This window comes from Desulfotruncus arcticus DSM 17038, assembly GCF_900113335.1.
Lineage (GTDB): Bacteria > Bacillota > Desulfotomaculia > Desulfotomaculales > Desulfallaceae > Desulfotruncus > Desulfotruncus arcticus.
Map to the genome: position 1 here is coordinate 173,014 of NZ_FOOX01000006.1, position 56,402 is coordinate 229,415.

The window sequence follows — 56,402 nt, forward strand, 5'->3', positions numbered from 1 at the left end:
ACAGCAGCGGGTGGCCATCGCCCGGGCCCTGGCCCAGGAACCGGATATTCTGCTGCTGGACGAACCTACGACCGGGCTCGACCGGCGGGCCAGAACGGAAATAATGCACATGGTGCATGAAATACACCGGGACCGCGGGCTAACCACTTTAATGGTCACCCACGAGCACAAAACAGCCGCCGCCTTGTGCAACAGGGTCATTTTAATGAAGGAAGGACGCGTCTGGGCTCATGGCCAACCACGTGAATTATTGCGTGAAACAGTTCTGAACCGGCTGTATGATCTGTAATTTTATAGAGACAATCGCAATTTCCATTAAACCGCGCGGGAGCGCATGCATTGACATGCAATTTGCCGAACTCTAGTTTTAGTTTTACATACACACAGACTCGGAGGTGGAATTTATGTCATCAAAGGACTATTTCGATGGAATGGCAGCCCGGTGGGACTCAATCATGGGACCGGAAGTGGCTGCCAAACTTCAAGCAATTCTGCAAGGGTGCGGTATTCCCAAAGGCGCCACGGTGCTGGACGTGGCCTGCGGCACAGGCATTTTAACCCCCATCCTGCTGGAATTGGTCGGGCAAGACGGTTCGGTAACAGGAGTGGACTTCGCTCCCCAAATGATTGAAAGGGCCAGGAGCAAAAACTTCAGCTCCAACGCGCGTTTTCTGGTGGCCGATATCATGGCGCTGGATGACGAAGACAACAGCTATGACTATGTCATTTGCAACGGGGCTCTGCCTCACTTTCCCGACATAAAGGGGGCCTTGCGAATAATGCATCGGGTGCTTAGAAACGATGGCCGGCTGATAATCTGCCACGCCGACAGCCGGGAGGAAATCAACGCCACCCACCGCCGCATCGGCCCCCCGGTTGCCGACGATTTATTGCCCACTGCCGCTGAACTCAAATACATGCTGGAAGATACCGGTTTCATAGATATCAGTTTTGCAGACAAACCTGACCGGTTCGTTTTTCTTGCCTTAAAGCATATTACTTCTACCGCTCGGGCTTGAAACGCTTGATCCGCAGGGCGTTGGACACCACCGACACGGAACTGAAAGCCATGGCGGTGCCGGCCACCACGGGACTTAAAAACCCCAGGGCGGCAACGGGAATACCGATGACGTTGTAGATTAACGCCCAGAACAGGTTTTGCCGGATGTTCCGGATAGTGGCCCGGCTGAGGGCAATGCTGTCCACCACGCTGCGCAGGTCGCCCCGGACCAAAACGATATCGGCGGCCTCGACGGCGACATCCGTTCCGCTGCCGATGGCAAACCCCACATCGGCTTCAGCCAGGGCGGGAGCGTCGTTGATTCCGTCGCCTACCATTCCCACCACCAACCCGCCGGCCCGCAGTTCGGACACTTTCCTGGCCTTGTCTCCCGGCAGCACCTGGGCCAGCACGCGATCTTCACTGATTCCCGCCGCCCTGGCGATAGCCCGGGCAGTCAGCAGATTGTCACCGGTGAGCATCCACACCTCAAGGCCCAGTTTGCGCATTAAAGCCACCGCCTCCACGGAGGTGTCCTTGATGCTGTCGGCCACCGCCAAAACAGCCGCCGGCAAACCGTCCAGAGCCATGAGCATGACTGTCTTGCCCTCGCTCTCCAGCCTTGCGATCTCGGTTTCGAAAAGTCCGGGCAACTCGATACCCTTCTCCCGCATCAGCCTGCCGGTACCCAGAAGGACATCCGTCCCGCCCACTTCAGCCTTAATGCCCCGGCCTGGAATCGCCGTGAAGGAAGTGACGGTTCCCATATCCCTGCCGGTGCCTGCTTTTTTAACCACCGCCTGGGCAACGGGATGTTCGGAACCTCTCTCCGCCGCGCCGGCCAGCTGCAGCAGATAGTCATCCCGGCCGTCAAATCCCGGGGCCGGGATCAGGTCGGTAAGGACCGGTTCTCCATGCGTGATGGTGCCTGTTTTATCCAGCACCACGGCAGTGACCCGGTGGGTCCGCTCCAGGTGTTCCCCGCCTTTAATCAGGATTCCGTATTCCGCTCCTTTGCCCGTCCCCACCATAATAGAAGTGGGAGTGGCCAGACCCAGGGCACAGGGGCAGGCGATTACCAGAACGGCGGTGAAGTTTAAAACCGCCCTGGTCACGTTGCCGGGATCGCCGATAAAATACCAGCCCAGGAAAGTAAGCACGGCAATACCGATCACCACGGGCACAAAGTAGCCGGAAATAACGTCCGCCATCCGCTGAATGGGCGCTTTAGAGCCCTGAGCTTCCTCCACAAAACGGATAATCTGCGCCAGGGCCGTGTCCCTGCCCACCCGCAGGGCTTCAAAACGAAAGGTGCCCAGCTTGTTCAAAGTAGCGCCGGTCACGGGGTCGCCTTCCTTTTTATCCACTGGCAGGCTTTCCCCGGTCAGCATGGACTCGTCCACCGTGGAACGCCCTTCTCTGATTACTCCGTCCACCGGCACTTTTTCTCCGGGGCGAACCACTACCAGATCCCCGACCGCCACCTCTTCCACCGGGATATCAACCTCGCTGCCGTCCCTAATCACCCGGGCGGTTTTCGCCTGCAGACCGGCCAGCTTTTTCAAGGCCTCGGAGGTTTTACCCTTGGCCCTGGCCTCCAGCATCTTACCCAACAGGATCAGGGTCAACAGCACGGCGCTGCTCTCGAAATAAACATGTTGCAGTCCCCACCGATGGCCCCAAAAGGTCACCACCGTGCTGTAAATATAAGCTGCGCTGGTCCCCATGGCCACCAGGACCGACATATTGGCGCTCCGGTTCCGCAAGGCCGTGTAAGCATCGCGGTAAAAGTGGTAACCGGCCACCAACTGCACCGGGGTGGCAAAGAAAAACTGGAACAGGGCGTTGTGCAGGATATGGGGAAAGAATCTTTCCAAGGGCGCCAGCATCCCCAGCATACCGGCAAATAGCGGGGCCGAGAAAACTGCCGCGAAAACAAACAGGAACAGCTGCCTTTTTATTTCCCTATCCCGCTGATCCTTTTCACGGTCGGTATTGTCATCATCAATTTTGCGCGCCTCGTAACCCAGCTTCGTCACGGCATTGACCAGGGCAGCGGCGCTGACCTGGTCGGGATAGTAGGCAACGGTGGCTTTTTCGGTGGCCAGGTTGACAGCGGCGCCCGCCACGCCGGGAAGCGCCTTCAATCCCTTCTCAACCCTGGCGGCGCAGGCCGCGCAGCTCATCCCGCCGATAGCCAGGTCCAGCTTTTCCTGCGGAACATCGAAACCGAACTGCCTGACTTTCTCAACCATTTGTTCCGGTTTTACCAGAGCGGGGTCATAGTCAACCGTGGCTTTTTCAGTCGCCAGATTAACCCGGGCGGCGCTCACCCCTTCCATCCCGGACAAGCCTCTCTCCAATCTGGCGGAGCACGCCGCGCAACTCATCCCTTTGACCGTGAATCCAATTCTGGACAGCTCCCGCTCGTTCCGCACGCACCGCCCGGAACAAACAGCATCATTTTCAGCCATGCAATGATACCTCTTTTCGGTTTAACAGTAAACATGCTTGATCAAAATCAGCTCTTTACTTCATACCCGGCCTTTGTCACTGCCTCAACCAGCTGTTCACGGGAGGCGCTGCCTGTCACCGTCAATTCCTTTTGTTCCAGATTCACTAAGGCTTCTTCCACGCCTGCTACTTCCCGCACCGCTTTTTCCACCGCCATCTTGCAGTGATTGCAGCTCATGCCTTCTACTTTTAATACTGTTTTATTCATACTTTTCAACCTCCGTTAATTTTTATTGATCAGCCTGGCAACCGTTTTCATTAATTCGGCTACAACCTCTTCGTCACCGGCAATTAACTGATCTTTAATGCAAGTTCTAAGGTGCTTCTCCAACAACAGCTTGGCCACTCCGTTCAGCGCGGACTGGGCCGAAGCAATTTGATTCAGGACATCGTCACAATATACTCCCTCTTCAATCATCCTTTTTATGCCGCGCACCTGTCCTTCAATGCGGTTAAGGCGGCTTGACAAATCCTGCACCGCTTTTTCGTCACGCCAGTGCCTGTGCTTGTTTTTTTCAGCGTTTTGACAACCCGGGCATTGTTTGGATCTTTGTTCTTCCAGTTCATTGTCACCTCCTGGAATTATAGTATACCCCCCTACCCTATATGTCAAGAATCATTATTGACATGTGCAGTTTAATAATTTTGGCCTGTACGCTGGCATCCTTATGCCAAGAAGAAAAAGAAGAAAAGTAAAAGGTTGGGCTTAATCTTTACGTCTCAGATTCCGCAATAGAAAATCAACCAGGGTAACCAAAACGGCGGTACCCAGCGCCGGCCAAAACCCCGCGACCTCGACACCCCGGGTCACTAGACTGATCAGCAGCACCATCAGGGCGTTGATAACCAGAGTGAACAGGCCCATAGTAATAAGGTTTAAGGGCAGAGAAAGCAGCATCAACCAGGGACGGATTAATAAACCCGCCAACGACATAACCAACCCCGCAACTAACGCTTCCAGCGCCCCGGCCAAATCCACGCCGGGTATAACCAGACCGGCCAGGCTAATTGAAACCGTATACAGGATAAACTGTAGTACCAGCTTTTTCATAATCCAAACCTTTCATTAAACCAAATCCACGGAAACCTCGACATCGCCGACATCCACATCCAAAAGCCGAAATTGCCTTTGGCGGCGCAACTGGCTTACAGATTCCCGGCCGGCATCCACCACAGCCATGGAGAAAATACCCATCGGCAACCGCTTTCCGCCGCGGAACCTGCCCCCGGCAATCTTCTCCCACAGCCAAACCAGGTCCGCAGCAGCATCCAGGGTCATTTCCAGCACCGGTAGAAACACCAGCAGCATAAACTTCCGTCCACCTTTTTTTCTAAACCGTACCATAAGAAATAAGCCATGGTGTTTATTCCACATAAACCTCCACCCGCACCTTTCCCTCGTCGGGATCGTCAACGTCTATGTCAACCAGCTTTTCATCCGAAACCAGACCCTGCTCGATAAGCAGGAGCAACTCTTCTATATCAATGCTGGCCAAATCAATGCCTTTTTTTTCCATCTCCCTGCGGGCCTCTTCGGGAATTAATTTCATACACATGACCGCCAAGCTGGAAAATACTTTGAGCAACTTCAGCGGAATGTTAACATTTACCTTTTTCACCTTGTCCCCGCTTACCCGTACCCGCAGGAATCTGCCGTCCCACGGGGCTACTGCTTTTACCCCGCTGTCCTCATTAAAAGCCTTGAGCAACTCCGCACCCTCAATGGCACTGATTTTACCCTCCTGGATCATTTCCAATACTTTTATAGTTTCATTATTCATTTAATTCATACTCCTTTCAGTTATGCCAAAAATAAATTCCCGCTGGTTATAATGTTTACTTGGCCGACTTTTTCAACCGCCGGACAGCTTCTTGGGATGATATTTCTCCACTCTCCAAAGCTTGCAATATTCGCTCCCTGTTTTCCACATCTACCTGGGAATCTGTATTTTCCAACCGGTAACCCAGTGCCTGGATCACCCCTTCCAGGCGGTTGCGCACCGTAGGATAAGATATGCCCAGTTCCTTTTCCACGTCCTTGATACTGCCCCGGCACTTAATGAAAACCTCTATAAATTCAATTTGCTCATCGGGAAGCCGGCAGAACTTGCAGGCTGCAAATTCCCCTTCCATTTTTGTGGGACAGCGCGTACAGGTTAACCTGCTGATGGTCATCTCGCTACCGCAAACCGGGCAGCTACCCGGATACTTGTATTTGATTTGTTTCACCCCCGGTAAAAAATGTTCGTTTAAATCTACCAGCATGAATGTACCACGATATCTTAAATAAATCAATATTGATATTAATTTTTTTAATATATAACTTAAATAATTTAAGATTTTAATGAGTTCTCTAATGAGATGAATAATTTCTCGCCTAACTAATTTGCAGAGGCACAAAAAACCAGCCGTCATATTACTAACATGACGGCTGGTTTTTCTTTGGAAAGAGCATACACGCCAGGTGGCTGTCAATCATCGGGAAGCATTGTTTCCCTAACTTTTTTGAAAGCTCACAACAGTTCAGCGCTCTGGTATCTTGGGTTTCCATACCGGGCATAAATTTAAAACCCGGGCGATAAATACGCCCGGGTTACCCACTTCCCACCCTCGTGCGAATCCTCTGGTTGCCAGCACTGGTAATACCCTTTAACGAAAATCAGCAGCAACATGTAAGCATTAACTTTTACGCTTTTACCTTTGACGCAGTTTGAGCATGTCCCTTTTAGCAATAGCCTCCATTATTGTGGTGTCATCAGATAGTTTTGTCCGCACGTTAATCCGGTTTATGTTTATAATCAGCTTTTGGTAAACATGGTTGTGCCGTTTATTTTTCTCCCCACACCAGAAACATCGGGGTTGACCGGTACAATGCCTTCTCTTCCTCACCCCAAACCCGGTCCGTAATATCCGTTTCAATAAATAACTTTTGAAAACCGGTTTCCAATAGAGCCCCGGCGTCCCACTGGGGACGAAGGGTCCGGCTAAAGAACAGCTCCCTGGAAATCCGGTCTCCCGTCGCCTGGTCCACATGTCCCCGGCGATGGAATCCCAGCTTGGCCGCCTCCCGTTGATCTTCCTCATATTTTTGCTGCCAGGCCGGATCAGTCTGCCGCAGGTTCCAGTTGGCATCAAAAATCAACAGCCGCCCCTTGGGTTTGAGCACCCGGAACCATTCCCGGTAAGCCGCACCGGGATCATGGAGGGTCCAGGTCAAATTCCGGCAAAGCAAAAGGTCAAAGGAACAATCGGCAAAAGAAAGGAGATGGGAGTCCATTTTTAGGAACTTGGCCGTCAGGCCCACCTTTTCCGTATTGCCGCGGGCTTCGTCCAGCATGTTACGGGTGCAGTCAATGGCTGTCACCCGGTGACCCATACCGGACAATACGATGGCGAAAAAACCGGGGCCGGTGCCGATATCCAGCACCGCCAAAGGACTTCCCGGAGGCCGGTGTTCCTCAATCAGGTCCGTCCAGGCCTTTCTTTTAAAACTGTTGATTTCCGTCCACACACTCTCACTGTATTGGGCCGCTTCTCCCTCCCAATAATTTTCAATCTGCTTTTGCATCTCCATACAATTTCCACCCTTCCGGTATTATTGTCTATCTTCCCTGCCCGGCCTGTCATTTCACCTGCAAAGCTTCCCATCTCACCGGGTAATAAGAATTGGTGCCGAAGGCAAACCCAGCCACTTTCTTATTCATGACAAAGATTTCATCGGGATAATAAAGAGGAACGCACACTGCTTCCTGATACATCCTGGCAAAAATTTGATCGTATTTGGCTTGCCTTTCCTTTTCGTCCATCATGGGCATTACTTCATCTATCAATTTCTCCAGCCCGGGATCAGCCCAGGCCACGGCCGGCGCTTCCCCCGCCTGGTGGAACAGGCCCAGCAAGAAACCGTGGGGGTTCCAGGAATCCGAATAGGTGCGGTAAATAATCATGTCATATTGCCTGTTTTTCCAAAGGGCGTCGTAATAAGCGTTGGATTCCAGCATCTGCAGATTAACTTTGATACCGCTGTTTTTTAACTCTCCCTGGACAAACTCACACATGGTCTTCCATTCGGGATACTCCTGATTCTGGAAGACCAGATTCAATTCCAGCGGCCTGCCGTTTTTCTCCAGGATTCCGTCACCTTCCTGATCCCGGTAGCCGGATTCCTGTAAAAGGTCCCTGCCCTGCGCCGGATCATATGCGTACCATTTGTTGTTGGCCTCGGTGACATAGGGAACCGTAAACTGAAAAAGACCCCGGGCCGGCCGTCCTACTCCCCCCAGCAAATTATCCACCATGGTCTGCCTGTTCAGCGCCAGGTTGATCGCTTTCCTGACCCGCAGATCCTGCAAAAACTGGTTTTGGTAATTAAAAACCAGGAAATAGGAGGTGCTGCTGGAGGTTGTTTCCATCGTCAAACTATCCTGTTCTTTGATGGTGGAAATACTTTCTAAAGGTATCCGGCCCATGCCCCCGCCGGAAAGATCCACTTCCCCGCTCTGCAGGGCCAGGACCCGGGATTGAGGATCGGGGACAACTTTCAGCACAACCCGGTCAAGGGAAGGTTTTTTCCCCCAGTAGTTGGGATTGGGCACCAGCACCGCCTGTTGATCCCTGGTATAACTATCCACCATCCAGGCCCCGGTACCGACAGCTTTGATAAATTTTCCCCCGGGATCCCCCTGGGGCTCCACCGCCGTGGGACTGATCATCCGTACCGGCCGGGGGTAGGTCAATTCCGACAAAAAGGGATAATAAGTTTTATCAAAAGTCAACTGCAACGTATAAGGGTCCACCGCCTCCGCTTTCTTTAAGGCATTGGACACGCTTAAAGAAGAATTAGCCGGATCACCATGCCATCTTTCCATAGAAAACTTGGCCGCCTCCGCGTTAAAATCCGTACCGTCGGAGAATTTCACCCCTTGCCGCAGGTGGAAGGTGTATACTTTTCCATCCCCGGAGATATCCCAGGATTCCGCCAGGGCGGGCAGGATTTCGCCCTTCTCGCCGTATTCCACCAGCCCGTCGTAAATCATGGGATAAGCCTGAATCAGCCCTTCGTAAGAAGCGGCATCCAAACGGTCAACCCCCACGTCACCGGAAACCGCCACCACCAGTTCTTGATCCGGTGCGGTTTTTTCCTCCGCCTCCTGCCGGTCGCCGCCGCAGCCCGCGCCAAAAACCATCAGCAAAACAAGCAATGCTAATAAAAATACCGGCCGTTGCGCAAAGATTTTAATCAACTGATTAGTCATTTATTTTCCACCCCTTTCCTTTATGTAAAGATAGCGCGATGATAAAAAATACTTAAGAAAGCCTGAGTACCCGGTGACAGGCAGCCTGATGCAATGGATTCACTTTTTCCAGAACCGGCGTCTGCTCACAGCATACCCGTTCCGCGTAAGGACAGCGGCTGTGAAATCCGCACCCTTGAACACTCTCCCCGGCCGGGGGAAGCTCTCCTTTAATTAAAGTTTTGCCATTTTTGCGGAGCGTCGGGTCGGATACCGGAACCGCCTCCAAAAGATCACGGGTATACGGATGGCAGGCATCTTCCCTGATCCGCTCCGTCCGGATGATTTCCACAATTTTACCCAGGTACATCACCGCCACCCGGTCGGATATTTGTTTCACCGCTCCTAAATCATGAGCGATAAACAAATAAGTTAAACCAAGTTGCTCCTTCATTTCCCTCAATAAAGCCAGGATCTGTCCCCTGATGATAAAGTCCAGGCTGGACACCGCTTCATCACATACCACCAGTTCCGGTTTTAAGATTAACGCCCGGGCAATCCCCACCCGCTGGCGCTGGCCGCCGCTTAGCTCGTGGGGACGCCTCCCAGCCAGGCCCGGTTCCAGGCCCACCAGAGTCATCATCTCACCGACTCTTATTTTCATCTCTTCCTTGGATATTTTTTCATAATTGGTAAGGGGTTCGCCAATAATTTTTTCCACCGTAAAAAGGGGATTCAAAGAGGAAAGGGGATTCTGAAAAATCATCTGCATATTCCGGCGCAGACCCCGCCACCGGTCATATCCCCAGCGGGTAATCTCGGCGCCCCGGAAAAAAATCCGCCCTTCGTCGGCTTCTTCCAAACCCAGGGCCAGCCGGCCCAGGGTGCTTTTGCCGCAGCCGCTTTCCCCCACCAGGCCCAGGGTTTCTCCCTGCTCAAGTGATAAACTGACCCCTTCCACCGCCCGGGTATTCCGGTAATGCTTTGTTACATGCGCCAGATCCAATAAAGCCACCCGCCTCTTCTCCTCTCCGCTTTAATTCCATGGTCACCCCCTGGAGACCTAAACCGGCAGAACAGAATTCAGTAATTTTTTCGTATAGGAATGCCGGGGGTTTTGGAAAATATCAAAAACCGTTCCCGACTCCACAATTTTTCCCTCCTTCATAACGCAAACCAAATCGGCAATTTCCGCCACAACCCCCAGATCATGGGTTATAAGCATAATCCCGGTGCCCAACTCATTCTTTAACCGGCGCAATTCCGCCAAAATTTGGGCCTGCACCGTGACATCCAGAGCAGTGGTGGGCTCATCGGCAATCAGCAGGTCCGGACTTAAAGCGAAGGCAATGGCAATCATCACTCTCTGGCACATACCGCCGCTTAATTGAAAGGGATATTTGGCCAGAACCCGGCGAGGGTCCGCAAGTCCCACCCGGGACAAAAGACGCAGGGCCATTTCCTTAGCCCCGGAACCGGAAATTCTTTGATGGCAGGCAATGGCCTCCATGACCTGGGTTTCCACCTTCAAGACAGGATTTAAGGCATTTTGCGGATCCTGAAAAATCATGGCCATCTGCTTTCCCCTCAAGCGGCGCAGTTCTTCCCCCGTCAGCTCCCGCAAATTCCGCCCTTTAAGCCGGATTGCGCCCCTGGTTTCCACTCCCTGCGCCTTCAGAAGGCCCAAAACGGACAGGGCCGTCACTGTTTTTCCGCAGCCGCTTTCCCCCACCAGGGCTGTGACGCCGGCCGGATACACCTGAAAACTGATGTCATCCACCGCTTTAATCACCTGACAGGATTGGTGAAAATAAACGCTGAAATTTTCCACTTCTAAAACCGGCTCTTCTTTCACCAGTTCCTCTCCTTCCTGCCGGCTTATCCCGCTAATCAGCCTGTAATAAGGGCACAACCTCTTTCGGACCCAGGGTTTACTTATTTACTTATATTCCCCGCCGGTTTTCTGAAAGTGAACGGCATTCTTCAAACCTTCCCCCACAAAATTGAAGGCCATCACTACAATCATAATGGTAAGCCCGGGAAAGAGCATTAAACTAGGGGCCGCCTGGATATAGGGTCTGCTGTCGCTTAACATGGCGCCCCATTCCGGTGTGGGGGGCTGGGCGCCCAATCCCAAAAAAGAGAGGCCGGATATGGCCAGAATAATGGAACCAATTTCCAGGGTGGCCAAAACCATAATGGGAGAAAGGGCATTCAAAAGAATATGCCGAAAAACCACCTGGAACCGGGAAGCTCCGCAGGCTTTCGCCGCCAGCACGAAATCCTTTTCCTTGATCTGAAGCACCATGCCCCGAATAATCCGGGCATAACCAATCCACCAAACCGCCGCCAGGGCGATCAACAGGTGCGTCATACCGGGACCCATGAGCCCGGCTATGGCCAGGGACAAAATCAAGCTGGGAAAGGCCAGCAAAATGTCTATCACCCGCATGATGAAATTGTCCAATTTACCGCCGGCATAGCCCGCCAGTGTTCCCACGGGAATACTAATGGCCAGAATAATGGCCATTACCAGCAGGGCATAAAAAAGAGAGGTCCGGGCTCCATAAATTAAACGGGAAAAAATACACCGGCCCAATTGGTCGGTCCCCAACGGAAAATCCGGAGAGGGGGACAGGAGTTTATGCTCCACGTTTACCGCCGTGGGATCAGCCGGAGCAATCCAGGGAGCCAGCAACCCCGCTGCGACAAAAATCACGACAATAACCAGCCCGGCCAGGGCCGTCTTTTCCCGACAAAATCTTTTCAGCATGCCGCCACTCCTTGTTCAACCCAACCTAATCCGGGGGTCCAGATATACATAGCAGATATCCACGATACAATTCACCAGTACAAAAACCAGGGCCATCAAGAGCACATATCCCTGGATCACCGGATAGTCTTTAAGAAAGATGGCGTCCACGGCATACTTGCCGATACCCGGCCATGAAAAAATTGATTCCACAATAAACGAGCCGCCCAGCAAACCGCCGAAATTCATCCCCAACAAAGTCACCGAGGGCAAGAGGGCATTTTTCAGAGCATGGCGCCCGATCACCATTTGCTCCGTCAAACCTTTGGCCCGGGCCCCGTTGATAAAATCTTTTTCCATCACTTCCAGCATATTGGCCCGCAACAGCCGGATATAGGGAGCAGCCAGACCAAAACCCAGAGTTAAAGCAGGCAAGATCAGGTGATTGATTCCACCCGTGCCCACAACGGGAAACAGCTTTGCTTTTACGGCCAAATAATGAATCAAGAGCAGGGAAAGCCAGAAGCCGGGCATGGACGCCCCCACCAGAGCGCAAAATCTGCCAATATAATCTAACGGGGAATTGGGAAAGACGGCCGACAAAACCCCCAACGGAAGGGCAAACAGCAGCGTGCAGGCCAAAGCGGATAAAGCCAGCTCAAGGGTGGCGGGAAAACGCAGCAAGAGTTCCTCCGCCACTGGCAGGCCGGTGCTGAAAGAGGTTCCGAAATCAAAATGGAGCACTTGCCAAAGCCAGTTTAAATATTGCAGGTATACCGGATCATTGAGCCCCAGTTTTTGGCGCATGGCTTCCACCGACTCCGGCGTGGGCTGTACCCCGGAAGCCCGGATGGCGATTTCCGCCGGGTCCCCGGAGGTAAAATTGATCAAAGCGAAGGTAATCAAGGAAACGCCCAGCAGCACCGGTATCAGGTTTAAAAGACGCTTAAAGAAAAATGTTTTTATTTTACCCACTCCCCTTCAACCGGCATCTCATGCACCTTGCCCCGCCACAATCCGCTTCAGTTAAAATCATCCTTCTTTTCGGCCCCCGCCATGAACATAGGTGTCGACCGGTACAGTACCTTGTCTTTCTCATTCCACACCCGGTTGCTGATGTCAGCATCAATAAATACTTTACCGAAGCCGCAATTCAGCAGCGCTCCGGCATCCCACCGGGGCCGCCAGCGGTTGCTGAGATACAAATTCCGGGCGATATTGTCGCTTTCTTCCCTGTTCACGTCGGCGTGGGGGTCCGGGAAACCCATTTGCCTGGCCCGCTCCAGGTCTTCCCGGTGCCACCTGTCCATTTCGGGGTCAAACAGGCGTATATGCCAGTTGGCGTCGAACACCATCAGTCTCCCCCGGGGCTTCAACACCCTGTGCCACTCCCGGTATGCCTGGTGGGGATCTCTTAAGGTCCAGGTTAGATTCCGGCAGATGATCAGGTCGAATGTCCCGCCGGCAAAATCCAGTTGATGAGAGTCCATATTGTGAAATTCCACCTGATAACCCGCCGCCCGGACATTATTCTCAGCTTCCGCCAGCATGTTGTCGGTGCAATCGATGGCGGTAACCCGGTGGCCCATGCCGGAAAGCAGCAGCGCGAAAAATCCCGGCCCGGTGCCGATGTCCAGCACTTTTAACGGTTTGCCATCGGGCCGGTGTTCGTCGATCAGGGCGGCCCAGGCGTCTTTTTTAAAGCTGTTCATCTCCTCCAGTACGTGCTTGCTGTAGCTGCCGGAACGGTTTTGCCAGTAGTTTTCGATTCTTTTTTGAATATCCAATACATGCTCCCCTTTCGCATTGACGCTTCGCTTATCTCTTGATCATATGACACGCTGCCAAATGGCCTTCGGATACGCTGATTAAAGCGGGTTCTTCCTCGAAGCACAGCTGTACCTTAACGTCGCACCGGTTAATATAATTACATCCCTCCGCCTTACTGGGCTTTATGAGCAGTTCGTCAAACGCCGCACTTAAATCCTTTCTCATATGAGGATGGATACCCAGGACGGAGGACAATAGTTTCCTGGAATACGGATGGGCAAGCTGATCAAAAACCGACATATCATTGATTGATTCTACTATCTGTCCCAGGTACATCACGGCAATGGCGTCGGATAAATAGTAGACTGCCTCTATATCATGCGATATAAATAAATACGAAAGACCTAATTCTTTTTTTAGCTCCGCCAGCAGGTTTAAAATTTGCGCCTGCACTGAAACATCCAAACTGCTGACCGCCTCGTCCAAAACTATCAGTTTCGGATTCAACGCCAGAGCCCTGGCAATGTTAATCCTTTGCAGCTGGCCGCCGCTAAACTGAAAAGGATACTTATACATATCTTCAGAGTTTAAGCCCACCATCTCCAACAACTCTTGAATTCTTTTTTTCTCTTCTCCGGGGCTTAGCCTTAAATAATTTCTTAAGGGTTCATTAATGGCCGTCAGCACGGGATATTTGGGGTTAAGCGCGCTATTATAGTCCTGGAATACCGCCTGCAGGTCTTTGCGCAACTCTTTTTTCTCCCGTGATGAAGCTTTATAAAAATCCTTGCCCCGAAACAACACCTGACCCGTCTGGGGCGGCTCCAAGCCTAAAATGATATGTCCCAGCGTGGTTTTGCCGCACCCGCTTTCACCCACCAGTCCCAGGCACACACCCTCGTTAATGGCCAGGGAGAGGTCCTTAACAGCTTCAATAACTCTCCCTTTGCCCCAAAAATTTCCCGATTTAAAAGTTTTGGAAACATGATTGACTTTAAGCAAAGCCATGCTGCAACGTCCTTTGTTCCACTGCATATTTGGCACACCCCACCAGATGCCGGTGATCATATTGGATTAGTTCCGGACTATAATGGGAGCAATGACGGTTCTTTTCACTGCACCGCGCAAAAAATGGACAACCCCGGGCAAGGTTCAGCAAGGAAGGCGCTTGCCCGCCAATTGTTTGCAAAGATTTTTTCCGCATTTGGGGTTTCGAGGCTAGCAAAGCCCTGGTATAAGGATGGAGCGGATTATTGAACAACCGCTCCGCGGCGGCCAGTTCCACTATATATCCGCAGTACATTACCGCCACGTCATCGGCCATTTGGGCAATTACTCCCAAGTCATGCGATACAAGCAGCATTCCCGTCCGCGATTTTTCCTTCAAATGTATCAATTGGCCCAGAATCTGGCGCTGAACCGTCACGTCCAATGAAGTGGTAGGTTCATCGGCAATCAACACCTTGGGTTCCATGGCCAGGGCTATGGCAATCATGACCCGCTGGAGCATGCCGCCGCTCAACTGGAACGAATATTGTCCCATTAGTTTTTCCGGTTGAGGAAGACCGACATATCCAAGGCATTTAATCGCCAGATCCCTGCTTGCTTTTTCCGGCAACGGTAAATGACTGCGAATTGTCTCTGTAAAGTGCTGCCCGATGGTGGCCAGAGGATTGAATGCCGCCATGGGGTTTTGCATAATAATGGCAATTTCCTTTCCCCTGCAGCGCCGGATTGCTTCGGCATTGAGGGCCAGCAGGTTTTTTCCCTGCATTTGGGCCTCACCGGTTAAAACCCAGCCGTTTTCCCTGGTCAAACCCAACAGGGATAAGCAGGTTATGGATTTGCCGCACCCGCTTTCACCCACCAGCCCCAGTACTCTCCCCCGGGCGATTTGCAGGCTAATGCCGTTCACCGCTCGGACCACACCGCATTTAGCGGGCAAATGAGCATGAAAGTTTTTTAAGTTTAGAACTACTTGTTCATTCATCCTCCGCTGCTCAACTTTCGTAAAATTCGATAACATCCCTTAAGGCGTCACCCAATAAGTTAAAAGATATAACCACCAGTAAAATCATGGCGCCGGGAAACATAATCAGTTTGGGGTCGCTTCTTAAAAATTGTTTGGCGTCATTGAGCATTGCTCCCCACTCGGGAGTTGGCGGCTGCACCCCCAAGCCCAGAAAAGATAAACCGGAGATGTGTAAAATCACCATCCCCAAATCCAGGGTCGCCAGCACCACGATATATGGGATGATATTAGGGAAAATATGTCTAATGATGATCAGCCAGGGTGGCGTTCCGGCAACCCGGGCTGACAGAATGAAGCCGCGCTCCTTTAAGCTCAGCACCATCCCCCTGATAATCCTGGCGTACCAGACCCATTGCACAGACACCATGGCGATGATGACATTCACCAAGCCTGGCCCCAGCATCCCCACAATCACTAATGTCAGCACCAGGTTGGGAAAAGCCAGAAACACGTCGCACAGCCGCATCAGCAAACTGTCGACCCATCCCCCCCGATATCCCGACAGCGTACCTACACTGACGCTGATCATTGCGGTTATGACCATCACCAGCAGCGCGGAACCCAAAGAAACCATGGCGCCGTACATAAGCCGGGACAAAATACACCTGCCCAGATGATCCGTGCCAAGCGGAAACCGGGTGCAGGGTGACAGAAACTTATTCTCCAAACTAACCAGGGTGGGGTCATTGGGCGCCAATAGCGGCGCCAGAACGCCGGCCAGGAAAACCACCCCCAGAATGATCAAACTCAGAACGGTCAATTTGTTTTGTAAAAGTCCTCTGATACTTCCCCGCAGTTCCATTATTTATCCCATCCCAATCTGATTTTGGGATCCAAAAAGCCGCAAATGATATCTACAATGAGGTTCAGCAAGACAAATATCACCGCCATAAACAACACATAGGCCTGAATGACCGGGTAATCCCGGTTGAATATAGAGGAAACTATATATCTTCCCACCCCGGGCCAGGCAAAGACGTTTTCCACAATGACACTGCCTGCCAGCATATGCCCGAGAGTCATGCCGAAGGCGATCACTACCGGGATTAAAGCATTCTTCATAATGTGCCTGACCACGACCAGCCTTTCCTTCAACCCCCGGGCTCTGGCGTACAGAACAAAATGTTGCCTTAAATTCTCCAGCATACTGGTTCTTAAAAGCCTGGTATAAACGGCTGCCGAACCCAGCGCCAAAGTCGTGGCCGGCAATACCAGATGGGCCGGCGTGCCCCTGCCGTAAACAGGCAATAGATCCAGTTTTAAAGACAAGAAATAGATCAACACGAAGCCCAACCAGAAATTTGGCATGGAAGCGCCAGTGAACGCAAATATTCTGCACAGCTGATCGAGTATAGTATTCTTGTATAAAGCCGATAACACGCCTAAAGGAATACTTATCAATAGTACGATTACCAGCGAAACCGCCGTCAGTTTGATAGTTGCGGGAAAGCAGTACAGCAGTTCATCCAGCACCGGCTTTTTGGTGACAAAAGAACTCCCGAAATCCAGCCGCGCTACTTTCCTGAGCCAGCTAAAATACTGCTGATGCAGCGGCTTGTCCAAACCCAGCTCCGCCCTGGTAACGGCCACCGCCTCATCGGTAGGTGGTATTTGCGACAACCGCAGATACACTTCGGCCGGGTCCACCGGTACGAGCTGAATCAGAATAAATGTGAGGAGAGATATCCCCAGCAATACGGGGATAAGACTAATGATCCGGCTGATAATAAATTTACCCATAGCCCCTCCTCACCTGAACACCGCTAATTAATATCAACATTTGCCAGTGGAATCCTGTTTGTCTGAGGGTCAAAGCTCACTCCGGCAATATTATCATGATAAACCGCAATATTTGTCCCGTAAGAGAGGGGTAAATATACCGCCTGTTCGTGCAATGTGCCTAAAATATAATTATAAAGGTCCTGCCTTGCCTTCTCATCCGTACTGATAAGCACCTCGGCTATCTTGGCGTCAATTTCCGCCTTCATGGGCAGACCGGACTGGGCCTGATAATCGGCGTGGGAAGGTGTGCGCATGGAGGACACCATGGAATGGGGATCATAAGGGGCGCCCCAGGTGTCGCCGAAAATCAGGTTGAACTTGCCATCCTTTTGTCTTTGATAATAGGATTGGCTTTCTTCACCGACCAGCAGCAATTTAACGCCAATCTTCTTATACTCTCCCTGCAGTGCCTCGGCAAAGGCTTTTTGCACATTGTCGGCGCTATCGAAACATAGCTCAAGCTCCAACAGTTGACCGTTTTTCTCCCTGAATTCCTGGCCGGATTTTAGCACCCACCCCGCCGATTCCAGAATAGTTTTGGCTTTTTCCACATCGTAATCATATGGCTGCAGTCCCAGGTCGCAAAAGGGGAACTGAGGAGAAAACAACGTATCCGCTTTAACTTCGGTGCCGTAAAGAATATTGTCAATCAAAGATTGTTTATTGACGCCGTGCTGTAAAGCTATTCTTACCGCCTGTTCCCTGGTGGGACCCCTGTTGGAGTTCAGCGCCAGCGCTTTGGTGTTTAAAGGGTCGGAAATCATGGTCCGGTATTCACCGGAATCCCTGAACTGTCTGAATGAATCCAGGCTAATCAGCCCGCTGCCGTAAATTAAATCAATTTCATGTTTTTCAAAGGCGATTGCTCTTGTTTCACCGTCAGGAATAATTTTAACCACCACTTTATCGATCTTCGGCTGGGTGCCCCAATAGTACGGGTTCTTAACAAACACTGCGTATTCGTTTTGTTTATATTCTTGCAACGACCATAGTCCGGTGCCGATTGGAGCCTTGATCCCCTCAGCGGTATTCCCGTCGTCCGGGAAACCCGCCTCCCCCAGAAACCGCAGCGGCCTGATTAGGCTTAATTCCTGCAGCGCCGGATAATAAGGATTCTTAAATACCACGTCAATGGTATATTCATCGACGATATTTACTTTATCAATCTGGTTCACAAGCTCCAGCCAATTGTGTTCATCACGGTTGAGCAGCACTGTGTCAAAGTTCTTTTTAGCCACTGCGGCGTTAAAATCGCTGCCGTCGGAGAATTTAACCCCCTGACGCAGCTTGAAGGTATATACCTTGCCATCGGGAGAAATAGTCCAGCTCTCCGCCAGATGCGGTTTAATAACCCCGCCTTCACCATACTCAACCAGCGACTCATAAACAAAGTCCTGGGCAAACATTTGACTTGGACCATACATATGGGGGTTAAGATTGCCCACATCCTGAGACCAGGAAATAGTTAAAACTTTTTCCGGCGGCCCGCCATTGTCGCCGGTTCCGTCAGAACCTGCGCCGCAGCCGCTGATTATGACGGCCATAATAATAAATATGCCAAGCAGCGCAATCTTTTTTGACATTTCAATCTTCACTCCATTCTTTTAATTACTGTGTCTCATATATCAACTCGCGGCCGCGGCCTGGGAGGATATGAAACTGCTGTAGTACCCGCCCTTGCTTACCAGTTCCGCGTGGGTCCCGGTCTCCACCATCTCCCCGTTGTCCAAAACCACCAGCTTGTCGGCGTCCCGGAAAGTGGACAGCCGGTGGGCCACGATGATGGTGGTCCGGCCCCGGCGCAAATTCTTGATGGATTTTTGTAAAAGCCTTTCGTTTTCGGTGTCCAGGCTGGACAGCGCTTCGTCCATAATCAATATGGGGGAGTTCTTAAGTAGCGCCCGGGCAATGGCGATCCGCTGTTTCTGCCCGCCGGACATTTTGACGCCCCGCTCCCCGGCCACTGTGTCATAACCATCCGGCAGCCCGGTGATGAACTCGTGGATATAAGCCGCCCGGGCGGCCTCCCGCACCTCTGCCGCGGTGGCCTCCGGCCTGCCCAGCCTGATATTCTCCATAATTGAAGCGTTGAACAGGTAAATATCCTGGGGCACCACGGTGATCAGGCCTCGCAGGTACTCCAGGGGGAGCTCCCGCAGATCAATGCCGCCGATGGCAATCCGGCCCCGCTGCACGTCCCAAAATCGCTGCAGCAGGTTGATGCAGGTGGTTTTGCCCGCTCCGGAATGCCCCACCAGGGCCACGGTTTCCCCTTCACCCACGGTGAAGCTTACATTCTTCAGCACATCGGGCAGCTCATTCCGGTAGCGAAACCACACTTCGCCGAAGGATATTTCCGCTTTTGGAACGGCGGCCGGCGCGCCGGCTGCCGAGTCCCGCACCGTCTCCGGCGTCTCCATCACGGCGTAAACCCGGTCCACGGCCGCCGTAATGATGCCGAAATTTCTGGCCATGTTCGATATCTCCAAAATAGGGATGAAGATGCTGACGGACAGGATTACCGCCACCGGCAGCCAGCTGTAACCCATGCGGCCGTTTACAATTAGATAGGCCGATAGTCCCAGCACGCAAATTATCGCCAGGGAGGAAAAAATATTCAGCATGGCTCCTTCAAAACCCAGCCTTTTTCCGTAAACAACCAGGCTGTGTCCCAAGCGGTCGGAGTAGAGCCGCAACCGGTCCAGAAAACCTTTTTCATAATTGAAGGATATGATCTCCCGCAGCCCCTGCACCCCGTCAACCGCTTCGGAGTTGATCTCCGCCAGTTTATCCCGGGTGTCCCGGCCCTGCCGGTCAGCCCTGATCCGCAGCCAAAAAGGCACGCTGAACAGCACAATCATCCAGGGCAGGACCGCCAGGGGCAGCAGCCAGTGCACCAAGCCCAGCATGACCAGGGTGACCAGCGAAACTAGAACCGCCACCAGAAAGCTCCCGGCGGTGTGGGCGAAAAACCATTCCAGCACTTCGGTGTCGGCCATCAGGGTGGAGGCCAGTTGACCGGAGCGCATGTTCAAGAGGTAGGCCGGGGCCACCCTTTCCACCGCCTGATAAATTTTGATCCTGAATTCCACCAGGATCCGGAAGGCCACTTCGTGGGCCACATACATGTCGGTAAAGTACATGATCACCCGCAATGTCACCAGCAGGGCCAGCACCGGCAAAAAGGGCCAAATCTGCTCCCGGCCGCCCCCCGTGGCCGCCAGCCCCACCAGATAGGCAGCCAGGGCCATCCCGGCTATGGCAAACAAATGATGAAAAGTGCCGCTGCTTACGGAAATGGCCATGCCCTTCCAATAAGGCCGCAGGTATACCAAAAGCCTGGCAAAACCCGCCAGATGAACTCTAGTCAGCAAACCGCTCAAAGCCGTTCCCCCTCTCATTAGCCATGCTGCAGCCTGGTCAACTGCGCGTAAACGCCCCGGGCCGCCAACAATTCACCGTGGGTGCCGGTCTCCTTGACCCGCCGGTCGTCCAGGACGATGATGCGGTCCGCGCCCTGGATGGTGGACAGCCGGTGGGCGATAATGATGGTGGTCCTGTTCCGGACCAACTGCTCCAGGGAGCCCTGGATCAGTTTCTCGCTGGCCCCGTCCACGTTGGAGGTGGCCTCGTCCAGGATCAGCAGCGGGGCATCCTTTAGTATGGCCCTGGCAATGGATAGCCTTTGTTTTTGCCCCCCGGAAAGCCGTACCCCCCGCTCCCCGATCTGGGTATCGTAACCGTTGGGCAGATCCGTGATAAAGTCATGGGCGTGGGCCAACCGGGCGGCCCTCTCCAACTCATCCCTGGCGGCTCCTGGGCGGGCGACGCCTAAATTTTCAGCCACGGTGCCGTAGAACAGGTAGGTGTCCTGGAACACAACGGCAATCTGACTGCGCAACAGCAGCAGGGGGTAGTCCCTGATATCCCGTCCGTTGAGCAGAATCGCCCCCTCTTGGGGATCGAAAAAACGCAGCAGCAGGTTCACCAGGGTGGACTTGCCGGAACCCGATTTGCCCACCACGGCCACCGTTTCCCCCGGGTGCACCCGGAAGGAGACGTCCTGCACCGCCGGCCTTTGGCCCCCGGCATAGCCGAAGGTGACGTTGACAAATTCAACCCCCGGCCGGGTGCGGGTTTCCGTTTCCCCACCGTTTTCCCCGGACCGGTCCCGGATGTCGACGGCGGTGTCCAGGATATCAAATACGCCCCGGATCGCAGCGACACCCAGAAAACTGCGGTGCCAGAGCATGATCAGGTCGTTAAGGGGCCGGAAGCACTCCACCGACAGAAACAGAACCACGAACAGTTCCGCCAGGGGCATGTCGCCGGTGCTGACCCTGAGCGCCCCCACGCCGGCGGCCAGGGCCGAGCCGGCGGCGGCGGCCCATTTAACCACGGCGGAATCCAGCAGCGAAATACCCAGCCCCTGCATGGAGTGGCGGTAGTGCCCCCAGGCTTCCCGGGCCAGTTCCCGGTCTTTTCTTTGGCCGGCATTGAACATCTTCAGGGTGGGCATGCCCTGCATGGCGTCGATGTAGTGTGAGTTCAAACGGGCGTGGGACTGCCAGTAGTCCAGCATAATTTTGCCCACTGGCTTGCTCATTAGCTGGGGAAACACCACCGTGACGAGAATGCCCGCCAGGGCGATGAGCCCCACCACCGGATCCAGGGTGAATATGTACAGGGCAATAAGCCCGGAACCGAAAAAAGCCACCAGCAACTGGGGGATGTAGCCGGTCAGCAGCGGCTCCAGGGATTCCACCCCGTCGGTCAGCAATGCCTGCAGGTCGCCGCTGCGGCGTTTTTCCTGGTAGGCCGGTCCCAAGTTTAAGATGTGCTGGAATAACCGTTCCCTGATCTTGCTTTTAACCAGAAAGGCGATCCGCATGCCGTAGATCTCGCTCAGCCAGTGGAGCACTCCCCGCAGCAGCACCAGCAGTCCGATGACAAGCAGAAGCAGCCCCAGGCCGTCCAGGCTTTGCTGATAGAAGACTATTTTGAGACCGGCGGCCACGGCCAGAGCCTGACCCACAAAGGTGGCGGTAATCAGTATACCCAGGCCGACCTTGCCGGCGATGTGGTGGTAGGAGCCTTGCAGCAGGGTGAACAATCTCAGAAAAAAAGACATTGTCGTTACCTCCGTTGATTATTTGACGAAAAACTATTTAAAAGTGTGTTCCATCCCGATAAATACAAAAAACCACGAAAACGGATCATTCGCCCCTGCGAAAAATCTCAACCTTCGTGGTTTTGAAAGACATAACTTTATATTGATATTAATAAAAGGGATTATAGCATAGACTCTAATTTTTGTACATGATTATTTTTTTATGTTTTTTAAACCGTTTACCGCGCGCTGTGACGGTCAATATAGTATTACTAGACTATTAGTGTAATTTCATTGCCTTGATTTTTTGCAAAAGGCTTTCACCTTCTTTGATATGTTCCTTAAGATGGTCTATTTCACTCTGGGAGGCGTTCATCTTTTGTAATTCTGTCAGTTCGGTACGATGAGCAGCAATGGAACCCTCCACATCCTGGTACATTTCCATAGCTTTTTGAAAATCAATACCGTTTTTCATCTGCTCTTCAAAACGATGCTTAACACTACTGCAACTCAATTGTCATACCTCCTGATTGGCTTTTTATTATTTTTCCATAATAATGAGTCGTTATGTATTAGACCAATAAGGGTGGTTGCAATAAATTCTTTAGAGAGAGGTATTCTGCTGAAATTCCCCCCCCCGGTGGAGGGATTTTACTGTGTGGTGGCTATACATCCGGGTAATTACGTAATCGACAAAGAAGGTAAATATCACCGTGGCACCAGGCAGGACTTATGAATTCAACTCTTTCGCCTTTTCCCATGCGTTCATGTATTCGCGCCTCCAACCATGTATTAAAATCCTATCAATATCAGCTCAGACACAATTGCCCGCCCCGGCTGTTTTGCAGCAGGCTTTGGGTAAATGTGTGCCTGGGGAGGGCAAGCACCCTGCCGGTAGGCCCTTCCTCCACGATACATCCCGCCTGCATAACCGCTATGCGGTCGCTGGCCTTTCTGGCCAGAGCCAAATCGTGGGTGATCAGCAGGATGGCAAGCCCCTTCTTTTCCTGCAAATTGAGCAGTAGTTTAATAATTTTGGCCTGCACACTGGCATCCAGGGCTGAAGTCGGCTCGTCGGCAACCAGAACCCTGGGCTTCATTACCAGCGCCCGGGCAATGGACACCCTTTGGTTTTCCCCGCCGCTTAAATGATGGGGGTATTTATTAAGAAAATTGTCATCAGACGGGAGTTCCACATCCTCCAGCGCCTCCTTGACCAGGGCCAGCTTTTCTTCTTCGCTGCCCAGACGGTGGATATCCAGCGGTTCCTTTACCGCTTGAAAAACATTCATCCGGTGGCTGATTGATTCTCTCGGGTTTTGAAAAACCATTTGCACCTGGCGGTGAAATATGGCGTCCCTGGCGCTGACTTTGGCCAGGTCGTAAAATATTTCTCCCGCATCAGCTTTAAGCAAGCCCAATACCGTTTTGGCCAGGGTGGTTTTCCCCGAGCCGCTTTCTCCGACCAGGGCCAGTGTTTCTCCCTCATAAAGTGTTAACTGCACCTCATCAATGGCCTTAAAGGAGCCGAAAGTCTTACTTAGTTTTTTTACTTCCAGCACGGGGATAATACCACCCCGGTGGCAGGCAATCATTCCCCGGCCGTTGTCAACCAACTCCGGTGCTTCCAGGGCGCAAATATCTATCCGCTGCGTGCAGCGCGGGTGAAACGGACATCCGCCAACATTATGCGCCATTCTGCCGGGGATGCCCTGTAAATCCTTGGTAGTATCCATGCCGGGATAAGAGCGCAACAATCCCCGGGTATAGGGATGGCGCGGGTTGGTCAGCAATTCTTCACTGGGACCCGTTTCGATTATGCGGCCCCCGTACAAAACCGCCACCTGATTTGACAGCTGAGCGGCTACCGCCAGGTCATGGGTTATCAGCAAAACGATTTTATCTCCGGCAATTTCATTTAATAACTGCACGATTTCATTTTTGGTAAACGCGTCCAGCGAGGCGGTGGGTTCGTCCAGGATCAGCACCTCCGGGTCGTTAACCAGCGCCATGGCGATTAATGCCCGCTGTCTCTCCCCGCCGCTTAACTGGTGGGGATACCTGGCCGCCCTGTCACCGTCCATTTTGACCAGCGCCAGTATTTCCGCGACCTTGGCCGGAGCCGTATGTTTATCGCCGGTCCCATGCACCAACACTGCCTCCGTTATCTGATCCTGAATAGTATACAAGGGATGCAGCGTATTTTCCACGTTTTGAAACACCATGGACAGTTTTAAGCCTCTCAGGCGCCTACGCTCTTCTTCGCTCATAGCAAGCAAGTCCCGGTCATGGAAAAGCACCGCGCCGCAGCAACTGCCCTCCACCAACCCCATGACGCTTAATCCCAAAGTGGTTTTACCGGCGCCGGATTCTCCGATCAGGGAGAGAAACTGCCCTTGTTCTAACTTTAAATTAATGTTCTTTAATACCTGCGTTCCATTATAGGCTACACTTAGTCCTTTAATCTCCAGCATGGTGTACCTCTTTTCTTAAACGTGGATTCATCACGGTTTCCAGCGCGGTTCCGGTAAAGGTAAATCCCATGATCATCAATGAAAGGGCGAAGCCGGGCGGCAACAGCCACCACTTCCAGACATCAAGATAAGTAAATTGCAATGCGTTCTGCATCATTTTCCCCCAGCTAATCAAAGCCGGATCAGAAATTCCCAGGAAGGAAAGCCCGGCTTCCATAAAAACCGCCCGCCGGGCGAACTGGATAATAATTGCGGTAAGCACGGGGCCCATCTCCGGCACCAGGTGACGTTTCAGCACATATATCCAGCCGCCGCCAAAACTGCGTGCGGCCGCCACATGCATACTTTCTTTTAAAGCAAGGGTTTGCGACCTGACAATTCTTGCCCCCGATGGCCAGAGAAAAACCGAGATAATGATGATCAGCAATAACAGATTGGGCTTAAGATAAGCCGCGACAAGGATGACCACAATTACCGGCGGAATCACCAGCAGCGCGTCGACCAGCCTCATTAGCACCCGGTCATAAATACCTCCCAGCAAGGCGGCGCTTCCGCCTATCAGCAAGCTGAATAATACCGCCAGTACGGCCGCCCCGCTGCCGGTCAGCAAGGAGCTGCGCGCGCCGTAAAGAAGCTGCGTCCACACATCCTGGCCCACGTCATTGGTTCCCAGCCAGTGCCGGGCGGACGGCGGCTGAAAAATCAACCCGGTATAGTCTTCCGGGCGATAGTGGGTCATAAGCGGCGCCAAAAGGGCCAGGGCCAACAAACATAACAGAATGGCCAGCCCGGTGCGGCCCATAAAATCACTTTTTACTTCTTGAAAAAAGTTAATATGCATAAGCGATCCTCGGGTCAAGACGGGTATATACAATATCCACCAGTAAATTGACTAACAAAACAGTAACGGTCAGCACCAGTAATATTCCCTGCAGCAGGGGGTAATCCCGGGTCAGAAGAGCATTGTACAGCAATGATCCCACCCCGGGGTAAGAGAAAACAATTTCTATGAACAACGCGCGCGTCACCATGTGGGGCAGTTGCATGCCTGTGGCGGTAATCACCGGCAGCAGTGAGTTTTTACCCACATGCCGGTACCTGATGACCTTGTCGGGGCACCCCTTGGCCCTGGCGGTAAATATAAATGGCTCGCCCAGGGAGATGACCATAGCGTTTCTGGTTAAAAGAAAGGGATCTGCAATCCTGACCATGGCCAGCGCCGTCAGCGGCAGTGCCAGGTGTCTGAGCAAATCGGTCAAAAATGTGAGCCCGCCGTACCCGGCATACGGCGTAACAGCCCCGGCCAGAGGCACCAGCCCCAGCACCACACCGAAAAAAAGCAGCAGCAAAATACCGACGAAAAAGTCGGGAAAGCCGCTGGCAAACATCAACGAGCCAAGAAGCGCGCGATCCAGCGGTCGACCCCGCCTGTAACCGGATTCTATGCCCAGAGCAACCCCCACCAGGGTGGAAATTATAATCGCCAGGCCCACCAGTAAAACGGTCCAGGGCAGTGAACCAAGGATGACAGCCATAACCGGAGCGTTATAATAATAGGAGTAGCCCAGGTCGCCCCTTACCAGAGAACTGATATAAACCCAAAACTGCTGGCTGGTTGACTGGTCCAGGGCAAACCGGCTAACCAGCTCCGCCTTGAGTTCCGGTGTCATGGCAATAAAAGCTTCATCTCCGTATATCGCCAGCAGCGGGTCTCCCGGCATCAGCCTGGGTAAAATAAAATTAAGGCTCAAGATCAGAACAAGCGCGATTAGATAGTTAATTATCGAGGTCTGGTTTTTCATTTGACAAAAGGCATTTTATTCAGCGGTATCGGCACGCCAAGCCCGACACCACGCACGGTGTAATAAAGATTAACCTGTCCGTCATGGGCCCAGTAGTAGGTGTTATAATAAAGCGGCAGGGCCGGCATTTCCTCTGCATATAATTCCTGCGCCTGATTCAGATACTCCTGGCGTTTTCCGGCGTCCATGACGGAAATTTGATTTTTCAACGCAGCCACCAGTTCTTTATTTTGCTGATACCTAGCGCTATTAAAGCCCTGACCGATAATGACGCTGTTTAACTGGGCCGGGTCGCCACCCAATCCACCGTGACCGCTCAATACCAGATCAAATTTCCATTCCAAAACCCTGCTATCAAGGGTTTTAGCTTCAATGCCCTGCAGATCGACTTTAACACCAACTTTTTCCAATTGCGCCTTAATTAACTCACCCTCACGCTCTCCAACATTTCCACTGCCTCCGGCACCAAATAACAGCTCCAGTTCCAGAGGCTGACCGTCCTTTTCAAAATAACTTCCCTGCTTGACGTAACCTAATTTTGTCAATATTTCTTCCGCAGTAGCTGGCTCATAGGGATAGGCGCCGTCCAGCTTGCTGTTATACCACTGGCTGTCCTGCGGCAACAACCCCGGGCTGGCAGGCACACCGTAACCCCTTTGACAGGTATCCACCAGAGCCTGGCGGTCTATGGCATAGGCCAGCGCCTGGCGAAATTCTTCATTGGACAAAGGTTCCTTTTGGTGATTCATTACCAGTTTGGCCACCCAATCGTGGGCTCCCGGCAGCAGTTTAAAGCCTTCTTTTTCCAGTGCGCCGCTTAAATCAGGCGGCACACTGGCAGCGTTGACCTGTTTTTGCCGCAAAGCAGCCGCCACTGCCTCATTGCCGATTTTTACAAACCTAATTTCAGCAACCTTGGGTTTTCCCTGGTAGTAATTGTCGTAGCGTTTGTATAAATAGGTTCCCTGGGTTTTATTGTAATCCTCCAGCATAAATGGACCTGTTCCGATACAGGCTTCCTTTTGCTGGAACTGTTCCGGAGATTCTAAATCTTTGTAGATATGCTTCGGCAGTATGGGCAGAGTTGCTCCCACATACTCAAGAAATGGGGCATACGGTTTGTCCAGATACATCTTCACCGTATAGTCGCCCTGGGCTTCGACGCTTTTGACAATGCTGGTGTCAACCCACTGGTAAGGATGTTCCCTGGTATAGTTAACGGTAAAAACCACATCTTTAGCGGTGAATTTTTCACCGTCATGCCAGGTAACATTATTATTAAGCTCAAAGGTGTAAGAGTTTTCATTTTCATTATATTCCCAACTGTTGGCCAGCGCCGGTATGTAATCCTGATCGTCTTTCCATACCAGAGTGTCGAAAACGAAGCTCATTCTAATATACCCCGGTCCCCTGGCATAGTGCCCGTAAGGTGAGGGAAAACCCCAGTCGCCGGTGGCATCCGCCACGGTATAGAGCAGATCACTGCCGCCGGCTGTTTCAGTGGAAGGCTTCTCCCCAGCTTGCTCCCGGGCGCAGCCGGCAAGGGCAAGAAGCAGCAATGCTATAGTGATGGCCAGTAAACATTTTCGCACCTAAAATCCCCCTCGCTATTTGAATGTTTATATAACGAAAACATAATCTCAGGTATATCCTTTATGTTTTACTTACCCTCACCTCCAAAAAAGCAAAAAACCACCAAAGCCGACACCCCCCGTTTTTCGGGGCATAACGAACCTTCGTGGTCTTATTGAGATACTTATAGTCAATACTAAATTACAATGGCCTTCGTAGCCATCATTTTTTTAAAATTAAAATAATTATACAATATGTTATTTTTACATTCAACAATTAAATCAAACAATTACTGACATCTAATAATTATTGACATATATTTGTAAATGATGTAACATGATTTACAACTTAACTAAAAAGAATTATGGCTAACCATTGTAAAAAGCGCCACGAAGGTGCGTTACCCTGCTAAAAGGGAATGCTTGTCGTGGCTTTTTTTATTGCATGGAGACTGGAACACACATAAAAATAAAACTTTCTTGCGAGGAGTGGTAGTATGTGCATGGAAAAAACCCCCTGGGAAAAGTCAGTTGAATTCCACGGACACTCTTGCCCGGGTTTGGCAGTGGGTTACCGCGTGGCAGGCTTAGCGCTTAGAAAATTAAATGAATACCGCGCTGCTGATGAGGAATTGATAGCCATTGTGGAAAATGACGCTTGCGGCGTGGATGCCATTATGCTGCTGACGGGGTGCACTCTGGGCAAAGGCAATTTGATTTACCGGGATCACGGCAAGCAGGTTTATACTTTTGGCAGCCGTAACAGTAACAGGGCGCTTAGAATATCGGTAAATGGTGCGGTTTTACACAGGCAGGACCCGGTCGCTGCCGGACTGCGCAAGAAAGTTTTCGGAGGCACCGCCACAGCTGAAGAAACCAAGAAGTACTACGATTATCAAGCTTCCAGAACTGATCAGATACTGAATATGCCGGAGGAAGATTTTTGCGTAGCGGAGGAAATTGCTTTTAAGATGCCTGATAAAGCCCGGATTTTCAATTCCGTGCAGTGCGGCTCCTGCGGTGAATATGTTATGGAGTCCCGTGCCAGGGTGAAAGACGGTCAGCCCGTTTGTATTCCCTGCTCTGATAACTATAGCCGTGGTTGGTGAGCCAGAACACACCCAAATTGATTTACATTAAACCGAAAACCAGAAAGGGGAACCCGGTGTGGTTCCCCCTTTCTACGATCCTTTCTACGATGATAGTTCTAAATTGTTTGCCATTTTGCATAAATCACCCGATTATCGCTTTAGTCCGGACTATTGTTGCTTTTACTGATAAACATTTCTTTATAATCAGCGTACCTGCCCGCATAAACCGGCCGGGTAAACCGTATTCCCTTCTCTCCGAGCATGGCGGACAGCGGCTCGGCCCGTTCATAATCCATTTCTCCCGCTTCATTGAAAAAGTCATCGTTTCCTTCCAGATGCACTACCCGTCCAATAATCAGAGCATATTTTTCCCGGGTGATCTCTTCTAATAGCTTGCATTCCGCCCAGGCCAGGCATCCTTCAACCCCCGGTGCTTTTACCATACTCGAATGACGCGGTTTTAAATCAGCCTGTTCAAATTCATCAACTTCAGGTGCAAAATTTTTAGAACAACTCATCACTGCTTCAGCCATCCGGGCCGGGGGTATATTGATAACAAACTCCCTGGTTTGTCGGATATTATATAATGTGTCCCGCTTGATCCATGAAGCCAGGATTACATCCTCCAAGGGGCGCAGAATTGGTGTAACATTGGACCAAGGAGCAATATTGCGCACTCCATCCGCTGATAATGTGGATATTAAAACCACTGGCAGCGGTAATATTTGTTCCCTTTGACGTGGTTTTAACAGCACCGCAAACCATCCCCTCATAATCTTTTTACCAATCAGCGTCTAATTACAGTGCGGTAAAGGTCTATTCACCATTTTCTACAACTCCGAGGCGCACCAGCGGGTCAACACCTGCCGCCTGCAGTGCCTCAAGTTCACTGGCGCTGCTGATTTTAAACTGTTTGATGGTCGAAACCATGATTTCAGGGCGGTCAACGTAGTCCATCATAGACAGGGCGGTTTTAATTTTAACAAAAGGACCGGTCATATTGCTCGTCCCCGCCAATTCGTTGGCCTTATCGAAGTCAAACCCCAGCACCAGCCCGTCGCCGGTAGCGGTTTGCTCGTTCCAGCGGATGAACAACCCGGCTACGTTTTTAGCGCTTCCCGGCAGCATTGCCAGTTGATCGCCGGTCAGTGCTTTGACGTACATGCCTTTTTTACCTACAGTCGCATCAAGTATGACCTGAAAAGCATCATCTTTGCACCAGGATGGGCAGGCGATAATCTTATATGATTGTCCGGCCTGTAATGGTAAATGTTTATCCAGGTACTTGATAATTAAATAACCACTGTTTACACCGGGGCAGATATGATTATGAAATTGAGCCGCCCGCAGAAAATCATAGGTGCAATTGGGGTTAGACCATATTTGGGCAATGCCGATGAGGCTGAACTCATTCCCGCCAAATACTTTACTGCTTATTTTAGCGTTCCAGGCTTCGTTATTTGTCAGCAAACCGTTTAGTTCAATGTTTTCCTCGGCTATAACGGTGAATATTTTTTCACTGGCAAGAGTTTCTAAATCAGTAGGGTATTTGTTCAGTACGGTATTGTTTGCCTCCAGGTACAGCATCTCATTGGTAGCTTTATTAAAGAACGCGAACCACAAAGGCATGTTTTTAGCTCGCTGTACTAACAGCAGATTGCTGTTGCCTATGGTGCAGCCGCTTACAGCCGCTAAACCGTCAACGCATTTCTCCGTTGTTTGCCCGCCAATAACGGCACAACCGGCATTGGTCATGGCCAGCACGTTTTCATCGCCTTTATTAAAGTGCAGTTTTTCCATGGCTAAAGCCGAAGCCTTGGCGCCCAGCGCATGTTGGACAGTTATATTTTTGGTGCCGGTATAAGCCTCAATGTCATCCGTTATTCCCGCGGCCCAAACAGTTCCCGGGATAAAAATCAACAGCAGCATTACCGCCAGGACGGTCCTTGTTTTTCTCATTTTACTACACGCCCTTTCTAATGGATTCATACAGTACAACAGATTACCACCTACTTACAGACTAATACTTGCCCGTGAATGCGAATCGTTTTTCAACCACCTCCCGCTCATCACTACAAAAAAAGCCACGAAGTCTTTCCCCTGCTTTCGAGAGGTTTAATAAGCTTCGTGGCATTATTAATAACATATTGAATTTTTTTCATAACTGTTTGTCGGACAAACAGCTTTGCAAGTTATCTTAACACTTTATGATTGAATTGTCTATACACAATTGTCTAGGCTTTTAATATCTTCCAGAGCAACAACCGATTACTTGCATTCCTTGCGTGCAATGATTAAACCAGATAATTGTTGACAAATATTCATTAATGATGTAACATAACTTAACAATCAAATTATAGAAGATTTAAGCGCCACGAAGGTGTGTTTCCCTATAATAACAGGAAATGCGTTTCGTGGCTTTATATTTGGCGGCTTAATTGTTGCGCACAACGGGACATACAGGAGATTAATAAACTCAACTGAAAAGTTGTTATGACCACAAGCCGCAAAAGTTATTTAAAGTTATTAGCTTAAAAGTATGCCATGAAGGTACATTGTCTTGCCGAAGCAGATATTACCAGCATGGCATTTTTAATTAGTCACGAGGCCTTGGCATAGCCTCTGACCTCCAAAAATTTGCTGCCGGTTTTGACATGCACCGGACAGCAAAAATTCTCCTTTCGACCAGCGGCGCAGCGGGTTTACTGCCTTTCCCCTAAAACGGCCCCGCGCGCCGGGGTCTTCTTTTTTGAAACAAATAGGTAAATTATTGCGGATAACAAGCCAAAAGAGTAAAAAATGAAAAATATCAGGTATTGCATTTTGTTTGCATATTTTCATCATGATTTTTTCCTGTACCAATATCTATAAGCTTCCGTAAATCCTAATTTATCATATAGTTTTTCAGCAGGCAGATTACCTACAACCACCTGCAAATATGCCGTATTAACACCCTTATTAGCAGCAGTATTTAAAATGCCGTCAATAATATCCTGACCATATCCCTTACCTCTGTAGTTCTTATCAACTACAATGTCAAATATCCCCACATGACATCTCTCGATTACACCTAAACCACAACCTATTATATTTTCTTCGATTTTCTTGCTTACATATATTACTTCCCCCACAATGTTATCCATTATTTGTTTTGCGCTCAATTGATCCCTTGTGTTTGCAATGTTTGAACACTTGACAAAACCATCAAACCAATCATTGTTAAGATTTTTCTCAATACATACATCTTCAGGTTTCCTGCGACTATATCGGCTCATTTTTAAAACCCGGACAGAAGTCTCATCAAGCTTTGCATAGCCTTTTTTCTTCAAATTACTATCAATATCTTTCGGGAAACTACCCAGTGTCAACTTAAAAACCACCGGTAGATTTTGGCGCATATATTTTGTTTCGCAGCATGCTATCTTTTGATCAAGCGGAATTGTAGAGTTATACAGCGGGTTGATAGAATTGGCCCTTTTGGTGTAACCATCAGCGAATCTCAACACCCAACCATCATACAAATTTGTTTGAAAAGCCGGCCATGCATTCATGGATAATTCTTCAATTGTTTTTATCACTGTTTATTCCTCACTTAATTTATAACCTTCACCAATTTGCTTTTAACCTAAGTTAGTTGTATTTTATGCCAAGGCAAGCAAGAAGAAAAGTAAGACGCTAAATATTTCCACTAAATTAATAAATCTCTTTTAAAGAATTCTATTTATGGTATATAATAACAATAAGGATAAGCATTTGAAAAGAGGTAACCGGCATGAGCATTGAGCGTGTGAAAATGAAATACGAGGAAGAGTTGCTGCAATTGCCCAATGTCACGGGTATAGGTATTGGGGAGAAGGCGGGAAAAAAGGTCATTAAGATCCTTGTAACACACAAGCTGCCGGAGTCCGCTTTAAGGCCAAGGGATATTATCCCGAAAATGTTAGATGGATACAAAACCGATGTTTATGAAATAGGCGTTGTGAGAATGCAAACCCTAAATAATCAATAGACTAATAACGAAGGAGGCTGACTTATGTATAAAGATGAAACCAAAATGTTGTTGAAAGCGGAGGAACTTGCTGATGTGCAAAAGGCACACAGTAATGTTGTCGGAGAATTTCTGGAGCCCCAAAGGCGACCTGCCAATGTCGTCGGTATGGGAGTTGGAGTTAAGTGGAAGAGCGGCCGGCCCACGGGTGAGCCGGCTCTGGTTGTGCTGGTGACCCATAAGGTGCCCAAGGACCAGTTGAGCGAATCTGACCTGGTGCCGTTAAAATTGCAGGACATGCAAACCGATGTCCTCGCCATCGGATACCCTTTCGCCGGTGGGAGCGAGCCGCCGGAGACCGGCACGCGAACTCTTGCCGGGCGTGTCCGTCCGGCCAAAGGCGGCTACAGCGTGGGCCATTATAAAATCACAGCGGGAACTCTCGGCACCTGTGTTTACGACATCCTGCCGGAGGACTCCAACAGCCCGTCCGGACAGGGGATCGGCGTCCCCTCCAAATACTACATTCTCAGCAACAATCACGTGCTGGCCAACAGCAACGACGCCTCTATAGGTGATCCCATTCTCCAGCCGGGCCCGTACGACGGAGGAGTTGACCCGGCAGACAGAATCGCCGCTTTGAGCCGCTTTATCCCCATCACCTTTTACCCGCCGGTTCCCCGGGAACAGCATAACAACCTTGTGGACGCGGCCATTGCTGAAGGGCAGTTCCACGACCTGGACAGGGAAATATATTGGATTGGTCACGTGCGGGGCTGGCGCAAGAAAGCCGATGTAAATGTGGGAACATTGATAAAAAAGACCGGACGCACCACGAATTTCACCACCGGCAGGATTACGGCGGTCAACGCCACGGTAGATGTCGGTTACGGGGATGGAAAGGTGGCACGGTTTAAAGATCAGATTGTGACCACCGGTTTCTCAGACGGCGGTGACTCCGGCTCGCTGGTAACTACCTTGGACAACGTTGCGGTGGGTCTGCTGTTTGCCGGCTCCTCAAGCGCGACTATTCTCAATCAAATTGAAAATGTACGTTCATTATTAAGGGTAGAGGTGGCCGAACAGATCCTTTAATGATTCGCCAAACAAAAAACGCTGCGTCCATGTCGTAAGGCGGGCGGGTACCAATAGCTCAAAATTCCCGGCATAATCCGGGAATTTTTTAACATTTCGATACGCTTGTCCGTCAAAATACTGATGAAATCGGCAGCAGGCATATTAAGGCACTTTTCCTGTATCACATGGAAATCTTTGATTGTTTTGTCCCTAAATTCCCTGTTCATCTGTTCGGACAACTGAAATATTTCCGGTAATTCCGGCATCCGTATCACCACTCCCCATATTGATATCAAGGTTCAGATTACTCCCGGCAAGCTATCTCTACCGGCTTGTTATCAACCTGCGCGTAACAGTACAGACACCCGGAGGCACAGCGCATGCTGTACCAGCCGATGTCGACACTTTCGGTACAGTTGCAAAGCCCGCGCTGTCCGGCGGCTTTTTTATCGCTGCATGGCTCGCCCTCCGGGTGCAGCCTCTGCAGCAGCGGACCATCAATACAACTGGAGCCCGCGAAACCGGGTACGGCGCAGGTATACAGACGGCCACCGTCCTTGGCGACACATTCCGACAAGTGCCTAACGATATCGACCCTCCTGCTCTGTGGTAGAGTTATTATTTCGTAACCGTGCCGGGCAAGCCGTCGTTTTACCTTGGGGTACTCTTCCATGAATGATGTGGTGAAAGTGGTTATCCCCAGATCCATCGCTTGCTCGATAATATTGTGGGCCACCGCAACGTTGCTGATGATTCTGTCGCCCCGGCGCAAGGCCACCAGCGGGTCTACCCGCACCCGAACCCGGTCCGGATTACCCAAAAAATCAACCAGACCGGCTAAATCCCGCAGGGTTTCCCGCCATCCCGGCACGTTTGGTTCTAACGGACTGCCCCCCAGACCGGTAATGGTGACCTGGGCGTAAACCTGCCCGTACATCTCCAATACCCCGGCGTAAGGCCCGTTATAAATACAGCCCGGAAATTTAGTCCAGCAAACCACTGTATGCACTTTTTCCGGCGGGTATTTGTTACGCAGCACGGGTATTAATTCTTCCGCAAACCAGCGCATATCGGTACGCCGGGACATGCTGATCACTTTCTTCACGCCAAACCCCTCATTTTAAATTTGACACCGCAAGCAACTCTTTAATAGGCACGGCCAGACCGCATATCTTCTCCTTGTCGTCCACTTCCCTTTGATAACGGGCAAAAACCACCCCCACTACTTCGCCGTTCTTGTCAAATACAGGGCTGCCGCTGTTGCCGGGGTAAACCGGAGCGTCTATGCTGAAAACCGGCTCGGGATTGTCCCTGACCCGCACGTACCGATCAATTTTACCCTCTACCACCACGTTATTCAGGCCGAGCGGGTTGCCCACCATTCTGATCCTGTCTCCCACAGAGGGTATGGCACCGGCGTTGACAGGCACCACCGGCAGGTTTTCCGCCTGCAGCTTAATTATCGCCAGGTCAAATTCCGGCTCGGATGCCCAGCTTTCAGCCCGGTAAATCTTACCGCCGGGGAAAGTAATGGTCATATTAAGGGCTTCGTTGATAACATGATGGTTGGTCACGATCAGTCCCTCCGGCCTGATATTAAATCCAGTGCCCGACTTGCTCTCCACAGCAATTGTTGAGCCCTGACGGCGCGATACCACATCGATTTGCACCACCGCCGCCTGCAATCGCCGGGTGTCAATATCTTTCTGCAATTGTATTGACCTGCCCACCAGTTCCGCCAGCGGGAATTGCAGCACAGGCCAAGAAGCAGCCAGGGCCACACCTAAAAATGCCAGCACGGTTACCAGGGCTATAAAGCGCAGCAGGGTCGATTTGGGTGGTCGCTTATTTGCGGAGCCATCGTGCTCGGCATACTCTTCCTGATTTTTCAAGTACGCTAAATCATAAACATCAGGGTAATCTTTACCGCGATCATCCTCGTATCCTTCCTCCAGATACTCGTCATAGTCATCCAGATATTCATCATTTTTTTCTTTGTAAAAACCGGCATTATTTTGCTCATCGTAGCCCGCTCCATGTTGCCCCTGTTCCCGTTTTTTTCCTGGTTTACCGGGACACTCGCCCCTGTCACCCGTACCGGCAATTTGGTTTTTTTCATGTTTACCGTCATCTCGCATGATTCAGTCTCCCGTTAACTTGCTTTAATAATATGGTTGGCTAAAACCACGGCTTTTACCTTTATTATTTATATGTTTCAACCTTACCAATTTACCCGGAGGACATTATGAGAGCGGCCGGAGCAGATCAAGCAGGAGGGGGCGGTAAGCATCAGATATTAGCGCTCTTTCCATAATCCGATTTTAGCGTTGCTAAAAGGATGAACTCCAAGAGGCCATTTAGTTCTCCCGTACCGTGGTTTTATATCCAGCCATTTCCCGTTCTCTTTGTTTTCCGGCCCTGCGCCGTTTACCCCATTCCACAAAACGTACAATGCCGACGCTAAATTCATACAGAAGATATATCGGTGCGGCCATCATCAGCGGGGTAAGGATATCGGGAGACGGAATCAGCACCGCGCCGGTGACTACCGAAAAACAAATCGCCAGCTTCCGTTTCTTCACCAGATATTTATGGCTCAACAGGTCCAGTTTCGCCAAAAAGTAAACCCCCAGCGGCAATTCAAAGATAATCCCGAAGGGCAGCAGGAACATAATTGTAAACGAGATGTAATTTCCTATAGTTAGCATTGGGATTAGTTCGTTACCGCCGAAATGCAGCAAAAACTTTACGGCCACGCGAAACACTGCGTAAAAGCCCAACAGCACCCCGCTGATAAAGAAAATATAGGATATAACAACAAAGATGGTAAAATAGATTTTTTCCACCTTGCGCAGGGCTGGCAGGATGAACTTCCAGAATTGCCAGAGGATAACCGGCAAAGCGGTGAGAAAACCCAGAAAAAAAGAAACTTTGATCTTGGTCATCAGAGCCTCAACAATACCAATGTAAACAACATCGTTACCGGTACTGGAAATCGGTTCCAGCAATATCCGTAAAACTTGATCGCTGATAACCCAGCAAATTATGGCCATGATGAACGTGGCCATAATGGAAATGAGCAAGACCCGGCGTAATTCTTCCAAATGCTCCATCATAGTCATATCTTTGTTTTTGCCGGCCACCTACCTGTTACACCCCCTTGGACAGGAATCTATGCAGACTATGAATATCCCGCCGGTTGTATCCCTCTTGCAGGGCTAATTTATCAAGATCAACGGTAGCGATATCTTCACAAAACAGATCGACTTCTCCACAGATACGTTCGTCGATGGTTTTTAGATAACTCTTACATCGCTCGCATAAATAGACTCGATACCGACCCAGAGTTTCAAAAGAAATAAATGAAAGAGTGCCGGGAGCCTGATTACCACAAAATGGACAACCAACTCTGTAGTATAACCATTCGGTTTCGCAAAGGCCGCAGTATAGATGTCTTTGACCAATATCTCCGGCCAGTTTGGCCATCACCGGCTCATCTCCACAAACGGGACAATAGCCATGCAGCCACTTATCCGGTTTAAACTGGCGCATTACATTTTTACTGAAAAGAGTAAGAAATGGTTTTAACGTAGATTTCATTAATAAATCAAACACTTCGATAGAAATCCCCAATTTTTTTGACCATTGGGTTCTCTGAACACCCTGGATCGCTGATTTTAACAATTCAACACGATCTTTTTCAGATAAATTTTTAATGTTTTTAATCAAAGATTCAGGAACCGCCTGTGGAACGGGCTGCCTTCTCAGGCAAGCCCAAGCCACTTCTAAAAACCGCTTATAAAAACAATTTTGGCCAATTAAAGGCGACACGATGGTCAACACAGGATGTCCCCTATACCACTGCTCAACTTGCTTTGGCGCTAACCGCACCGGCCAATTCGGAGCGGAAACACATTCCTCCGATTCCAGGATCGCGAGATGGAAATTAGCTAGATTTTTAACATCCATTATATTAAACTCCTAAATTTAATTAATCGACGCCTGGTGATTATGGTGCTTTTCCAAAATTCCAAAATTCTCCACGATAAACATATAGGCCAACACGCCAATGGATACCAGTCCGATACTTATCACCCATTCCATCACCGAGGGGAAATAGTTACCGCCCAGGGAATCGGACATACCGGTAAATACCACGTTCATCCGGTTCAGGATCACCCCGAAGACGGTAAAAGTACCAAAGGCAACCAGTCCTTTTCTGGTTGAACTCAAGCTGCTGAAGCAGATAATAATCGGAATAATCACCCCGACAACGATTTCCAGCAAAAACATGTTCCCTTCCATCGTACCGGAAAATATCCATTTAAACGCATCACGGTAGATCAAATCCCCAATTTTCAGAGCCAGATAGATGACCATCATCGTTCCGGATATTTTTATCAGTCCCCGCATTACGGACAATGGTATTTTATGGTCATATGCCTTTCCAGCCAGAGATGTTTCCACGCTGATCATGGCCGGCCCCACAAAGAAGGAAGACATCAGGAAGAACGGGGGCAGCAGCATGGACCACCACAGCGGGTGAAGTTTGCCAACTTCGATAACATACAGTCCGCCCAGGGAGGACTGATGCAACGTCGGCAATAATACCCCGATAATCAACAAAACCGGCATGATCTTTTTAATTTTACAATGCCATGTCTTCATAACCTTTTCCGTAGCGATTTCGCTGAATTCAAGGACCTGTACGAGGGTATACAAGGACACACACCAGAAAACTTCAAACAACACGCTGTGGTAGCCCCAGGACACAAAGGGACGCCAGAAGTTGAACCATCGGCCGATATCCAGAAACAACCCGCCCATGACCAGCAGGTATCCCAGCAATGATGTAAGCATGGCGCTGCGGGCAATGGATTGAAACTGGTCCCGGTGCAAGATGTGTACAATCAAAGCGGTGCTGTATCCGCCCCCGGCCAAAGCCACACCGGTAAGCACATCAAAACCAATCCAAAGGCCCCAGGGCCACTGATCATTTAAGTTTGTAGCGTTTCCCAGCCCAAAAGCCAGCCTGTAGCCTATAACAAGCAGGCAAATCGCGGCCAAACCAATTAACACCTTCCTGACCGGCGTTATTTTAAAGGTCCATTTTTTCGCCGCCATGCTATAACCTCCTCCGGTAAAGATTTTAAACAGAATCTACAAACCAGGTTTCTGATCATGTTGTTCCCTGGATATTTCATTCCGGCGTTTGGTGTATAAATACATCCCGGTTAAAAGCGCGCCCCAGCTAAGTGCCACTACCGGAGTCAGTTTCATGTAGCTCTCGCTGTATTCAGGCAGCGGCCTGGTGGTCACATCGGTCCTGAAATCGAAAATTTGGAAAGGAACATCTGAAATATATAACCAGGATGTGCCGCCGGCTTCCTTTTCGCCATAAACGTGTTTTACATATTTCGAATCGCTGTTGATTTTCGCCCAGGCTTGTACCAACAGTTCACTTCGCTCGCCATATTGCAGGGCCCCCGTGGGGCAAGCGGATACACAGGCCGGTTTCATACCGTGGCGTATGCGATCGTATTTACCGCTGGGGTCCAAGCAAAACTGACATTTAGAAATTAAGGGGAAGGTCTTTTCCCACTCATATTTGGGCACTGTGAAGGGGCAGGCCAGCATGCAGTAACGGCAGCCCACGCACAGGTGCGGGTAATAAACCACCGGACCTTCGGGGCTTTTTTGCAGTGCTCTGGCAAAACAGGCCGAAACGCAGGCCGGCTCCAGACAGTGGAAGCATTGATGCTTGGCGAAACGGTACTTTACTTCGTCTCCATTTTCCACAGTCCTGAATCTTACATGGGTCCAGGTATAGCCGGAACCGTCGGAAGGGTTGCCCAAGTCATTACTGAAAGATGTTTTGGCTGCCGGCAGGTCATTCCACTGTTTGCAAGCTACCTGGCAGCCTTTACAACCGATGCATTTACTTATGTCAACCAATACGGCTTTTGACATTTTTATATACCCCCATTTAGCTCATCCGGTGTTTAGGCTTTGCGCACATTACAAAGGAATGCTTTATATTCAGGTATGTGAGTGTTTGGATCACCGACGCTGGGGGTCAGGTCATTAGCCGTCGCTCCCGGAGCCAAACCCTGATATCCCCAATGCCAGGGCATACCCACCATTTCAACGGCTTTTCCGTCAATGTTGAGCGCTTTCATCAGCGGCTGAACGGATGCTTTGCATTTCACCTTATTGCGGGCAGTCTCGACCCAGATCTCGCCCCCGCCTTTAACACCGATTTTTTCAGCCAATTGAGGCGAGATCATGGCGAAGGCTTCCGGAGCAGCTTCAACCAGCCACGGGCAGTTACGGGTAACGGCGCCGCTTTGGTAATGTTCAATAACCCGGTAAGTGGTCATCACATAGGGGAACTTTTTGCTGTACATATCAGCGACAGTGGCAAATTCGCCGGAGAACCGGGCTGCCAGGGGCGAGTTCTGCTGCTTGGACATGATATTTTTGACCGGGCTTTCAACAGGCTCATAGTGTTCGGGCAGGGGGCCGTCCTTCAACCCCGGTGCGAACAACCTGGCCTGTCCCTCCGGATTCATAATAAAAGGCGCGTCGGCCGTTATTTCCGGTGGTACGGGCTCGCCGGTTTGGGGATTTTGCGCGCCGAAGTCCGGCACGTCATTGGTGATCCACTTACTGCCGTCCCAGGCCACCAGAGCGGCTTTTTCATTCCACGGCCTGCCGCCGGGATCGCAGGAGCAACGGTTATAAACAATGCGCCGGTTTAACGGCCAGGCAAAAGACCACTGCGGGTACAGGCCAAGGCCCGTCTGATCGGTCTTAATGCGGCGTTTGGTCGCAGGCAGCTTGGCATCCTTGTCCTCCGCCCAGTACCCTGTGTAAATCCATAATCCGCAGGCCGTGCTGCCGTCATCGGCCAGCTTGGCAAAACTGGCCAGGGGAGCAGATTTGCCCACCTCGTAACCATTGATTTCCAAGGCCACCTGATCCAGATTGGGTTCTTCTTCACCTGGTTGGTCATAATTCCAAACCAGATTCATGATCGGATCGGTAAATTTACCGCCGTTTTGGTATTCGTGGCGGATGGCCTTAAACAAGCGGTCGGCTATCCACAGGTCGCTTTTGGCTTCACCCGGCGGCTCAACGGCCTTCCAGCGAAACTGGATCCAGCGCCCGCTGTTGGCTACCGTGCCTTCTTTCTCATAAGAAAAAGCTGCAGGTAAAAAGAATACTTCAGTATTAATGGCTTTGGGGTCGGCGCCGGGACGCTTCCAAAAGGCGGCTGTTTCGGTTTCAAACAGATCCACCGCCACCAGCCAGTCTAAATTCTCCAGCGCCTTCCTTTCCATGGAGGCGCTCGGCCCTCCTACGGCCGGATTCTGGCCCCAGGCCAACATCCCCTTGATCTTGCCAGCGGCCATCATTTCAAAAAGACCCATGTGAGAGCGGTTTTTGCCGTCATGCTTGGGCAGCCAGTCATAGCGAAAATCATTTTCCCGGGTCGCCTCGCCACCATACCAAGCCTTCAGCATGCTGATCAGAAACTTGGGTTTATTGGACCAGTAACCCGTCTTGGGAGTTTCCTTATCGATATAATCTTTTAATGCGTCATGCTTGGAAGCAAAGGGAACGCTAAGATATCCGGGAAGGTTATCATGCAGCATCCCCATGTCGGTAGAACCCTGCACATTGGATTCTCCCCTTTGGGCGTTAACGCCGCCGCCGGCAATGCCAATGTTGCCCAGAAGTAACTGAAGCATGGCAGTGGTTCGCACATTCTGGGTGCCGTAAGTATGTTGAGTAATGCCCATGGCGTAGATCAGGTTACCGGCTTGATCAGGCTTGCCGGTAGAGCCATAGAGTTCGCACGCTTTCTTGAAGGAATCTTCGGATGTGCCGGTGATGCGGCACACGGTTTTAATATCGTAACGGCTGACATGCTTCTTTAAAATTTGAAATACGCAATTCGAATGCTGTAAAGTAAGGTCCTTTTTGATGGCATCTCCATCTTTTTGGTACTGCCAGCTCCGGTTATCGTAGCTGAATGTACCGTCTTTTTCCGTGGCGCCGCTGAAAAGGCCGTCTTCAAAGCCAAAAGACTGGTCAATCAGATAACTGGCGTTGGTGTAGTTCAGTATATATTCTTTAAAGTACAGATTATTTTCGAGAACATAATTAATAATGCCGTATAGAAAAGCAATGTCAGTGCCGGGGCGCAGCCGGACATGAATGTCCGACAGGGCGGCAGTCTTCGTAACCCTGGGGTCGGCAACAATAACCCTGGCCCCTTTTTCAGACCTGGCCCTGGCAATCCAGCGCATAACTTGGGGATGGTTTTCCGCCGGGTTGGCCCCGATAATCAGAAACACGTTTGTATTTTTATAATCAACAAAATGATTGGTCATCACACCTCTGCCGAAAGAGTTGGCCAGACCGGCCACTGTGGAAGAGTGTCAGAGGCGGGCATGGTGCTCGATGTTTACCAGGCCTGCAGCACGCATCATTTTTTGCATGATGTAGTTCTCCTCGTTATCCAAGGAGGCGCTGCCAAAATGAGCGATGGCCAGGGTACGGTTCACCGTTACGCCGTGGTTATCTTTTTCTTCAAAACTTTCATCCCTTGTCTTTTTAAACCGCCGGGCGATGGTTTTTAACGTCCATTCCCAATCTTTTTCTTCCCATTTGCTGCTTCCGGGGGCGCGGTAAAGAGGCTTGGTGATCCGGTTCGGGTTTGGTTCCCGGATGCCCCTTTTCTTAACCACCACATTGGCGTCGCTGATCCCGATTCCCTTGGAACAGAGCGTGCCTTCATTGATCGGGTGGTCAGGGTCTCCTTCAACGTGAACCAGCTTACCGTGGCTTGTGTAAAGCAAAATACCACAACCGCAACCACAATAGGCGCAGACACTGGGTGTCTCTGTTAATTTCCTGATTTTTAGGGGTAAGTTACCGCCTGAAATCCTTTTGCTTTGCTCGGTGGCATTGGCGGTACCGACGCCGGCGAACAGGGTCAGACCGGCGGTACCGAGCCCCACATTTCTCAAAAAATCACGTCTGCTAATCTTCTTCATTAAATAACGTTAAACCCCCTCAGATTACATAGTCCCCTCCGACTATACGACATCCAAACTCATTTATTACTTTGTTTGAGTTGTTTCCTGAGTCGGTACTACCTGCGGTTTCTTATCTTCTTCCTCTTCCATGGCGGATGAAGTGGCCCTTCTGAATTCTCTTAACGAGTTACCCATGGCTTTTCCGACATCGGGTAATTTGCCCGGCCCAAAAATAATGAGCACTACAACCAGGATTAAAACCAGGTGAGTCGGTTGAAAAATACCGCTGAACATAGTCCATGCTCCTTTCATATTACTTAATCGGGTTCAATTGTATGAACAGTTTAAATACTTAGGCAACTTGACCCGGAACCCCCCTCATCCCGGGATATCACCCCCCTTTATTAATTAACCGGATCAAAATCGTTTCCAAAATAACACCCGACCCGGCTAAAATAACATTAAATAAATCAATGGAGCCACAGAGAGCCGTTCCTGCCATTTTACATAACACCCCTTTGGCTCACAAGAAAGTGTAAATAATTAAAATAAAATTAATAAAAAACATTAATTTAATAAAAAACATTTAAGAAAATCAATTGTTTAAAATACAATGTCAATTAAAAAAAGAACACCTGAACGGTGTTCTTTTTTTGGTATATACTTGGGCCTTAAATGATAAATACTTGCACGGCTATAATACGCCAGTTTATCCTGGCTGAGCAAGAAAGGTACGCTTAATTTCAGTTCCCCTGGCTCACGCCTTTCAGTTTTCTCTTGTAAATTTTTACCGGACGGCCTACAGACCCGTATCTCAAGTCCAGTTCAAGGTAACCTTGATCAACCAGAAAATCCAGGTAGCGCATAGCCGTAACTCTGGTCACTTTAATCTGTTCCGATACTTCTTCCGCCGTAAAATAGGCGTCTTCATGGGCTCGGAAGTTGATCACCTGGTTTAATGTTACCTGATTCAGCCCTTTTGGCAGCATGCTCTGCTGGTATTTATCGGACTGATAACCCTCCACCGGTACCGGCCCATCAGAGGAAGGAGGCGTCTCAACAGCCAGCGGTGATTTTTTATCCATAACCGGGGATATTTCACTTTTGCCGGCAGCCTTCTGGACGTATGGCGTTAAAATTTGCTGCCTCAAATCGGAGAAATTCTTCACCATTTGATTAAACGCTTTTACCAATTCCCTGATCTCAGAGGGTCCGGACGCTGTAACAGGGTTGACACTCTGCATAGGACGGGCGGAGATCTGCTGGGTATCCCGGGTTAATTCCCTCAAAGGACGGACAATTTTTAATTCAACGTAGAACCGGATGGCCACCGAAAACAGAACAATCAGACACACAATGACAAAACTCAGGTTCTTTAATGTGCCGTAAAGCAACTGTCTATAAAATTCATGGGGAGCGCCTACATAAATCATGCCGATAATGTTGCTGTTGCCGTCGCGGATGGGTTTATAGGCAGCCTGATAGATCTCCCCAACAACATCGGCCTCCCCCGTATACACACCTCCGTTCCTTAGTACCACCTGTTTTACCACATCGGATGCGGCAGTACCAATGGCACGCTGACCGCCCACAGCCCGTACCGTTGTGGCGACCCGCTTATCTACCAGAAAAATTGTACATGTATCCCCGGTTAACCGGCTGATATAGTCAACAATTTCATCATTTTCATTAATGCGCGTATTCCCCTTATACAAGATGTTGCCGTCCACATGCCACTGCCCGGGATATTTTAAGTCCAAAATCGCCTCAAAAGTATTCAGATCGCTTTTTGCCTTTTCAACCGCGGCGACCACGGCCTTGTCCCGAATCTGCCAGACCATGGCTGTCACCAGGGCGATAGTAAGGATGACCATAAAACCGATTAACAGTAATGATAGCTGACGGCGAATAGAATTCATCGATTTTTTTCCCACCAATATTTTTATCTTCGATTAATTCAAATTAATTCAATTTTTTATTTAATTAATCCTCCTAAATACCGACGGGTTTTTTAGTGCCGTGTTTAATATCCGCTTTAATATTGGGGACACCATCGAAGACCGGCTGATCAGCCGCCGTCCATTCCAAGCGGTCAAATAAAACACTCAAAGATATTATTTTTGAACATATAGTTATATCAGCATGCGGTTTGTCAAAGGGACGGGGTTATTGACGGCAACCTGTTAGCTGTTGCCGTCATTCATAGTAAGGATAGAGTATTTAATATTTGCACTTTAATGAGACATCATCTACCAGCACAGAGCTGATGTTGCCTGTGCCGGGCCGGAACTCAAAACGCAATTCCATCCAGTCTGTGCCGGAAGGCAGTAGCCCTGTTGAAAAAGTAAACTGCTGATAAGTGCCGTTGGGCAGGCTCTCAGGTCTATAAACCGGGTCTACCCGGCCGATTTGCCGCCCCCGGTCATTATAGACATAAATTGCAACTTCCAGCTTAAAATCGCTTACCCGACCGAGGAGCAGGTTTTCCGAAGCCCAGAAGGTCACCTCATAGATCCTGCCCGACGCCCCGGGAACAGACTGGGACAATATCGCCCTTTTGTCTGCCGCGGCACCCAATTCAGCAGCATAGTTGCCGGAATGGGCTCTACTGGACCGTTTCACGTTAACTGCCGACCAGTTCTCTGGAACATTCCTATCCAACCACTTTTCAAAATCAGGGTTTCTTAACATGTTTGAACGTGAACATGGCGAATAAACTTTTGAAGGCCCGGTTTCAATTCCAAGCACTTCTACATCGGCCTCCACGTATCGTTTACTGTACGATCTATCGTAAGCCCGAATTATATGGGGACCGTGGCTAACATAATAACCCCTGTGGTCACGCAAGTCCCAGCTACTTCTATAGGTACGGCACTCACCCGGCCCCAGCATAAAAACACCGCTTTTATGATAACCAAAATCGTGATCGTCCCAACGCCTTATTTCCCTGCCATGATGTGAAACGACAAAACCAACGCGCCGGCCGTCCGGGTATCTAAAGGATTTGGGGCGTTTAGCCAGGTTGCAGTAGCTATATATAATCGGAATATCCTCCCCGTGATGGCATCTTCTGCGCCTGGTTCTAATGTCATAACGTATGTCATCATAATATCTGGTAGCATATTCGCTTTCCCGCGGGTATTCGTAATAATCGTAAGCATAATCCGGTATATAAACTCTTTGCCCTGCCCGGAATTGCTTAAACTCCCTAAAGCCGTTCAATTCGGCCAACTGCTGCGGCGTCAGGCCGTGGCGTTCGGCAACCTGGTGCAGCGTGTCACCTCTTTTTATTTGATAAGTGGCCATTATATACATTCACTCCTTCCGGCGTTTACCTACTAATACTGTATGTCAGGGAAGGAGACGAAGTTACCGGAACCCACTTGGTTGTTAATGGCAGCGCCCGTGCCACCGGCACGGGCAATACTCAACGGACGCAGATTATTTCAACATCGTCTATTTTTACGGTGTTATTATTATTGGAATTCGGCCTGAACAAAAACCGCAATGCTATTTCCCTGGTACCTGCCGGCAGAACCCCGGAGGTAAATGAAAACCGTTGATAGGTATTATTAGGAATATTATCCATCGTAAAGACCGGGTCAATCCGGCCGATCAAGTCGCCAGCGCTATTATAGACATAGATCTGCGACTCCAGCGAGAATCTGGAAACCCCACCCGACCGTACATTTTCCCTGGCCCAGAAAGTAACCTGGTAAATGCGGTCAGGCGCCGCTTTGACTCTTTGAGACAACAGCGCTTGCTGGCTGCTGGACCGTCCAAGCTCAGCGGCATAAGAACCGCTGTGCGCTTGATTAGTACGAAATACATTTTGGGAGTTCCAGACAGCCGGGCTGCCATCGCTCCATTGTTCGAAGCCCGGATCGCGCAGCATGTTTGTTTTCGGGCATTCTTCAACCGGCGGCGGCATCGGCCCTGGTCCCGGCTGCTGCCCCGACACCACTCTTATGGTTGTTTCAACGTACTGATTTCTTATACTTCTTGCCACGTTATAGGCGCGGATGCTAAAATTATCCAGGGCCACATAATCACCCTGTTTATTTCGCAAATCCCAGGTGGCCGTATAAGTTTTGCATTCACCCGGCCTATAGACTTCTGTGCCGGTAACTGTGGCGAAAGTTCTTTCATCAGACCAGCGCCAAACTTCCCTGCCGCGGCGCAAGGCTACAAAATCCACCCGCTGGCTGGTGTTGTACTGCAATCTGATAGTTCTGCCGGAAGTGTTGCATTTTTCAAAAGTTATTCTTACCTGCTGACCGCGCCGGTACTGTGTGCGGTTGGTGGAAATTCTATAACGCAGTCCGCTAAAAACTCTGGTGTTAGACGCCCCCGCCCCTGAACCTGGCGTTGTCGGGGTTGTTGCAGTGCCGGTTGGGATTGTTATAACATCCCCAACTCGAATTTGATTTGGATTTCTAATATTGTTAGCTGCAAGGATTGCGTCTACGGAAGTGCCATATTGCCTGGCTATAGTGTAAAGGGTATCCCCGCTTCTTACCCTGTATGTTGTTGCCATAATAATCCCTCCTCCCATTCTAGAGTTGCCTCAGAATATTTTATGTTTTGCAAGGTGTAAAGGTGAACCGGAGAATGGATTAAAACAACCGGGAAAGGGGACACAATCAAAAATCAAGAACAACAGCTTCGTTATGTCGCAAGCTTTTGGGTACATTGATTATTCTTTGGTTGGCAGAACCTCTGAAGGCCAGGTTTAAATCTCTTTTATCCTGCTCGTAAGCACCGTCAACCAGTACGTCGATGTATTTCATAGCCGGCAGGTCTTTAACCTGTTCAAAAGTGTAGCCGGTATAGGCCCAAATATCTAATTTAGGATACTTGTCCCGCACAACGGGAAGAACTTCGGCCAGGGCCGCGGACTGCATCAGGGGGTCGCCGCCCGATATGGTGATGCCCTTTGTAAGCGGAGTAATATTTTCATCAACTAGCTTTAATACATCTTCCGAGCCAACTTCCTGCCCACCCTCGGTTGGAATAAGGTCCGGGTTGTGGCACCCCGGGCACTGGCGCGGGCAGCCCTGGGTAAAAATTACCAACCGAAAGCCGGGACCGTCCACTACGCTTTCTCTGATAAAACCTGAGATCCTTAGTTTTTTCAATATCGCTCTCTCCCGTAAAAATCTATTTGTTTTACTTGCCGAACAGCCTGGCGTAAACCGCCATACGTCGATAGTTGCGGCGCATGGTGGGTGATGACAGGCGATAAACATCCAGCACCTCGTTGAAAAATTTTGCCGCCTCCTGTTTTTTGCCTATTTGTTTTAAATATTTACCTGTTTCAAACAACGCCTGCACAGACCCGTAGCGCAGCAAACTATCTGTCAAACTCTCCGAATAGCTGTGTTTTAACAAATAAAGATATGGCAAGCCGTGCGCCACCTTGGGATTAATCTGAATCGCCGCTGCCAATTCTTTTAAGCTTTGTTCCTTTTGACCCAGGTAATAAAGTGACGCACCCAGGTAATACCTCCCCAGGGCCGAATCTTCCATTTTAACCAGCGCGTTTTGCAGGCGCTCCACAGCCCGGTCATATCGTCCTTGCATGAAGTACATTTCCCCAAGCGCAAGCTGAGCGTTGGCATCATGCGGGTTTACTACCACCTCGCGTTGCAATTCGGACCGGCGCCTTCTTCTCCTGAGCGGGGCCAGGAAATCCGGCAGCATGCCGATAAAGCTCCGGTCTATAAACACAAAGATAATGATTAAAATAAGGAGAGCCAGCAAAGGGTTACGGGTGAGCATGGAAATAATCAGGAACAACCCAAAAAATTTCAAAGAATCCAACTCCGATCTAAGTAGTACATCAACTATATTATATACCATAATCTTGATGTCCTTCCCCCAAAGGTTAAGGATATATTAATAATTTGGTAATTGAAACGTAATTATTGCTTTCTATAATGCGAATAATAGAATATTACATCTTGGAAAGGTGGACTAACACATGGATAAATACGTTTGCACAATATGCGGGTATGTCTATGACCCTGAAGAAGGAGCAGAAGGTGTAGAGCCGGGCACTCCGTTTGACAAGCTTCCGGACGACTGGGTATGCCCGGTTTGCGGTGCCGGCAAGGACCAGTTTGAAAAAGAATAATATTACGGGAGGGTAATTATGAGCTGGAGCATCACCAAATTCAGCGGAGACGAAATTATTAAGCTGGCGGTGGAAATTGAAAAACAGGGCCAAAAGTTTTATGAAATTTCGGCCCAACAGGTTGACGACCCTGAAGTAAGAAAAATTTTTGAACTTCTTGCCGGTGAAGAGGACAAACATATCACAGATTTTGCAAAGCTGGGTGAAAAACTGCCGCACGATTTTACACCCAACGAAAGTTATCTAGGGGAATACGGCAATTATGTTAAAGCATTGATAGACAACCATGTTTTTAACCATGCTAATATTGAAAAACTGGCCGCCAAAGCCACGGTGGCCCGGGAAGCATTGGCCATAGCCTTCAGGTTTGAAAAAGACTCCATACTAATCTTTCAGGAACTGTACAACATGGTTGACGCCGCCGGCAAGGAAATGCTGGCCGGATTGATTGAACAGGAAAAGCAGCACATCAGGAAACTGGCAGTTGATGTAGTGCCCTATAATTGATTCCGGCTATCTTGAATAACCGTAATATTGAGCTTGCTGGAAAGGGGCCGCCGCGGCTCCTTTCTACTTTTTCCGGTAAATAATATGTTCAAGCACCAGGACGGCCAACACGCCGGCGACAAAGCCGTTGCCTATGACCGGTCTCAGAGAAACAGGAAAAGTTCCCATCACATCAGACGGCAGAAATGAAATAATTATTCCCAGCAAAAGGGGCAGCCCCATAATCAAGCCGCTTTCAAAATTAAACCCTCCCTGGGAACCGAAAGCCACCAGCAGTCCCGCTGCAATTTGCGAGCACATGACGTAAATCAACACCGTACCAATAATTAATGAAGGAATCGCCCCGACGAAGGCAACCGCCACGGGCAGAAAAGCAAGTATTAATAAACCCGCCGCAGTCGGCACCAGTGTAAATCTTGAGGCATTGCCGGTTGACATGATTATACCGGGACTAAGGGAGAAATTTACAGGCCCAATCACACTAAAAAACCCGGATATAACATTGGCAAGCCCGGTCAAAGCTATACCCCTGGTTATCCTGCCGCGCATGTTGTCCGGTTTGATCAACTCGCCAACGGACTGAATCGAACCTAAATCGTTAATGGAAAGCGCTAAAAAACAAACCATAAAGGAAAAAATTATGCCGGGATGAAACTCCAGGCTGCTATTAAAGTTGCTGAAGAAGGAAATCGAAAACACTGGTATACCACCGAGATCCTCTATGCCTCCCGGATAAAACAATAAATATATAATGCTGCCGGCAATGATGGCCCAAATAATCAAAGTAGATTTCCAGATACCGGTTAAGTGCCTGCCCGCGAAAAACATTAGAAACACCAGCACCAGGGCAAAAATAAGGTTAAACAACGACGGGGACTTCAATGAGGGCGATAATATCAAGTTCATTATAGTGGGAGCAATGGTAAAAGCGATTAAAATTAAAATAGTGGCTACAACCCGCGGCGTAAAATATTTCTGCAGCCGGCCGAACAATCCTGTCACACTGACTAGGGAAAGAATAACCCCGCCTAACATAATTGACGTGTAAACCGCCGCCGGGCTGTTGCCCTGACTGGCCACGATGCCCACCAGCAAAACCGCTGCCGGCCCCAGGATTAAAGGCAGCTTATGCCCCCAGAGCAGTTGCACCAGCATTGCCACCGCAGTTACAAAGAAAACCTTTTGCACGTAAATAACCTGATCAGCGACATTCCCAAAATAAAGCCCGGCCACCACCTTACCGATAATTATAATGGTGGGGATAGATATCGCCAGCCACTGCAGGCTATATAATACCAGCTCTACCGGAGGTGGAATTTCATCCAACCCATACTTAAAATTCATTTTTGCCAATTGAACCACCCCCTGGGTAAAAGTATATAATATTCTAACACAAATATACTAATCATTAAATTACAGTCCCCCGGCCTTCAAAATAGCTATAAAATAATAAATACCAAAACCAAATAGGAGGATGCATTTATGCCCAACAAAACTCTCCCCAACCGGGAGGATATTGCTCCAGAGTTCAAGTGGCACCTGGAAGACATCTACCCCAATGATGATTTATGGGAAAAAGATTTTAAAGCAGTGGGCGGGCTGATAGAAAAAGTGGAGTCCTATAAGGGGAAATTAGGTGAATCCGCCAAAACTATGCTGGAAGCTTTTCGCACCCAGGAGGACCTTAACCGAATTGACGAAATGGTTTTCACCTATGCCCGAATGAGGCGGGATGAGAACAATGCCAACCCGGTTTACCAGGCACTGACTGACCGGTCTGAAAGCCTGAGCGCCAGGGTTCAGGCTGCCATTTCTTTCTTTATTCCGGAAATTTTAAGCCTGCCGGCGGAAACCCTGGAGCAGTTCAGAAAAGAAGAGCCCGGCCTGGAATTATACCGCTTCGCGCTGGAAGAAATCTACCGCCAAAAACCTCATACTTTGTCTCCGGCAGAAGAGCAAATAATTGCCCGGGCGGAAGAAGTAACCCAGGCCCCGGCTAATATTTTTACCATGCTCAATAATGCCGACCTCACCTTCCCTCCCATTAAAGACGAGGAAGGTAATGAAGTGGAGGTAACACACGGACGCTACATTAATTTTATGGAAAGCAAGGACCGCCGGGTGCGCAAAGACGCCTTTGCCTCAATGTACAGCGCCTACCGGAAATTAATCAACACCGTGGCCGCCACTTACAACTCCAGTGTTAAAAAAGATGTTTTTTACGCCAGGGTACGCCAATATCCCTCGGCCCTGGAAGCATCTTTATTCAATGACAACGTCCCCCTGGAAGTTTACGACAACCTGATTAAAACCGTGCGGAACAATATTGACAAGATGTATCGCTATGTAGCTTTGCGCAAAAAAATACTGGAACTTGACGAATTGCATATGTATGACCTGTATACTCCGATGGTTAAGGAAGTTAAGTGGGAGGTTCCTTACCCCCGGGCCATAGAAATGGTCCAGAAAGGACTGGCGCCGCTGGGAACTGCATATATTCAAACAGCTGCTGAAGGGATTAATTCCGGCTGGGTGGATGTGTATGAGAATAAAGGAAAAACCAGCGGGGCCTATTCCTGGGGACCTTATGGAGTCCACCCCTATGTATTGTTAAATTACCAGGATAATTTGAACAATGTTTTTACCCTGGCCCATGAAATGGGGCATGCCATGCACTCGTATTATGCATACCGGGAGCAGCCGTATATCTATGCCCATTACAAAATCTTTACCGCCGAAGTGGCTTCAACGGTAAATGAGACACTGTTGATCAGGCACTTGCTTGATACCGTCAGTGAACGCGACAAAAAGCTCTACCTTTTAAATCATTATTTGGAACAGTTTCGCGGCACGGTATTCAGGCAAACCATGTTTGCAGAATTCGAGAAAATAACCCACGAGAAAATGGAAGCCGGGGAAGCATTAACCCCGGAACTGCTCTGCCAGATTTACCACCGGCTGAATGTTGATTACTACGGGCCGGATATGGTGGTTGACGATGATATTAAATATGAGTGGGCGCGCATCCCTCATTTTTACAGCGCCTTTTACGTTTATAAATACGCCACCGGATTTTCGGCGGCAACCTCCCTGGCCGGTCAGATTTTGGAGCAGGGAGACCAAGCGGTAACCCGCTACCTGGACTTCCTGAAAAAAGGCGGCTCGGATTACTCGCTCAACCTGTTAAGAGCGGCAGGGGTAGATATGACCTCACCCCAACCGGTACAGGAAGGGCTGGATGTATTCGCCAAATTACTGGACGAATTTGAAAAACATGTTAATAGTTAAAGCACCCGTTAGGGTGCTTATTTTTTTATACCCGTAATTAACTGTCTGCCGGCAATTTCACTAATTGGCGTGACATCAAAGCCTGCATCCTCCAGCCAGGTTTTATATTGATTATAGGTCCAGGTTCCACCGGATTCAGTGTTGACCAGCATATTAACGCCAAATACAGCCGCCCTTACTCCGGTACCCCGGATCATATCATTAACTACAATCCGCCCGCCCTGGTTTAATTCTGCGGCTGCCTCCAGAAACAGTTTTCTGTTTTCCTTTTCGCCATAGATATGGCACACATTCCCTAAATAAACCAGGTCGTAAGGTCCACGTGGCAGCGCAACTGTGAAGTCACCTTTCACCATATTAATCGGTAAACCAGGGTCAAGCTCGGGCAACATCAGGTCAACAACTTCAGGAGTGTCAAGAATGGTGACTTCCGCTCCTTTTTCGACAAAAACCAGCGCATAAGTCAGTGGCCCTCCCCCTACATCCAAAACGCCGGGGTTCTGCGGCAGGTCTTTAAGGCAATACGCAACAATCTCTGTGGCACCTTGGGCCGCGTTGCGGCTCATGGCCCGTATAAAACTTTTTAGCTGCAGGCCAGCCCGCTTACGGGCGACCGGCTTGCCGCTTTCCATAACCCTTGGCAGCTGCAACCAGGAACTCATTAAGTTATAGGCGTGCATAAAACCAAAACCAACGTACTGCTCACTGTTTTCATCGTAGAAAATTGAATACGCCTCACCTGTCAGGCTAATAGAGGATGCTTCGTGTTTTAAGTAACCCAGGGCAACCAGCGCTTCAACCACCACCCAAAGCGCCCTTTGGTCGGCCCCGGTCTTATCCGCCAGCTCCGCCAGTGTGCACGGGCCATCCTGCAAAGTATCAAACAAACCGTTAGTTACCGCCGCACCAACAATTAAAAATTCTTGTGGCAACTGAAAAGAAGTGACGTTAGGAATAAATCTCACCTCCGTTTTTTTAAGTTCAAGCATACGTTATTTTTAATGCCTGCTTATAACTCAATACAAATATACTAAGGTATACTAAGCTAAATACCTTCAAGCTCTTTTTATTTTTATTTAAAAAAATTCATATATACCCACACACCGGCCCCAATTATGGCCAGAAAGAATAACATCCTGATTATTCCCGCCACAAATTTAAACCCAAAGTATAGAGCCAGCACACCGGCACCAATTAGTAGTAGTGTTCCCAAAACAAGAACCTTCTTTCTACAAACAGTTTTTTAACCTGAAAGGATGTTCTTCTGCTAATAAGCAGGCTTTCCATTTCTTTAATATTACCATCAAGATTAATTATTTTAGCCTCATTTTCCTGCCTATTTTTCTCCAGGTTTTCATTTTTACCGTTATATTTTTTATTATTTTGACCTTCTAAATATTTACCAACCTTGCCGTTAATCCTTCATCCGAACTGTTCCAATTGCGAACAAATGATCTGTTTGGGTGTTCTATTTTGGTATAGAATATAATGTCGGCGATGATTTGTTAGATTAACTATAAGTTATTTGGGCAATATCACAAATAATTGAAAAGCTGTTGTCCTTTGAGTTAAAGCACCGTTGCGGGCGGGACTAGCTGAGGTTGGTCTGTCCGGCAGGGAGGTAGGTATACTGGTTTATGATGGTTTGACGGCGGCGTATGGCACGGAAATTGCTTTAATATATCTTATAACTATTAACCCCTACCTCTCAAAACTTTACTTTAACCTCTTTACGCCTGACTGTTGGGCGATTTTTTTTTGGGCAGTTACAAACCAGACACTTTTTTCATCATAAATAAGGGAGGACCTGGCGGGAATGCCACCCCAACCTTCGCCCGTACCCTGTTAATACCAGTAATCCGGGTACTTTCGTTCACTGGACAAGTTGTTAACTACAAGAGCAATTAAGATTAAACATATGGCGCCTAGCCCCACGGGAGAAAATATATAGCTAAAACTTTGCCCTGTGTATACGGCAACAAAGGCAGTGGCGCCGCCAGGCGGGTGCAGAGTGTAGGTAACTGTCATGGCCACGATGGCCATGGTCACCCCCAGGGCGATGGCCCACCAGGTTCCACCAAACAATTGATATACCACAACGCCCATTAGTGCGGAAATAAGATGTCCGCCGATAACGTTTCTGGGCTGGGCCATGGGCACATGGCAGGCAGCGTATAGAAGTACTGCCGAAGCACCAAATGAGGGAAGCAAAAGCGGCAGTTGATAAAGATCTGATAATATCGCCACCAACCCGATTCCCAGGAAACTACCCAGAGCCGTGATTATCAACCCCGCTATGCTCATCTTGGGCAGGTTGGCGCATTTGCCGCCCTTCATTTTACATATGTAGTTTTTTATTCTTTCTCCAACACAGGGATAAACAGCCTGATTTAATTGTTTATTGGCCTCGTTCATAATTTTTACCACCTCCCGGCTTAAATAATATATATTATGTAACAACCCGCCAAGCAGTAAGTAAACTCACTTTTCCAGTGTGATATTGATCACACTGATTGTGCCCCTTTTTTAAAATATTACATAATAAATTTTAAGCTATGGGACTAAATATATTTGGCAAAGTTTGGTTAATATATTATAATAAGATGATATCATTAATATAATGGGAGGTAATCACATTGGCATTTGAAGTATATAGGCCGAGATCGTCAGGAGAAAATTCAGTTGCAATTACTAAACACCATATTAGAATTGGCAATAGATTGGCGAGTCAACTTAAAGGTGATTATGTTGAAGTGGCCTATGATAAGGAGACTAATAAACTACGGGTTAAAGGTGTTGATGAAGGCGGTATGAAGGTTACCAAGAGCAAAATTGGAGCTCGCGGTATTTTTAACTATTTTGGCATTGGCGAGGTAAAAGGCAGTTTTGCAGCAGAATATAATGCAGGTGATAATGCCGTATTTGTGGATTTAAATAAGAAGAAGTAAATAAGAAACCCCTGCGTTTATTGCAGGGGTTTCTTATTTATGATTAATACGGATAAGTTTAATTTGTTTTTTACATGGAAGGCTTATGTTAGTACGCATAGTATGTTGTTATTTAAAGGTCCTATTTACAAGTTCGTTGATAAACTGATCGCCGGCCAGGTAAGGTAGAGTAATATGTCCGGTCCCCCGGTAATTGTTGTTAAACTCAATGCTGGTGGCAATGGAATTTTCGTTTCTGGCCCAGGAGCGCCTGGCCACGCCGCCCATAACATCCCAGAG

Annotated in this window: 57 protein-coding genes (1 of these 57 running past the window's edge); 9 read left to right on the forward strand and 48 right to left on the reverse strand. The window is 49.5% G+C overall.

The annotated features are described in order from the left end of the window. Positions 1-289 carry the end of a metal ABC transporter ATP-binding protein gene (locus BM056_RS10085; protein WP_238456399.1) on the forward strand. Its footprint begins 443 nt before the window's first position, so the window shows 289 of its 732 coding nt (coding positions 444-732); its start codon lies beyond the left edge, outside the window; its stop codon occupies positions 287-289. Positions 290-404: 115 nt separating this feature from the next. After that, positions 405-1,019 carry a class I SAM-dependent methyltransferase gene (locus BM056_RS10090; protein ID WP_092471282.1) on the forward strand — a complete coding sequence of 205 codons (615 nt, stop codon included), beginning with the start codon at positions 405-407 and terminating at the stop codon, positions 1,017-1,019. Here the strand turns inward: BM056_RS10090 and BM056_RS10095 are convergent. The 27 genes from BM056_RS10095 to BM056_RS10225 form a co-directional block, all read right to left on the reverse strand. Then, positions 1,003-3,474 (reverse strand): heavy metal translocating P-type ATPase, encoded by a 2,472-nt coding sequence (locus tag BM056_RS10095; RefSeq protein ID WP_092471284.1) that lies wholly within the window; start codon positions 3,472-3,474, stop codon positions 1,003-1,005. The genes BM056_RS10090 and BM056_RS10095 overlap by 17 nt on opposite strands. Positions 3,475-3,521: 47 nt before the next feature. Beyond that, positions 3,522-3,722: a CopZ family metallochaperone gene (locus BM056_RS10100; protein ID WP_092471286.1), complete on the reverse strand. Its 201-nt coding sequence runs from the start codon at positions 3,720-3,722 to the stop codon at positions 3,522-3,524. Between the two features lie 15 nt (positions 3,723-3,737). Then, the gene (locus BM056_RS10105) at positions 3,738-4,127 is read right to left on the reverse strand and encodes a metal-sensitive transcriptional regulator (RefSeq protein ID WP_274377536.1); all 390 of its coding nucleotides are present in this window, start codon (positions 4,125-4,127) and stop codon (positions 3,738-3,740) included. 93 nt (positions 4,128-4,220) lie between these two features. Further along, entirely contained in the window at positions 4,221-4,565 is a 345-nt protein-coding gene (locus BM056_RS10110) for a phage holin family protein (RefSeq protein WP_092471288.1), read from the reverse strand. Positions 4,566-4,580: 15 nt separating this feature from the next. After that, positions 4,581-4,823 (reverse strand): hypothetical protein, encoded by a 243-nt coding sequence (locus tag BM056_RS10115; protein WP_131820754.1) that lies wholly within the window; start codon positions 4,821-4,823, stop codon positions 4,581-4,583. A 55-nt stretch (positions 4,824-4,878) separates the two neighbouring features. Continuing rightward, a complete protein-coding gene (locus tag BM056_RS10120) occupies positions 4,879-5,295 on the reverse strand; it encodes an SHOCT-like domain-containing protein (RefSeq protein WP_092471290.1) in 417 nt (138 codons plus the stop codon). Between the two features lie 55 nt (positions 5,296-5,350). Beyond that, positions 5,351-5,734, reverse strand: coding sequence for a DUF2089 domain-containing protein (locus tag BM056_RS10125; protein ID WP_092471345.1), 384 nt, complete (start codon positions 5,732-5,734; stop codon positions 5,351-5,353). 474 nt (positions 5,735-6,208) lie between these two features. Then, positions 6,209-6,403: a DIP1984 family protein gene (locus BM056_RS27495; RefSeq protein WP_092471291.1), complete on the reverse strand. Its 195-nt coding sequence runs from the start codon at positions 6,401-6,403 to the stop codon at positions 6,209-6,211. Next, the gene (locus BM056_RS10135; protein WP_092471292.1) at positions 6,342-7,088 is read right to left on the reverse strand and encodes a class I SAM-dependent methyltransferase; all 747 of its coding nucleotides are present in this window, start codon (positions 7,086-7,088) and stop codon (positions 6,342-6,344) included. Before BM056_RS10135 ends, BM056_RS27495 begins: the two co-directional genes overlap by 62 nt. Positions 7,089-7,137: 49 nt before the next feature. After that, the gene (locus BM056_RS10140; RefSeq protein ID WP_165613458.1) at positions 7,138-8,769 is read right to left on the reverse strand and encodes a nickel ABC transporter substrate-binding protein; all 1,632 of its coding nucleotides are present in this window, start codon (positions 8,767-8,769) and stop codon (positions 7,138-7,140) included. A gap of 52 nt (positions 8,770-8,821) precedes the next feature. Then, a complete protein-coding gene (locus BM056_RS10145) occupies positions 8,822-9,763 on the reverse strand; it encodes an ABC transporter ATP-binding protein (RefSeq protein ID WP_092471293.1) in 942 nt (313 codons plus the stop codon). A gap of 48 nt (positions 9,764-9,811) precedes the next feature. After that, on the reverse strand, positions 9,812-10,603 hold the full coding sequence (locus BM056_RS10150; protein ID WP_207648168.1) for an ABC transporter ATP-binding protein: 792 nt from the start codon (positions 10,601-10,603) through the stop codon (positions 9,812-9,814). An 84-nt stretch (positions 10,604-10,687) separates the two neighbouring features. Further along, positions 10,688-11,521, reverse strand: coding sequence for a nickel ABC transporter permease subunit NikC (nikC, locus tag BM056_RS10155; protein WP_092471294.1), 834 nt, complete (start codon positions 11,519-11,521; stop codon positions 10,688-10,690). A 15-nt stretch (positions 11,522-11,536) separates the two neighbouring features. Further along, entirely contained in the window at positions 11,537-12,475 is a 939-nt protein-coding gene (gene nikB, locus BM056_RS10160) for a nickel ABC transporter permease (RefSeq protein WP_337833500.1), read from the reverse strand. Positions 12,476-12,522: 47 nt separating this feature from the next. Beyond that, positions 12,523-13,287 (reverse strand): class I SAM-dependent methyltransferase, encoded by a 765-nt coding sequence (locus tag BM056_RS10165; RefSeq protein ID WP_092471295.1) that lies wholly within the window; start codon positions 13,285-13,287, stop codon positions 12,523-12,525. Between the two features lie 31 nt (positions 13,288-13,318). After that, positions 13,319-14,305, reverse strand: coding sequence for an oligopeptide/dipeptide ABC transporter ATP-binding protein (locus BM056_RS10170; RefSeq protein ID WP_238456400.1), 987 nt, complete (start codon positions 14,303-14,305; stop codon positions 13,319-13,321). Continuing rightward, a complete protein-coding gene (locus tag BM056_RS10175; protein WP_092471297.1) occupies positions 14,265-15,260 on the reverse strand; it encodes an ABC transporter ATP-binding protein in 996 nt (331 codons plus the stop codon). The genes BM056_RS10170 and BM056_RS10175 overlap by 41 nt, the downstream gene beginning before the upstream one ends. A 10-nt stretch (positions 15,261-15,270) precedes the next feature. Next, on the reverse strand, positions 15,271-16,104 hold the full coding sequence (gene nikC, locus BM056_RS10180) for a nickel ABC transporter permease subunit NikC (protein ID WP_092471298.1): 834 nt from the start codon (positions 16,102-16,104) through the stop codon (positions 15,271-15,273). After that, the gene (gene opp1B, locus BM056_RS10185) at positions 16,104-17,042 is read right to left on the reverse strand and encodes a nickel/cobalt ABC transporter permease (RefSeq protein WP_092471299.1); all 939 of its coding nucleotides are present in this window, start codon (positions 17,040-17,042) and stop codon (positions 16,104-16,106) included. The genes nikC (BM056_RS10180) and opp1B overlap by 1 nt, the downstream gene beginning before the upstream one ends. Before the next feature lie 23 nt (positions 17,043-17,065). Continuing rightward, positions 17,066-18,679, reverse strand: a complete 1,614-nt coding sequence (gene nikA / locus BM056_RS10190) for a nickel ABC transporter substrate-binding protein (RefSeq protein ID WP_092471300.1) — start codon at positions 18,677-18,679, stop codon at positions 17,066-17,068. 30 nt (positions 18,680-18,709) lie between these two features. Continuing rightward, a complete protein-coding gene (locus tag BM056_RS10195; RefSeq protein WP_092471301.1) occupies positions 18,710-20,467 on the reverse strand; it encodes an ABC transporter ATP-binding protein in 1,758 nt (585 codons plus the stop codon). A 17-nt stretch (positions 20,468-20,484) separates the two neighbouring features. Then, positions 20,485-22,215, reverse strand: a complete 1,731-nt coding sequence (locus tag BM056_RS10200) for an ABC transporter ATP-binding protein (protein WP_092471302.1) — start codon at positions 22,213-22,215, stop codon at positions 20,485-20,487. Between the two features lie 259 nt (positions 22,216-22,474). Then, positions 22,475-22,708, reverse strand: coding sequence for a hypothetical protein (locus BM056_RS10205; RefSeq protein ID WP_092471303.1), 234 nt, complete (start codon positions 22,706-22,708; stop codon positions 22,475-22,477). A gap of 295 nt (positions 22,709-23,003) precedes the next feature. Further along, positions 23,004-24,668, reverse strand: coding sequence for an ABC transporter ATP-binding protein (locus BM056_RS10210; RefSeq protein ID WP_092471304.1), 1,665 nt, complete (start codon positions 24,666-24,668; stop codon positions 23,004-23,006). After that, a complete protein-coding gene (locus BM056_RS10215) occupies positions 24,655-25,509 on the reverse strand; it encodes an ABC transporter permease (protein WP_092471305.1) in 855 nt (284 codons plus the stop codon). The genes BM056_RS10210 and BM056_RS10215 overlap by 14 nt, the downstream gene beginning before the upstream one ends. Beyond that, a complete protein-coding gene (locus BM056_RS10220) occupies positions 25,499-26,470 on the reverse strand; it encodes an ABC transporter permease (protein ID WP_092471306.1) in 972 nt (323 codons plus the stop codon). Before BM056_RS10220 ends, BM056_RS10215 begins: the two co-directional genes overlap by 11 nt. After that, complete coding sequence (locus BM056_RS10225) at positions 26,467-28,062, reverse strand: ABC transporter substrate-binding protein (protein WP_092471307.1); 1,596 nt, start codon at positions 28,060-28,062, stop codon at positions 26,467-26,469. The genes BM056_RS10220 and BM056_RS10225 overlap by 4 nt, the downstream gene beginning before the upstream one ends. A gap of 476 nt (positions 28,063-28,538) precedes the next feature. Between BM056_RS10225 and BM056_RS10230 the strand changes: the two genes are divergently transcribed. Further along, complete coding sequence (locus BM056_RS10230) at positions 28,539-29,150, forward strand: FmdE family protein (protein ID WP_092471308.1); 612 nt, start codon at positions 28,539-28,541, stop codon at positions 29,148-29,150. A gap of 140 nt (positions 29,151-29,290) precedes the next feature. Here BM056_RS10230 and BM056_RS10235 read toward each other — a convergent pair whose 3' ends face one another. The 3 genes from BM056_RS10235 to BM056_RS10250 all read right to left on the reverse strand — a co-directional run bounded on the left by BM056_RS10235 (position 29,291) and on the right by BM056_RS10250 (position 32,710). Continuing rightward, the gene (locus BM056_RS10235) at positions 29,291-29,887 is read right to left on the reverse strand and encodes a flavin reductase family protein (RefSeq protein WP_092471309.1); all 597 of its coding nucleotides are present in this window, start codon (positions 29,885-29,887) and stop codon (positions 29,291-29,293) included. 61 nt (positions 29,888-29,948) lie between these two features. Next, positions 29,949-31,091: an FmdE family protein gene (locus BM056_RS10240; protein WP_165613459.1), complete on the reverse strand. Its 1,143-nt coding sequence runs from the start codon at positions 31,089-31,091 to the stop codon at positions 29,949-29,951. 881 nt (positions 31,092-31,972) lie between these two features. Beyond that, positions 31,973-32,710: a GNAT family N-acetyltransferase gene (locus BM056_RS10250; protein WP_092471312.1), complete on the reverse strand. Its 738-nt coding sequence runs from the start codon at positions 32,708-32,710 to the stop codon at positions 31,973-31,975. A 194-nt stretch (positions 32,711-32,904) separates the two neighbouring features. Between BM056_RS10250 and BM056_RS10255 the strand changes: the two genes are divergently transcribed. Both BM056_RS10255 and BM056_RS10260 read left to right on the forward strand, forming a co-directional pair. Continuing rightward, positions 32,905-33,141, forward strand: coding sequence for a hypothetical protein (locus BM056_RS10255; RefSeq protein WP_092471313.1), 237 nt, complete (start codon positions 32,905-32,907; stop codon positions 33,139-33,141). 24 nt (positions 33,142-33,165) lie between these two features. Continuing rightward, positions 33,166-34,215 carry a trypsin-like peptidase domain-containing protein gene (locus BM056_RS10260; protein ID WP_092471314.1) on the forward strand — a complete coding sequence of 350 codons (1,050 nt, stop codon included), beginning with the start codon at positions 33,166-33,168 and terminating at the stop codon, positions 34,213-34,215. On the opposite strand, the gene BM056_RS26530 is transcribed toward BM056_RS10260, so the two are convergent. The 14 genes from BM056_RS26530 to BM056_RS10330 form a co-directional block, all read right to left on the reverse strand. Continuing rightward, positions 34,212-34,463 carry a DNA-formamidopyrimidine glycosylase family protein gene (locus tag BM056_RS26530; RefSeq protein WP_174549948.1) on the reverse strand — a complete coding sequence of 84 codons (252 nt, stop codon included), beginning with the start codon at positions 34,461-34,463 and terminating at the stop codon, positions 34,212-34,214. The two genes, BM056_RS10260 and BM056_RS26530, sit on opposite strands and share 4 nt — an antisense overlap. A 38-nt stretch (positions 34,464-34,501) precedes the next feature. Further along, positions 34,502-35,302: a DUF1848 family protein gene (locus BM056_RS10270; protein ID WP_238456401.1), complete on the reverse strand. Its 801-nt coding sequence runs from the start codon at positions 35,300-35,302 to the stop codon at positions 34,502-34,504. Between the two features lie 10 nt (positions 35,303-35,312). Beyond that, positions 35,313-36,335 carry a S1C family serine protease gene (locus BM056_RS10275; RefSeq protein ID WP_092471315.1) on the reverse strand — a complete coding sequence of 341 codons (1,023 nt, stop codon included), beginning with the start codon at positions 36,333-36,335 and terminating at the stop codon, positions 35,313-35,315. Positions 36,336-36,554: 219 nt separating this feature from the next. Then, positions 36,555-37,340 (reverse strand): twin-arginine translocase subunit TatC, encoded by a 786-nt coding sequence (tatC, locus tag BM056_RS10280; protein WP_238456402.1) that lies wholly within the window; start codon positions 37,338-37,340, stop codon positions 36,555-36,557. A gap of 7 nt (positions 37,341-37,347) precedes the next feature. Next, positions 37,348-38,166 carry a formate dehydrogenase accessory protein FdhE gene (locus BM056_RS10285; RefSeq protein WP_092471316.1) on the reverse strand — a complete coding sequence of 273 codons (819 nt, stop codon included), beginning with the start codon at positions 38,164-38,166 and terminating at the stop codon, positions 37,348-37,350. Positions 38,167-38,184: 18 nt separating this feature from the next. Further along, positions 38,185-39,321 (reverse strand): NrfD/PsrC family molybdoenzyme membrane anchor subunit, encoded by a 1,137-nt coding sequence (gene nrfD, locus BM056_RS10290; protein WP_092471317.1) that lies wholly within the window; start codon positions 39,319-39,321, stop codon positions 38,185-38,187. Between the two features lie 36 nt (positions 39,322-39,357). Continuing rightward, positions 39,358-40,167, reverse strand: coding sequence for a 4Fe-4S dicluster domain-containing protein (locus BM056_RS10295; RefSeq protein ID WP_092471318.1), 810 nt, complete (start codon positions 40,165-40,167; stop codon positions 39,358-39,360). 32 nt (positions 40,168-40,199) lie between these two features. Next, positions 40,200-43,262, reverse strand: a complete 3,063-nt coding sequence (gene fdnG, locus BM056_RS10300) for a formate dehydrogenase-N subunit alpha (protein WP_092471319.1) — start codon at positions 43,260-43,262, stop codon at positions 40,200-40,202. A gap of 66 nt (positions 43,263-43,328) precedes the next feature. After that, positions 43,329-43,538 carry a twin-arginine translocase TatA/TatE family subunit gene (gene tatA, locus BM056_RS10305; RefSeq protein ID WP_092471320.1) on the reverse strand — a complete coding sequence of 70 codons (210 nt, stop codon included), beginning with the start codon at positions 43,536-43,538 and terminating at the stop codon, positions 43,329-43,331. A 449-nt stretch (positions 43,539-43,987) separates the two neighbouring features. Further along, positions 43,988-45,163: a cache domain-containing protein gene (locus BM056_RS10310; protein ID WP_092471321.1), complete on the reverse strand. Its 1,176-nt coding sequence runs from the start codon at positions 45,161-45,163 to the stop codon at positions 43,988-43,990. Positions 45,164-45,464: 301 nt separating this feature from the next. Next, positions 45,465-46,550, reverse strand: coding sequence for a LysM peptidoglycan-binding domain-containing protein (locus BM056_RS10315; protein ID WP_165613460.1), 1,086 nt, complete (start codon positions 46,548-46,550; stop codon positions 45,465-45,467). A 121-nt stretch (positions 46,551-46,671) separates the two neighbouring features. Next, positions 46,672-47,781 (reverse strand): BsuPI-related putative proteinase inhibitor, encoded by a 1,110-nt coding sequence (locus tag BM056_RS10320; protein WP_207648170.1) that lies wholly within the window; start codon positions 47,779-47,781, stop codon positions 46,672-46,674. A gap of 106 nt (positions 47,782-47,887) precedes the next feature. Further along, on the reverse strand, positions 47,888-48,382 hold the full coding sequence (gene nrdG, locus BM056_RS10325; protein WP_238456403.1) for an anaerobic ribonucleoside-triphosphate reductase activating protein: 495 nt from the start codon (positions 48,380-48,382) through the stop codon (positions 47,888-47,890). Between the two features lie 31 nt (positions 48,383-48,413). Further along, positions 48,414-49,058 (reverse strand): tetratricopeptide repeat protein, encoded by a 645-nt coding sequence (locus BM056_RS10330; RefSeq protein WP_092471325.1) that lies wholly within the window; start codon positions 49,056-49,058, stop codon positions 48,414-48,416. Positions 49,059-49,227: 169 nt separating this feature from the next. On the opposite strand from BM056_RS10330, the gene rd reads away from it, so the two are divergent. Both rd and BM056_RS10340 read left to right on the forward strand, forming a co-directional pair. After that, the gene (gene rd, locus BM056_RS10335) at positions 49,228-49,380 is read left to right on the forward strand and encodes a rubredoxin (RefSeq protein WP_092471326.1); all 153 of its coding nucleotides are present in this window, start codon (positions 49,228-49,230) and stop codon (positions 49,378-49,380) included. A gap of 18 nt (positions 49,381-49,398) precedes the next feature. After that, on the forward strand, positions 49,399-49,887 hold the full coding sequence (locus tag BM056_RS10340; RefSeq protein WP_092471327.1) for a ferritin-like domain-containing protein: 489 nt from the start codon (positions 49,399-49,401) through the stop codon (positions 49,885-49,887). A gap of 63 nt (positions 49,888-49,950) precedes the next feature. Here the strand turns inward: BM056_RS10340 and BM056_RS10345 are convergent, their stop codons facing one another. Further along, positions 49,951-51,231 (reverse strand): uracil-xanthine permease family protein, encoded by a 1,281-nt coding sequence (locus tag BM056_RS10345; protein WP_238456409.1) that lies wholly within the window; start codon positions 51,229-51,231, stop codon positions 49,951-49,953. A 138-nt stretch (positions 51,232-51,369) separates the two neighbouring features. Between BM056_RS10345 and pepF the strand changes: the two genes are divergently transcribed. Beyond that, positions 51,370-53,175, forward strand: a complete 1,806-nt coding sequence (gene pepF, locus BM056_RS10350) for an oligoendopeptidase F (protein ID WP_092471329.1) — start codon at positions 51,370-51,372, stop codon at positions 53,173-53,175. A 17-nt stretch (positions 53,176-53,192) separates the two neighbouring features. Here pepF and BM056_RS10355 read toward each other — a convergent pair whose 3' ends face one another. From BM056_RS10355 to BM056_RS10365, 3 genes are all read right to left on the reverse strand, one after another. After that, positions 53,193-54,107 (reverse strand): methyltransferase, encoded by a 915-nt coding sequence (locus BM056_RS10355; RefSeq protein WP_238456404.1) that lies wholly within the window; start codon positions 54,105-54,107, stop codon positions 53,193-53,195. 140 nt (positions 54,108-54,247) lie between these two features. Beyond that, positions 54,248-54,388 carry a hypothetical protein gene (locus BM056_RS26185; RefSeq protein ID WP_165613462.1) on the reverse strand — a complete coding sequence of 47 codons (141 nt, stop codon included), beginning with the start codon at positions 54,386-54,388 and terminating at the stop codon, positions 54,248-54,250. A gap of 632 nt (positions 54,389-55,020) precedes the next feature. Next, positions 55,021-55,590 (reverse strand): HPP family protein, encoded by a 570-nt coding sequence (locus tag BM056_RS10365; protein WP_092471331.1) that lies wholly within the window; start codon positions 55,588-55,590, stop codon positions 55,021-55,023. A gap of 221 nt (positions 55,591-55,811) precedes the next feature. Here BM056_RS10365 and BM056_RS10370 point away from each other — a divergent pair, with 221 nt between their 5' ends. Further along, positions 55,812-56,123, forward strand: coding sequence for a hypothetical protein (locus tag BM056_RS10370; protein ID WP_092471332.1), 312 nt, complete (start codon positions 55,812-55,814; stop codon positions 56,121-56,123). Positions 56,124-56,402 lie beyond the last annotated feature (279 nt).

What these genes read in the sequence shown, in the direction of transcription:
- BM056_RS10340 (WP_092471327.1), top strand. Translation starts at nt 49,399, where the DNA reads ATGAGCTGGAGCATCACCAAATTCAGCGGAGACGAAATTATTAAGCTG.
- BM056_RS10295 (WP_092471318.1), bottom strand. Translation starts at nt 40,167, where the DNA reads ATGTCAAAAGCCGTATTGGTTGACATAAGTAAATGCATCGGTTGTAAA.
- BM056_RS10320 (WP_207648170.1), bottom strand. Translation starts at nt 47,781, where the DNA reads ATGGCAACAACATACAGGGTAAGAAGCGGGGATACCCTTTACACTATA.
- BM056_RS10135 (WP_092471292.1), bottom strand. Translation starts at nt 7,088, where the DNA reads ATGGAGATGCAAAAGCAGATTGAAAATTATTGGGAGGGAGAAGCGGCC.
- BM056_RS10260 (WP_092471314.1), top strand. Translation starts at nt 33,166, where the DNA reads ATGTATAAAGATGAAACCAAAATGTTGTTGAAAGCGGAGGAACTTGCT.
- BM056_RS10255 (WP_092471313.1), top strand. Translation starts at nt 32,905, where the DNA reads ATGAGCATTGAGCGTGTGAAAATGAAATACGAGGAAGAGTTGCTGCAA.
- BM056_RS10315 (WP_165613460.1), bottom strand. Translation starts at nt 46,550, where the DNA reads ATGGCCACTTATCAAATAAAAAGAGGTGACACGCTGCACCAGGTTGCC.
- BM056_RS10240 (WP_165613459.1), bottom strand. Translation starts at nt 31,091, where the DNA reads ATGAGAAAAACAAGGACCGTCCTGGCGGTAATGCTGCTGTTGATTTTT.
- BM056_RS10090 (WP_092471282.1), top strand. Translation starts at nt 405, where the DNA reads ATGTCATCAAAGGACTATTTCGATGGAATGGCAGCCCGGTGGGACTCA.
- BM056_RS10275 (WP_092471315.1), bottom strand. Translation starts at nt 36,335, where the DNA reads ATGCGAGATGACGGTAAACATGAAAAAAACCAAATTGCCGGTACGGGT.
- BM056_RS10115 (WP_131820754.1), bottom strand. Translation starts at nt 4,823, where the DNA reads ATGCTGCTGGTGTTTCTACCGGTGCTGGAAATGACCCTGGATGCTGCT.
- pepF (WP_092471329.1), top strand. Translation starts at nt 51,370, where the DNA reads ATGCCCAACAAAACTCTCCCCAACCGGGAGGATATTGCTCCAGAGTTC.
- BM056_RS10215 (WP_092471305.1), bottom strand. Translation starts at nt 25,509, where the DNA reads ATGCATATTAACTTTTTTCAAGAAGTAAAAAGTGATTTTATGGGCCGC.
- BM056_RS26530 (WP_174549948.1), bottom strand. Translation starts at nt 34,463, where the DNA reads ATGCCGGAATTACCGGAAATATTTCAGTTGTCCGAACAGATGAACAGG.
- nikC (WP_092471298.1), bottom strand. Translation starts at nt 16,104, where the DNA reads ATGGAACTGCGGGGAAGTATCAGAGGACTTTTACAAAACAAATTGACC.
- BM056_RS10120 (WP_092471290.1), bottom strand. Translation starts at nt 5,295, where the DNA reads ATGAATAATGAAACTATAAAAGTATTGGAAATGATCCAGGAGGGTAAA.
- opp1B (WP_092471299.1), bottom strand. Translation starts at nt 17,042, where the DNA reads ATGGGTAAATTTATTATCAGCCGGATCATTAGTCTTATCCCCGTATTG.
- BM056_RS10140 (WP_165613458.1), bottom strand. Translation starts at nt 8,769, where the DNA reads ATGACTAATCAGTTGATTAAAATCTTTGCGCAACGGCCGGTATTTTTA.
- nrfD (WP_092471317.1), bottom strand. Translation starts at nt 39,321, where the DNA reads ATGGCGGCGAAAAAATGGACCTTTAAAATAACGCCGGTCAGGAAGGTG.
- BM056_RS10310 (WP_092471321.1), bottom strand. Translation starts at nt 45,163, where the DNA reads ATGAATTCTATTCGCCGTCAGCTATCATTACTGTTAATCGGTTTTATG.
- rd (WP_092471326.1), top strand. Translation starts at nt 49,228, where the DNA reads ATGGATAAATACGTTTGCACAATATGCGGGTATGTCTATGACCCTGAA.
- BM056_RS10220 (WP_092471306.1), bottom strand. Translation starts at nt 26,470, where the DNA reads ATGAAAAACCAGACCTCGATAATTAACTATCTAATCGCGCTTGTTCTG.
- BM056_RS10200 (WP_092471302.1), bottom strand. Translation starts at nt 22,215, where the DNA reads ATGTCTTTTTTTCTGAGATTGTTCACCCTGCTGCAAGGCTCCTACCAC.
- BM056_RS10365 (WP_092471331.1), bottom strand. Translation starts at nt 55,590, where the DNA reads ATGAACGAGGCCAATAAACAATTAAATCAGGCTGTTTATCCCTGTGTT.
- nikC (WP_092471294.1), bottom strand. Translation starts at nt 11,521, where the DNA reads ATGCTGAAAAGATTTTGTCGGGAAAAGACGGCCCTGGCCGGGCTGGTT.
- BM056_RS10175 (WP_092471297.1), bottom strand. Translation starts at nt 15,260, where the DNA reads ATGAATGAACAAGTAGTTCTAAACTTAAAAAACTTTCATGCTCATTTG.
- BM056_RS10285 (WP_092471316.1), bottom strand. Translation starts at nt 38,166, where the DNA reads ATGGATGTTAAAAATCTAGCTAATTTCCATCTCGCGATCCTGGAATCG.
- BM056_RS10095 (WP_092471284.1), bottom strand. Translation starts at nt 3,474, where the DNA reads ATGGCTGAAAATGATGCTGTTTGTTCCGGGCGGTGCGTGCGGAACGAG.
- BM056_RS10345 (WP_238456409.1), bottom strand. Translation starts at nt 51,231, where the DNA reads ATGAATTTTAAGTATGGGTTGGATGAAATTCCACCTCCGGTAGAGCTG.
- BM056_RS10100 (WP_092471286.1), bottom strand. Translation starts at nt 3,722, where the DNA reads ATGAATAAAACAGTATTAAAAGTAGAAGGCATGAGCTGCAATCACTGC.
- BM056_RS10170 (WP_238456400.1), bottom strand. Translation starts at nt 14,305, where the DNA reads ATGCAGTGGAACAAAGGACGTTGCAGCATGGCTTTGCTTAAAGTCAAT.
- BM056_RS10230 (WP_092471308.1), top strand. Translation starts at nt 28,539, where the DNA reads ATGTGCATGGAAAAAACCCCCTGGGAAAAGTCAGTTGAATTCCACGGA.
- BM056_RS10110 (WP_092471288.1), bottom strand. Translation starts at nt 4,565, where the DNA reads ATGAAAAAGCTGGTACTACAGTTTATCCTGTATACGGTTTCAATTAGC.
- tatA (WP_092471320.1), bottom strand. Translation starts at nt 43,538, where the DNA reads ATGTTCAGCGGTATTTTTCAACCGACTCACCTGGTTTTAATCCTGGTT.
- BM056_RS10210 (WP_092471304.1), bottom strand. Translation starts at nt 24,668, where the DNA reads ATGCTGGAGATTAAAGGACTAAGTGTAGCCTATAATGGAACGCAGGTA.